The sequence below is a fragment of the Paenibacillus sp. MY03 genome (assembly GCF_002165585.1).
Taxonomy (GTDB): Bacteria; Bacillota; Bacilli; order Paenibacillales; family Paenibacillaceae; genus Pristimantibacillus; species Pristimantibacillus agaridevorans.
Genome location: NZ_MXQD01000004.1, coordinates 461,373 through 519,043, shown reverse-complemented (window position 1 = coordinate 519,043; position 57,671 = coordinate 461,373). Strand labels below are relative to the sequence as shown.

The 57,671-nt window shown below is 52.3% G+C and carries 48 protein-coding genes and 1 riboswitch (2 of these 49 cut by a window edge); of the genes, 36 read left to right on the top strand and 12 right to left on the bottom strand.

Going from position 1 to position 57,671, the window contains the following annotated elements:
* The 10 genes in view from B1748_RS04755 to B1748_RS04710 are tightly spaced (at most 59 nt apart) and all read left to right on the top strand, a layout consistent with a single transcriptional unit that may run on beyond the window.
* Positions 1–485 carry the 3' portion of a polysaccharide biosynthesis protein gene (locus tag B1748_RS04755; protein WP_087566700.1) on the top strand. The gene continues 1,348 nt to the left of window position 1, outside the view, so the window shows 485 of its 1,833 coding nt (coding positions 1,349–1,833); its start codon lies off the left edge, out of view; its stop codon occupies positions 483–485.
* Positions 486–507: 22 nt separating this feature from the next.
* Positions 508–1,389 (top strand): UTP--glucose-1-phosphate uridylyltransferase GalU, encoded by an 882-nt coding sequence (gene galU, locus B1748_RS04750; protein WP_087566699.1) that lies wholly within the window; start codon positions 508–510, stop codon positions 1,387–1,389.
* A gap of 24 nt (positions 1,390–1,413) precedes the next feature.
* Complete coding sequence (locus B1748_RS04745) at positions 1,414–2,583, top strand: glycosyltransferase family 4 protein (protein ID WP_087566924.1); 1,170 nt, start codon at positions 1,414–1,416, stop codon at positions 2,581–2,583.
* Entirely contained in the window at positions 2,543–3,736 is a 1,194-nt protein-coding gene (locus B1748_RS04740; protein WP_087566698.1) for a glycosyltransferase family 2 protein, read from the top strand. The genes B1748_RS04745 and B1748_RS04740 overlap by 41 nt, the downstream gene beginning before the upstream one ends.
* Positions 3,627–4,751 (top strand): glycosyltransferase family 1 protein, encoded by a 1,125-nt coding sequence (locus tag B1748_RS04735; protein ID WP_087566697.1) that lies wholly within the window; start codon positions 3,627–3,629, stop codon positions 4,749–4,751. The genes B1748_RS04740 and B1748_RS04735 overlap by 110 nt, the downstream gene beginning before the upstream one ends.
* Positions 4,748–5,653, top strand: a complete 906-nt coding sequence (locus tag B1748_RS04730; RefSeq protein ID WP_087566696.1) for a glycosyltransferase family 2 protein — start codon at positions 4,748–4,750, stop codon at positions 5,651–5,653. Before B1748_RS04735 ends, B1748_RS04730 begins: the two co-directional genes overlap by 4 nt.
* Before the next feature lie 46 nt (positions 5,654–5,699).
* The gene (locus tag B1748_RS04725) at positions 5,700–6,773 is read left to right on the top strand and encodes an EpsG family protein (RefSeq protein WP_087566695.1); all 1,074 of its coding nucleotides are present in this window, start codon (positions 5,700–5,702) and stop codon (positions 6,771–6,773) included.
* 49 nt (positions 6,774–6,822) lie between these two features.
* Positions 6,823–7,560: a glycosyltransferase family 32 protein gene (locus B1748_RS04720; RefSeq protein WP_087566694.1), complete on the top strand. Its 738-nt coding sequence runs from the start codon at positions 6,823–6,825 to the stop codon at positions 7,558–7,560.
* A 59-nt stretch (positions 7,561–7,619) separates the two neighbouring features.
* Positions 7,620–8,225, top strand: coding sequence for a sugar transferase (locus B1748_RS04715; RefSeq protein WP_087566923.1), 606 nt, complete (start codon positions 7,620–7,622; stop codon positions 8,223–8,225).
* A 6-nt stretch (positions 8,226–8,231) separates the two neighbouring features.
* A complete protein-coding gene (locus B1748_RS04710; RefSeq protein ID WP_143810237.1) occupies positions 8,232–9,428 on the top strand; it encodes a DegT/DnrJ/EryC1/StrS family aminotransferase in 1,197 nt (398 codons plus the stop codon).
* A gap of 24 nt (positions 9,429–9,452) precedes the next feature.
* On the opposite strand, the gene B1748_RS04705 is transcribed toward B1748_RS04710, so the two are convergent.
* Positions 9,453–10,112, bottom strand: coding sequence for a NeuD/PglB/VioB family sugar acetyltransferase (locus B1748_RS04705; RefSeq protein WP_087566693.1), 660 nt, complete (start codon positions 10,110–10,112; stop codon positions 9,453–9,455).
* Positions 10,113–10,312: 200 nt separating this feature from the next.
* Between B1748_RS04705 and B1748_RS04700 the strand changes: the two genes are divergently transcribed.
* Genes B1748_RS04700 through B1748_RS04660 form a run of 9 tightly spaced genes read left to right on the top strand, consistent with a single transcriptional unit; the run spans position 10,313 to position 20,788 of the window.
* Complete coding sequence (locus tag B1748_RS04700) at positions 10,313–11,506, top strand: nucleotidyltransferase domain-containing protein (RefSeq protein ID WP_087566692.1); 1,194 nt, start codon at positions 10,313–10,315, stop codon at positions 11,504–11,506.
* The gene (locus B1748_RS04695) at positions 11,503–12,759 is read left to right on the top strand and encodes a glycosyltransferase (RefSeq protein WP_373271249.1); all 1,257 of its coding nucleotides are present in this window, start codon (positions 11,503–11,505) and stop codon (positions 12,757–12,759) included. The genes B1748_RS04700 and B1748_RS04695 overlap by 4 nt, the downstream gene beginning before the upstream one ends.
* Positions 12,756–13,841, top strand: a complete 1,086-nt coding sequence (locus B1748_RS04690; RefSeq protein ID WP_179215386.1) for a glycosyltransferase family 2 protein — start codon at positions 12,756–12,758, stop codon at positions 13,839–13,841. Before B1748_RS04695 ends, B1748_RS04690 begins: the two co-directional genes overlap by 4 nt.
* 3 nt (positions 13,842–13,844) lie before the next feature.
* The gene (locus tag B1748_RS04685) at positions 13,845–15,002 is read left to right on the top strand and encodes a polysaccharide pyruvyl transferase family protein (RefSeq protein ID WP_087566690.1); all 1,158 of its coding nucleotides are present in this window, start codon (positions 13,845–13,847) and stop codon (positions 15,000–15,002) included.
* A 4-nt stretch (positions 15,003–15,006) separates the two neighbouring features.
* On the top strand, positions 15,007–16,200 hold the full coding sequence (locus B1748_RS04680; RefSeq protein ID WP_087566689.1) for a glycosyltransferase: 1,194 nt from the start codon (positions 15,007–15,009) through the stop codon (positions 16,198–16,200).
* Positions 16,201–16,215: 15 nt separating this feature from the next.
* Positions 16,216–17,403: a glycosyltransferase gene (locus tag B1748_RS04675; protein WP_087566688.1), complete on the top strand. Its 1,188-nt coding sequence runs from the start codon at positions 16,216–16,218 to the stop codon at positions 17,401–17,403.
* A 41-nt stretch (positions 17,404–17,444) separates the two neighbouring features.
* A complete protein-coding gene (locus B1748_RS04670; protein WP_087566687.1) occupies positions 17,445–18,011 on the top strand; it encodes an acyltransferase in 567 nt (188 codons plus the stop codon).
* Positions 18,012–18,038: 27 nt separating this feature from the next.
* Positions 18,039–19,214, top strand: a complete 1,176-nt coding sequence (locus tag B1748_RS04665; RefSeq protein WP_087566686.1) for a glycoside hydrolase family 88 protein — start codon at positions 18,039–18,041, stop codon at positions 19,212–19,214.
* On the top strand, positions 19,211–20,788 hold the full coding sequence (locus B1748_RS04660) for a lipopolysaccharide biosynthesis protein (RefSeq protein ID WP_087566685.1): 1,578 nt from the start codon (positions 19,211–19,213) through the stop codon (positions 20,786–20,788). The genes B1748_RS04665 and B1748_RS04660 overlap by 4 nt, the downstream gene beginning before the upstream one ends.
* Before the next feature lie 67 nt (positions 20,789–20,855).
* On the opposite strand, the gene B1748_RS04655 is transcribed toward B1748_RS04660, so the two are convergent.
* Positions 20,856–21,749, bottom strand: coding sequence for an SP_1767 family glycosyltransferase (locus B1748_RS04655; protein ID WP_087566684.1), 894 nt, complete (start codon positions 21,747–21,749; stop codon positions 20,856–20,858).
* Positions 21,750–21,919: 170 nt separating this feature from the next.
* On the opposite strand from B1748_RS04655, the gene B1748_RS04650 reads away from it, so the two are divergent.
* Together B1748_RS04650 and B1748_RS04645 are read left to right on the top strand one after the other, a co-directional pair.
* On the top strand, positions 21,920–23,032 hold the full coding sequence (locus tag B1748_RS04650) for a glycosyltransferase family 2 protein (RefSeq protein ID WP_179215384.1): 1,113 nt from the start codon (positions 21,920–21,922) through the stop codon (positions 23,030–23,032).
* Positions 23,033–23,191: 159 nt separating this feature from the next.
* Positions 23,192–25,516 carry a helix-turn-helix domain-containing protein gene (locus B1748_RS04645; RefSeq protein WP_256975541.1) on the top strand — a complete coding sequence of 775 codons (2,325 nt, stop codon included), beginning with the start codon at positions 23,192–23,194 and terminating at the stop codon, positions 25,514–25,516.
* Here B1748_RS04645 and B1748_RS04640 read toward each other — a convergent pair.
* From B1748_RS04640 to B1748_RS04630, 3 genes are read right to left on the bottom strand one after another with little or no spacing between them, the layout of a single operon-like run.
* Complete coding sequence (locus B1748_RS04640; protein ID WP_087566681.1) at positions 25,513–27,144, bottom strand: extracellular solute-binding protein; 1,632 nt, start codon at positions 27,142–27,144, stop codon at positions 25,513–25,515. The two genes, B1748_RS04645 and B1748_RS04640, sit on opposite strands and share 4 nt — an antisense overlap.
* Before the next feature lie 35 nt (positions 27,145–27,179).
* Positions 27,180–28,070, bottom strand: coding sequence for a carbohydrate ABC transporter permease (locus tag B1748_RS04635; protein WP_087566680.1), 891 nt, complete (start codon positions 28,068–28,070; stop codon positions 27,180–27,182).
* A 19-nt stretch (positions 28,071–28,089) separates the two neighbouring features.
* Positions 28,090–29,052 carry an ABC transporter permease gene (locus B1748_RS04630; protein ID WP_246608551.1) on the bottom strand — a complete coding sequence of 321 codons (963 nt, stop codon included), beginning with the start codon at positions 29,050–29,052 and terminating at the stop codon, positions 28,090–28,092.
* 431 nt (positions 29,053–29,483) lie between these two features.
* On the opposite strand from B1748_RS04630, the gene B1748_RS04625 reads away from it, so the two are divergent.
* The 4 genes from B1748_RS04625 to B1748_RS04610 all read left to right on the top strand — a co-directional run bounded on the left by B1748_RS04625 (position 29,484) and on the right by B1748_RS04610 (position 36,183).
* Complete coding sequence (locus B1748_RS04625; protein ID WP_087566679.1) at positions 29,484–33,086, top strand: fibronectin type III domain-containing protein; 3,603 nt, start codon at positions 29,484–29,486, stop codon at positions 33,084–33,086.
* A 57-nt stretch (positions 33,087–33,143) separates the two neighbouring features.
* Positions 33,144–33,914, top strand: a complete 771-nt coding sequence (locus B1748_RS04620; RefSeq protein WP_087566678.1) for a glucosamine-6-phosphate deaminase — start codon at positions 33,144–33,146, stop codon at positions 33,912–33,914.
* Between the two features lie 13 nt (positions 33,915–33,927).
* Positions 33,928–34,947 (top strand): Gfo/Idh/MocA family protein, encoded by a 1,020-nt coding sequence (locus tag B1748_RS04615; protein ID WP_087566677.1) that lies wholly within the window; start codon positions 33,928–33,930, stop codon positions 34,945–34,947.
* A gap of 213 nt (positions 34,948–35,160) precedes the next feature.
* On the top strand, positions 35,161–36,183 hold the full coding sequence (locus tag B1748_RS04610) for a Gfo/Idh/MocA family protein (RefSeq protein WP_256975524.1): 1,023 nt from the start codon (positions 35,161–35,163) through the stop codon (positions 36,181–36,183).
* A gap of 665 nt (positions 36,184–36,848) precedes the next feature.
* Here the strand turns inward: B1748_RS04610 and B1748_RS04600 are convergent.
* Complete coding sequence (locus tag B1748_RS04600; RefSeq protein ID WP_087566675.1) at positions 36,849–37,952, bottom strand: Gfo/Idh/MocA family protein; 1,104 nt, start codon at positions 37,950–37,952, stop codon at positions 36,849–36,851.
* A 106-nt stretch (positions 37,953–38,058) separates the two neighbouring features.
* On the opposite strand from B1748_RS04600, the gene B1748_RS04595 reads away from it, so the two are divergent.
* A complete protein-coding gene (locus B1748_RS04595) occupies positions 38,059–38,454 on the top strand; it encodes a winged helix-turn-helix transcriptional regulator (RefSeq protein WP_087566674.1) in 396 nt (131 codons plus the stop codon).
* Between the two features lie 408 nt (positions 38,455–38,862).
* Here B1748_RS04595 and B1748_RS04590 read toward each other — a convergent pair whose 3' ends face one another.
* Positions 38,863–42,129: a right-handed parallel beta-helix repeat-containing protein gene (locus tag B1748_RS04590; protein ID WP_087566673.1), complete on the bottom strand. Its 3,267-nt coding sequence runs from the start codon at positions 42,127–42,129 to the stop codon at positions 38,863–38,865.
* 215 nt (positions 42,130–42,344) lie between these two features.
* On the opposite strand from B1748_RS04590, the gene B1748_RS04585 reads away from it, so the two are divergent.
* The 10 genes from B1748_RS04585 to B1748_RS36720 all read left to right on the top strand — a co-directional run bounded on the left by B1748_RS04585 (position 42,345) and on the right by B1748_RS36720 (position 54,155).
* The gene (locus B1748_RS04585) at positions 42,345–43,043 is read left to right on the top strand and encodes a response regulator transcription factor (protein WP_087566672.1); all 699 of its coding nucleotides are present in this window, start codon (positions 42,345–42,347) and stop codon (positions 43,041–43,043) included.
* Positions 43,021–44,316, top strand: coding sequence for a sensor histidine kinase (locus tag B1748_RS04580; RefSeq protein ID WP_087566671.1), 1,296 nt, complete (start codon positions 43,021–43,023; stop codon positions 44,314–44,316). Before B1748_RS04585 ends, B1748_RS04580 begins: the two co-directional genes overlap by 23 nt.
* Before the next feature lie 692 nt (positions 44,317–45,008).
* On the top strand, positions 45,009–46,478 hold the full coding sequence (locus B1748_RS04575; protein WP_087566670.1) for an ABC transporter substrate-binding protein: 1,470 nt from the start codon (positions 45,009–45,011) through the stop codon (positions 46,476–46,478).
* Positions 46,479–46,481: 3 nt separating this feature from the next.
* Complete coding sequence (locus tag B1748_RS04570; RefSeq protein ID WP_087566669.1) at positions 46,482–47,174, top strand: ABC transporter ATP-binding protein; 693 nt, start codon at positions 46,482–46,484, stop codon at positions 47,172–47,174.
* On the top strand, positions 47,137–48,186 hold the full coding sequence (locus B1748_RS04565; protein ID WP_256975523.1) for an efflux RND transporter periplasmic adaptor subunit: 1,050 nt from the start codon (positions 47,137–47,139) through the stop codon (positions 48,184–48,186). Before B1748_RS04570 ends, B1748_RS04565 begins: the two co-directional genes overlap by 38 nt.
* Entirely contained in the window at positions 48,183–50,984 is a 2,802-nt protein-coding gene (locus B1748_RS04560; protein ID WP_087566668.1) for an ABC transporter permease, read from the top strand. The genes B1748_RS04565 and B1748_RS04560 overlap by 4 nt, the downstream gene beginning before the upstream one ends.
* Positions 50,985–50,986: 2 nt before the next feature.
* The gene (locus tag B1748_RS04555) at positions 50,987–51,913 is read left to right on the top strand and encodes an ATP-binding cassette domain-containing protein (RefSeq protein ID WP_087566667.1); all 927 of its coding nucleotides are present in this window, start codon (positions 50,987–50,989) and stop codon (positions 51,911–51,913) included.
* Complete coding sequence (locus tag B1748_RS04550) at positions 51,910–52,548, top strand: RNA polymerase sigma factor (RefSeq protein ID WP_087566666.1); 639 nt, start codon at positions 51,910–51,912, stop codon at positions 52,546–52,548. Before B1748_RS04555 ends, B1748_RS04550 begins: the two co-directional genes overlap by 4 nt.
* 193 nt (positions 52,549–52,741) lie before the next feature.
* Positions 52,742–53,779 carry a UDP-glucose 4-epimerase GalE gene (galE, locus tag B1748_RS04545; RefSeq protein ID WP_087566665.1) on the top strand — a complete coding sequence of 346 codons (1,038 nt, stop codon included), beginning with the start codon at positions 52,742–52,744 and terminating at the stop codon, positions 53,777–53,779.
* A gap of 116 nt (positions 53,780–53,895) precedes the next feature.
* A riboswitch (cyclic di-GMP riboswitch) is annotated at positions 53,896–53,980 on the top strand.
* Between the two features lie 13 nt (positions 53,981–53,993).
* Positions 53,994–54,155, top strand: a complete 162-nt coding sequence (locus tag B1748_RS36720) for a hypothetical protein (RefSeq protein WP_179215383.1) — start codon at positions 53,994–53,996, stop codon at positions 54,153–54,155.
* A gap of 10 nt (positions 54,156–54,165) precedes the next feature.
* On the opposite strand, the gene B1748_RS04540 is transcribed toward B1748_RS36720, so the two are convergent.
* From B1748_RS04540 to B1748_RS04520, 5 genes are all read right to left on the bottom strand, one after another.
* Entirely contained in the window at positions 54,166–54,495 is a 330-nt protein-coding gene (locus B1748_RS04540) for a helix-turn-helix domain-containing protein (protein ID WP_087566664.1), read from the bottom strand.
* A 139-nt stretch (positions 54,496–54,634) separates the two neighbouring features.
* On the bottom strand, positions 54,635–56,437 hold the full coding sequence (locus B1748_RS04535; protein WP_087566663.1) for an ABC transporter ATP-binding protein: 1,803 nt from the start codon (positions 56,435–56,437) through the stop codon (positions 54,635–54,637).
* A gap of 11 nt (positions 56,438–56,448) precedes the next feature.
* Positions 56,449–56,907 carry a lasso peptide biosynthesis B2 protein gene (locus B1748_RS04530; protein ID WP_087566662.1) on the bottom strand — a complete coding sequence of 153 codons (459 nt, stop codon included), beginning with the start codon at positions 56,905–56,907 and terminating at the stop codon, positions 56,449–56,451.
* A complete protein-coding gene (locus B1748_RS04525) occupies positions 56,870–57,187 on the bottom strand; it encodes a lasso peptide biosynthesis PqqD family chaperone (RefSeq protein WP_087566661.1) in 318 nt (105 codons plus the stop codon). The genes B1748_RS04530 and B1748_RS04525 overlap by 38 nt, the downstream gene beginning before the upstream one ends.
* On the bottom strand, positions 57,184–57,671 hold the 3' portion of the coding sequence (locus B1748_RS04520) for a phosphoenolpyruvate carboxykinase (ATP) (protein ID WP_179215382.1). The gene runs 457 nt beyond the window's last position; only the last 488 of its 945 coding nucleotides appear in the window; the start codon falls outside the window, past its right edge — the gene reads right to left on this strand; its stop codon occupies positions 57,184–57,186. Before B1748_RS04520 ends, B1748_RS04525 begins: the two co-directional genes overlap by 4 nt.

Below are 57,671 nucleotides of genomic sequence, written 5' to 3'. Positions count from 1 at the left end.
TCATCCCGCTCTTTCGGAAGCAGATCGAGAGGGGCGGTCCGGTCACCGTGACGCATCCGGATATGGTTCGTTATTTTATGACCATTCCGGAGGCATCAAGGCTTGTGATCCAGGCAGGCGCGCTGGCCAAGGGAGGAGAAATCTTCGTGCTCGACATGGGGGAGCCGGTACGGATTACGGAACTCGCTCAAAACGTCATCCGGATGTCGGGTTACGCCGTCGAAGAGATCGGAATCGTGTACACCGGCATCAGGCCAGGCGAGAAGCTGTTCGAAGAAATGCTGGGGGATAAGGAAGTTACGGAACAGCAGGTATATCCAAAGATCTACGTCGGCAAGGCGTCCGTCATTCTGTTCGAGGAGATCGAAGCGATCATTGCGGATTTCCCGGCCATGAACGGCGCGGAGCTGAAAGTCAGGCTGCTGGATCTGGCGAATCATGTCGTTCCGGATTCGCAGTCGAATCTGGCGACCATTACGGGATAGATGAGAAGGGAGCGGTATAAACATGAAGGTTAGAAAAGCGATCATCCCGGCAGCGGGTCTCGGGACCCGATTTTTGCCGGCGACGAAGGCGATGCCGAAGGAAATGCTGCCCATCGTCGACAAGCCGACGATTCAGTACATCGTCGAGGAGGCGATCCAGTCCGGCATCGAGGACATTATTATCGTGACGGGCAAAGGGAAACGCGCGATCGAGGATCACTTCGACAACTCCATGGAGCTGGAGCAAGTGCTGACGGCCAAAAGCAAGTTCGAGCTGCTGCAGGAGGTGCGGAAGTCGTCGGATATGGTCGACATCCATTATATCCGGCAGAAGGAGCCGCGCGGTCTCGGCCATGCCATCTGGTGCGCGCGCAAGTTCATTGGCGACGAACCGTTCGCGGTGCTGCTCGGCGACGACATTATCGACGCTCCCAAGCCGTGTTTGAGACAAATGATCGAGAAGTATGAACAATACGGCTCGTCCATCATCGGCGTGCAGCGCGTCGCGGAGCAAGCCGTCTCCCGTTACGGCATAGTAGACGGGATGGAGATGGAGCCTTCGTTCCATCGCATCAACCATCTGGTCGAGAAGCCCAGCCGCGAGAAGGCGCCCTCCAATATGGCCATTATGGGCCGCTACATCCTGACGCCGGAAATCTTTGATATTCTCGGCGAACAGGCGCCAGGCTCCGGAGGGGAGATCCAGTTGACGGACGCCATCGCCGCCCTTAATCGGACTCGGGCCGTATTCGCCTACGAGTTCGACGGAAAACGATACGATGTCGGCGAAAAGATGGGATTCATTCAGACGACAATCGAATTCGCGCTGAAGCGGGAGGAGCTCCGATTCGAGCTGCTGGAGTATATGACCCGTACGCTGGAGAAGGAGACCGCGCCTCAATAGGGCGCGGAAGAAACCGCGATGTCCATGCGACCGAAAATATTGTTCTGCGCGACGGTGGACTATCACTTCAGAGCCTTCCATCTGCCCGTCATGGAGTGGTTTCAGGAAATGGGCTGGGAAGTGCATGTGGCCGCCAGCGGCGCGCTCGACCTGCCGTATACGGATGCAAAGTTCGACTTGCCGATTCATCGGTCACCGCTTAAGAGGGAGAACGTGTCTGCCTACCGCATGCTGAAGGCCATTATCGACAAAGAAGGCTACGACATGATTCATTGTCATACGCCCATGGGAGGCGCCTTGGCCAGACTTGCCGCCAGGGAGGCTCGGACAAGGGGGACCAAAGTCATCTACACGGCTCATGGCTTTCATTTCTTTAAGGGAGCACCCTTGCTCAATTGGCTGCTCTATTATCCCGTCGAACGATGGTTGTCGGCCCATACGGATTGTCTCGTGACCATTAATGAAGAAGATTACGGAAGGGCCGGACGATCCGCGTTCAAAGCGGGCATGATTGCGCATGTGCACGGCGTCGGAGTCGATACCGGCTGGTACGCTCCCATCGGCGAAGAAGAGAAGACGGCGAGACGCGAGAGGTTCAATTACGGCCCCGACCATTTCCTGCTGATCTATGCCGCTGAATTTAATAGCAACAAAAACCATCGTCTGCTGATCTATTCGATTGCCAAGCTAAAGGTCAAGGTGCCTGGCGCAAGGCTGCTGCTTGCCGGCGAAGGTCCGCTGCTTAATGAGTGCAGAGCGCTGGCGATCCAGCTCGGCGTCGCGCATATGATCGAGTTCCTCGGCTATCGGGACGATCTTGATGAGCTGTATCCCATGTGCGACGCAGCCGTGGCATCCAGTATCAGGGAAGGGCTGCCCGTCAATGTCATGGAGGCGATGGCATGCGGTCTGCCTATCGTCGCGACCCGCAATCGCGGTCATAACGAGCTCATCGATGAAGGTCGAACGGGCTTTATCGTCGAGGCCGGAGACGTAGAGTCGTTCGCCAGCCGGCTGCAGCTGCTCTATTACTTCCGGGACTCCAGACGCCGCATGGGCGAGCGGGGAGCGGAGCGGGCGCGACGTTATTCGCTGGAGCAGGTGATGGGAGAGCTCGGAGAGATGTATTTGACCTTGATGTCGGAGGTGACGCGTGAGGAATCCGAAGATCAGTATCGTCGTGCCTATCTATAACATGGAGCGATACTTGCCTCGCTGCCTTGACAGTCTGCTGAGTCAGACGCATGGAGAACTGGAGGTCATCGCCGTCAACGACGGGTCTACAGACGGAAGCCTGACTCTATTAGCGGAATACGCCGGGCGTGATCCCAGGCTGACCATTATCGATGTCCCTAATGGAGGAGTGGCTTTTGCCCGTACAACCGGCCTGCGGCGCTGCACGGGGGATTACATCGGCTTCGTGGATCCGGACGACTGGATTCATCGCCGCATGTATGCCGAGCTGCTGGATGCGGCGCAGCGGGAGGATGCGGACATCGTCATGTGCGCCTATGTGAGCGAGTTCGGCGGCTTCGCCAGGCCGAAGCGGTTCGACATGCCCGATTATGTCGCGTATCGCGGCGACGAGGTGCGATTGCGCATAGCGGACAGACTGCTGGGGCCAATAGGCGACGAAGTGTCGAAGCCCGAACATCTGGACGCCTGGGGGACGGTTTGGAACAAGCTGTACCGGGCGGAACTGCTGGACGGTATTGCCTTCACCGATCTTGCCCTCATCGGCAGCAACGAAGATACCTTATTTAATCTGTCGGTCTGTACCCGAGCCCGTTCCTTCGTGTTTCTCAATCGGCCTTATTATCATTACTGGCGGGCGAACGAGCAGTCCATTACCACCCGCTATAAACCTGACTTGGCCGGGCGGTTCCTGAACCTGTATGGCTGTCTGGAGTCGGCTTACCTGGACAATGGCGGGAGCGAGGACGAGCAGAGCCGGCAGCGGCTCTCTAATCGGATTGCGATGAACGTGCTGGGACTGGGACTGAACATCGTCAGCGGCAGCAATCCCTCCTCCATGCGGGGCAAGCTGCGAGAGCTGAGACAGTTGCTGCGGCACGAGACCTACAGCAAGGCGCTGCTGCGCTTTCGCTCCGGGCCATGCCCGCCGCACTGGCGATTATTCTATCGCATGGCGGGCATGCGATTGACGCTGCCGGTATTCGTTATGCTGATTGCCATGGAAGCAGTGCGTACCAAGAAGCCGATTGGGAGGAATAACCGTGAAACCACTCCGAATTCTGCAGGTCGTTACGATCATGAATCGCGGCGGGCTGGAGACGATGCTCATGAACTATTACCGTCAAATGCGGGAGAAAGGCATTCAATTTGACTTCCTCGTCCATCGTATGGAGGAGGGCCATTATGATGCGGAGATTCGGGCGCTCGGCGGCCATATCTACCGCATGCCGCAGATCAAGCCGGGCAACTATCGGCGTTACTTCCGCGAGCTGGATGCCTTCTTTGCGGTCAACCGGCAATACAAGATCGTCCACTCCCATATGAACGAAAACAGCGGCTTCGTGCTTCGCGCGGCCCGCCAAGCCGGCGTGCCTTGCCGCATTATTCACAGTCACCTCAGCGATCTGGGGCTGGATTACAAATATCCCTTCCGGCTGTATGCCCGGATGGCTATCAAGGACCATCCCAGCGACTATTTTGCTTGTTCGGAGCGTGCCGGAGAGTGGCTGTTCGGCAAGCGGGGAGGTTCGTCTTCCAAGGTGACGGTTTTGCACAACGCGGTGAATGCGGCGGATTTCCGGTACAACGAAAACGTCAGGCAAGCGGTTCGCGAGGAGCTCGGAGCCGGCGACGCCATCGTGATCGGCCACATAGGCCGATTTAACGAGCAGAAAAATCATCGCTTCCTGCTCCAGGTATTCGAGGCCGTACATCGTCGCAACCCGAACACTTTGCTTGTGCTGGCGGGCGACGGTCATCTGCGGCAACTAATGGAGAAGGAGGCGGAGAAGCGGGGCATTGCGCATGCCGTGAGATTTCTGGGCGTGCGCGGGGATATTGCGGCCCTGCTGCAGGCTATGGATCTGTTCCTTTTCCCTTCGTTGTTCGAGGGCCTGCCCGTCGTTCTAGTCGAGGCGCAGGCCGCGGGACTTCGCTGCATCGTCTCCGACCGCATTACGAAGGAGTCGGACATTACGGGCCGGGTAAGCTTTCTCCCGCTCGAGCTGTCGCCGGAAGCATGGAGCGCCGCGGTGCTCGGCGCGAGCTACGAGCATGCCGACACTAGAAGCCAGCTTCGGGAAAGCGGCTATGACGCGGAATCCATGGCGGACTGGCTTGGCGATTTTTACAGAGCCCGCATTGGGGCGGGGGGGAAGGGTTCATGAACAAGGAGGATTTGCCGCCGCTGACCGTCTTTACGCCGACCTACAACCGAGCCTATACGCTTCACCTTTGTTACGAAAGCTTGCTGCGGCAGACGTGCAAGACGTTCATCTGGCTGATCGTGGACGACGGCTCTACCGACGATACGGCGGAGCTTGTCAAGAGGTGGACCCTGGAAGCCGATTTCGAGATCTGGTACGTATACCAGGAAAATCAGGGCATGCACGGCGCGCACAACACGGCATACGAAAACATCGGGACGGAGCTGAATGTCTGCATCGACTCCGACGATTATATGGCGGACAACGCGGTAGAGACGATATTAACCTGCTGGAGGGAGCAGGGAGGAGACGAATACGCGGGCATCGTGGCGCTTGATGCGGCGACCGACGGCGCCGTCATCGGATCGCGCATGCCGGAGCATTTGACCCGTACAACGTTATCCGACCTGTACGCGAAGCATGGGGTCAAGGGGGATAAAAAGCTGGTTTACCGTTCGGAGTTGACCCGGGATTGTCCGCCGTACCCGTTGTATGAGGGCGAGAAGTACTGCCCGCTGTCGTACAAGTACATCCTGATCGACCAGAGAGCTCCGCTGCTCGTTTTAAACGAAGTTGTCTGCATCGTCGAATACCGGGCCGACGGCTCCAGCATGAACATGGTCAAGCAGTATCTTCGCAATCCGCGAGGGTTCGCTTTTTTTCGCAAGACGGCCATGCGTCATGCCCCGACCTATAAGGACCGATTCCGCGAGGCGGTGCATTATGTGTCCAGCAGCCTCATGCTGCGCAACGCAGCATTCGTCGCGGAGTCGCCGCGCAAGCTGACGACACTATTGGCCTTGCCGCTGGGCATCGCCTTGTATATGTACATTCATCGAACGAAACGGCGCACGATCGTCTAGACGGGTTGACGGCCATTACACAGGGAAGGGAGGGTGCTGTAGAGGGATGGAGATGATATGGTTCGCGCTGCTCGCTGTATTTTTTAACGCCTTCATGGCGCGATACTTTGCCGCATCCACGGCGGACGGTCCGCTCGGCATTCGCCCTAATCGGTTTTATATGGCGCTTGGCGCGGCTTGCCTTATTCTGGTATCGGGTCTTCGGAATAATATCGGGGATACGTATCTGTACATGCATAGCTACAGGGTGGAGGATTTCTCCTGGAGCAGCGTCCTCCAGAAGGACGATATCGGCTTCAACTTGTTCCAGATGCTGCTGAAGCAATACACGGAGGATCCGCAGCTCATGATTATGCTGACGGCGCTCGTTACGAACGCGCTGATCATCATCGTGTTCTGCCAATATTCCCGGATGATCGAGCTCAGCTTGTACGCCTACATTACGACGGGATCGTTTATCGTATCCATGAACGGCATTCGCCAATTTTTGGCTGCCGCCATCGTATTCACCGCGACTAGGGCGCTGCTGGAGGGGAAATGGAAAATTTATTTTGCCATCGTCATTCTGGCTTCCTTTTTCCACCAGAGCGCGCTTATTATGCTGCCCATCTATTTCCTGGTCAGACGCCGGGCTTGGACGCTGACGACCATGCTGCTGCTTTCCTTGGGCATTCTGATCGTGGTCGGCTACAACTACTTCTCCAGCGCCTTGTTCTCTATCATCGAGAACACGCAATACTCGGGGTACCGGAGCTTCCAGGAGGGCGGCGCCAACGTGCTGCGAGTCATCGTCTTCGTCATTCCTCTGGCTATTGCGTTTCTGGGCAAGGATAAGCTGCGGCGTCTGTTCCCAGGAGGCGACGTGATCGTCAATTTATCGCTGGTAGGCGCGGTTATTATGATTATTTCGACGCAAAACTGGATTTTCGCCCGGCTTGGCATCTACTTTTCGCTTTACCAGCTCATCCTGCTCGGTTGGGTCATCAAGCTGTTCCGCGAGAAGGATCAGCGGCTCATGTACATCGCTTTTATCGGCTTCTACTTTCTATACTTCTTCTACGAGAACGTCATCGTACTGGATATTCGGTACGCCAGCGACTATATCCGGTGGCCATTCTGATAGAGGTTGTTGAACCCGTACTAAAATCCGAATTCGAAGGAGGGACATGATGGAGACACGGGAACAAATTCCCCGGATCATCCACTATTGCTGGTTCGGCCGCGGCGAAAAGCCGAGGAAGATTCGGACCTGCATGAACAGCTGGAAGAAACGGCTCGGGAGCGGCTACACGTTTATGGAGTGGAACGAAGACAACTTCGATCTGAATCGGTCCAAGTATGCAAAAGAAGCGTACGAAGCCCGCAAATATGCGTTCGTGAGCGATTACGTCCGGCTGCATGCGTTATATCATGTCGGCGGCATCTATCTGGATACCGATGTCGAAGTAGTGAAGCCGCTGGATCCGCTGCTGACGCATGAAGCGTTTTCCGGCTTCGAGGACGAAAGCTTCCTGCAATCCGGAACGATGGGAGCGAGACCGGGACATCCGTGGATCGGCAAGCTGCTGGCGGACTATGAGCGAAGGGTGTTCCTGCTGCCGGACGGCACGTACGACATGCTTACCAACACCGCCGTCATCTCGAGACTATGCACGGAGGAGGGCCTGGCGCTGAACGGCAAGTATCAGACGCTCCCCGGAGGCGTGGTTTTCTATCCGCGCCAATATTTCAGCCCTTACGACTATATTAACGGCGGCAGTTATCTGACGGAAGAGAGCTATACGATCCATCACTTCGCGCAATCCTGGCTGCCCGCCCATGTGCGGATAAAAAGCGGCGCCAAACGCATGATCAGCCGGATCGTTGGTCCTGAGGCTATTGCCAGGGTGCGCAAGCTTCTGACCTGAAGACGCGGCTGCCCGGCAACACAAAGAGATAAAGGATAGAGAAGAGGGGCTATACGATGATCAAAAGAATGTTCGACTTAATCGCCGGAAGTCTTCTGTTGGCAGCCGCGCTGCCGCCCATGGCAGTTATCGCCTTGCTTGTCCGTTTGAAGCTAGGTTCCCCGGTTTTGTTCAAGCAGGAGCGTCCGGGCCTCCATGGTCGCCCCTTCCTGCTGTATAAATTTCGTACGATGACGGACGAACGGGACGGGGAAGGACAGCTGCTTTCGGATCATCTCCGGCTAACGCCGTTCGGCCTGCTGCTCCGCAAGTTGAGTCTCGACGAGCTGCCACAGTTGCTTAACGTCGTGAGAGGCGAGCTGAGCCTTGTAGGGCCGAGACCTCTGCTTATGGATTACCTGCCGCTGTATACGGAGGAGCAGGCGAAGCGCCATCTGGTACGGCCGGGGATTACGGGGTGGGCGCAGGTAAACGGACGCAACGCCGTATCGTGGGAGGAGCGTTTCGACAAGGATGTATGGTACGTCGAGAATCGTAGCTTCTGGCTGGATATGCGGATTCTGTTGTTGACGGTGAAGCGGGTGCTCCGATCCGACGGAATCAGCAACGGCAGCCATGCGACGATGCCGGTATTCGAAGGACAAGGCCATAACCAGAAAGGATGATATCGGATGAGTCAGCAGCAACAAAGCGGAGGAAGCCGCATCTATCTGTCCTCTCCCCATATGAGCGGCAAGGAACAGGCTTATATCGACGAGGCGTTCCGGAGCAATTGGATCGCCCCGCTTGGTCCCCACATTAACGCATTCGAGCAGGAGCTTGCATCGTATGTAGGCTCCCGCGGCGCAACGGCGGTCAGCTCCGGCACGGCCGCCATCCATCTGGCCTTGCAATTGCTGGGCGTCGGCGAAGGCGATCAGGTCATATGTCCCAGCTTCACATTCATCGCGACGGCAAATCCTATTGTTTATCTTGGCGCGAAGCCGTTGTTCGTCGATTCGGAGCCCGACACCTGGAATATGTCGCCGGTCGCGCTGGAGCGCGCGCTTCGGCATGCATCCGCGGCAGGCCGGCTCCCCAAAGCGGTCATCGTCGTTCATCTCTACGGGGGAATGGCGAATATGGAGCGGATCATGGAGATTTGCGACAGGTACGGCGTCCCTGTCGTCGAGGATGCGGCGGAATCGCTTGGCTCTACCTACCGGGGACGCCAGAGCGGTACATTAGGCCATTTCGGCATCTATTCCTTCAACGGCAATAAAATTATTACCACTTCCGGCGGAGGGATGTTGGTATCCGATCATACGGACGCGCTGGAGCGAGCCAAATTTCTCGCGACGCAGGCCAGAGACGCGGCCGTGCATTACCAGCACAGCGTAATGGGCTATAACTATCGGATGAGCAACGTGTTGGCCGGGATCGGCAGGGCGCAGCTGGAAGTGCTGGATCAACGCGTTCAGGCGAGGAGAGAGGTATACCGCAGATACGAGGAAGCGCTGGGAAAATACGAGGCTATCGCGTTTATGCCGGAGCCGGAGGGCACTTGCGGCAATCGCTGGCTGACGGCGCTGACTATTAAGCATCCCGGCGCGGAGGCGATTATCGCGGGTTTGCTGGACGCTCTCGGGGAAGCCAATATCGAGGCCAGGCCATTGTGGAAGCCGCTGCACCTGCAGCCGCTCTTCCGGGGAACAACCTTTTATGGACATTACGAGCAGGGAAGCTCCGTATGCGAAGAGCTCTTTCGCACGGGGATCTGTCTCCCTTCGGGCTCCAATATGAGCCCGGAGGAACAGGACCGGGTCATTGCCGTTATCGAGGACGCGGCGAGAGGGCTGCGTTCCGCGTCGACCGAAGCGGCGAGCTAGCCGGTTAAGGCGCCTGCTATCCATTCACAAATATCGTTCGCCGCTCGTGCGGGAGCGAACGGCACGGGCGGGCGTGCCATAGGCGACGGTATGGGACGCGATATTGCGAACGACGGTTGAGCCTGCGCCGATCACGCAATGCTCGCCTATCGCGACGCTATGAATAATAGACGCGCCGATAGCGACTGCCGTATAGTCGCCGATGGCCGCATTCCCTCCAGTGGCGGCCTTCGGCGCGAGGCTGACGAATGAGCCGATGCGGGAATCGTGTTCGATGCAGCTGCCGGCATACAAGACGGCATGCTCCCCAATCTCGGCGTCGCTTCCGACGACGGAGCCTGCCATCACGACGGAGCCCGCCCCGATGCGGGCTCCTCTTGCGACGGAAGCCGCGGGATGAACGGCGGTCACGAAAGGCAGCTCCGGCCGAATGCGGGATATGCCTCGAACGACAAGGCCGCGAGTCCAGTTGTCGCCGATCGCCGCGATGGCTCCCCCAGCTTGGTTATTCCGGTCTGCAAGCCACGTCTCATCCCCTATTACGCTATATCCGTACACCTGCTCTCCGACTGGCTTGCCTCCGTCCAACAATCCGATGATTTCGTACGCGCCTTGCCGCTCTATCGTATCGATCACGGCTTTGGCATGTCCGCCTGCCCCGAACACAATGATTCCATTCGACATTCCGTCATCCCCTTCGCTTATACGTTTTCTATGATTATGCACTAATTCTAGCATACCCTTGCTCCGGATGATCCGGAATTTTGTAGAATTATGGGCGGCGCAATTGACAGAACAACGGTCGGGTGATAATCTGTAAATGTGTTCGTTTTATAGAACAAAAATTATTTTTTGTTCGTTATTTGCGAATGAAGGAGACCGTCATGAAAATGGAAGCCGCGCTCAATACCGAAGATTTGTCACAAGAACTACGACTGCTGCTTGCCTTCCTTGAGATGGAGGAAGGCACGGAGATGAGCTTCGAGCTCTGGGAATTAATGAAAGACGCGAATTGGCATACCTTCATCGAGCTGGCGCGGCATCACCGCGTGTTCCCGACGATGAACAGGAAGCTGCAGGAACATCGGCCGATCAACGTGCCCGCCTTCGTTATCAGCATGTTCCAGCGGGACTACTACCGGAATACGATTACGATGCTCGCGTTGAGCGGCGAGATGGAGCGGCTTTCCTCGTTGTTCGAGAATCGCGGCATTCGCGCTTTGTTTCTAAAGGGGCCTGTAATCGCGGCCGACTTGTATGGCGATGTATCGCTGCGAACGTCCTGTGATCTTGACGTGTTGGTGCCGCTGGAAAGCCTCCAGGCCGCAGAGGAGCTTCTCGTGTCGCTGGGCTACGAGAAGGATGACTACATTACAAGCGTGCTGAACGATTGGAAGTGGAGACATCACCATATCACCTTTCTGCATCCCGGAAAGGGGATCAAGGTAGAGGTGCACTGGCGGCTTAACCCATCTCCGTCCAAGGAGCCCGGCTTCGAAGAGCTGTGGAGCAGGAAACGTCAGAGCTCGCTTATAAGCAGACCGATCTACTATCTCGGCAGGGAGGATCTGTTCTTGTTTCTCGTCTCCCACGGAGCCCGTCATGGCTGGTCAAGGCTTCGCTGGCTGCTGGATATTAAGCAGCTGATGAATCAGCGGATCGACTGGCCCAGGCTGACATCCCATCTGCGCAAGCATCAGATGCTCCATATCGGAGGGCAGGCGCTGTTTCTTGCTGCGAAGCTGCTTGCTGCGCCGCTTCGCGAGGAGATGAAGCCGCTTCTGACGTCCCGCAAGGCGGGATGGTTAGCCGAGGACACGATGTTTTATATGCGTCGAACCGTTAATCTGCATACGCCGCCCGTACCCAAGGAGGTCGAGCGTTATCATAAACAATATTTGTTCGGACTGCTGACCATGCGTCAGAAATGCCTGTATGTGCTGAGCGTCATGCATCCCTTCTACGAGGACACGGAAACTTTGCCGTTGCCGCAGAAGCTTCACTTCCTATATTTCGGCCTGCGTCCGTTTTTGTGGTTGTGGAGGAAGGCGAAGGGCGCCAGGGAACATAAAACATGAAGACTGATTGGAGGAGAAGCGGCGTGGGCAAGGTGTTGATTGCTTCGTACGACATGGAGGTTGGAGGCGTAGAACGCAGTCTTGCGGGATTGCTTAATGAGTTCGATTACGATCGCTATCAGGTCGATGTGATGCTGTATCGTCATCGCGGCGATTTCATGGGTTTGCTTAATCGAAGGGCCAATCTATTGGCCGAGAGTCCGGCATACGCAACGTTCCGATCATCCATAATGGCGACGGTGAGGTCGGGGAAGCTGGGGCTGGGCATGGCCCGTGTGTTGGCCAAGGCGGTTGCGTCCGTTACGGGGTCGAGACAGGGGCTGACGGAGCCCGGGTACTTGCAAATGCAGCTGACTTGGAAGTATGCGTTGCCATTCCTGCCGAATCAGCTAGGCGAATACGATGCCGCGATCAGTTATCTGTGGCCTCATTATTACGTAGCGGATAAAGTATCGGCTAAGCGCAAGCTGGCTTGGATTCATACAGACTATTCGACTGTCGAGACCAATGTGGAGCAGGATCTGGTCATGTGGCGCAAGTTTGATGCTATCGTCGCAGTATCGGAGGCATGCAAGGAGTCGTTTCTAAGCAAGTACGGAGAGCTGAGGAGCCGGGTACGCGTCATCGAAAATATTGTATCGCTGGAATCAGTGCGTACGCTCGCCGGGGAGATCGAAGGGACGGATGCCGAAGCCATGCTCGCGGACTCCAGGTTCAAGCTGCTGACTGTAGCGCGATTATCCCATGCCAAAGGAATTGATCAGGCTGTGCAAGCACTGAAGCTGCTTGCGGATCGCGGCATGCGGGATATCGTCTGGTACGTCGTCGGTTATGGGGGCGACGAAGACTCTATTCGCGAGCTGATCCGGCAGAATGGACTGCAAAATTCATTCGTTCTTCTCGGTAAGCAGCTTAATCCTTATCCGTTCATGGCAGCTTGCGATCTATATGTGCAGCCTTCCCGCTACGAGGGCAAGGCCGTTACGGTTACGGAAGCCCAGATGCTCGGCAAACCCGTGATGATTACTCGTTATTCCACGGCGGCAAGCCAGGTGAATGACGGGTATGACGGATATATCGCGGAGCTGTCTGCGGAAGGGATCGCGGACGGCATCGAGCATCTGTATCGGAATGATGGGCTGCGCGCCGAACTGAGCGAGTATTGCCGTACACAAAATTACAGTTGCGGCGAGCAATTAGAGCAGCTCTACGAACTGATCGGCGACAGAACGGAGTGGAGGGGGTCGGCTTGACTTCGATTGCAAAAGTATCGTCTAACGAGGCAAGACCTTTTCCTTTTAAAATAACTGTCGTTATACCAGTTTATAATGCGGAACAATATTTGACGGAGTGCGTGCAGTCGCTTATCAAACAGACATTGCAGGAATGCGAGTTCATTTTCGTCGACGATGGGTCGCGTGATGGAAGCCGGACGATCCTGGAGCGTTACCGGAGGGAAGACGGACGCATTCGAGTCATTTATCAAGAGAACAGAGGCGTCAGTGCCGCAAGAAATGTCGGTATCTCCGTGGCAAAAGGCGAATATATCGGGTTTGTGGACGCAGACGATTGGGTGAAACCTGAGATGTTCGAGGTGATGTTTGAAGCCGCTGTTTCCTCGCGTAGCGACATCGTTGTTATCGATTATGAAAGCCAGATTGGAGAGCGCAAGGGATGTTCACGTCACGAATTCCCGGCAGATAGAAGGCTGGATCGGACATACATAAAGAAGGAAGTAATGCCGTTGTTTATGATGGGCTGGTCCATGAACACGGTATGGAACAAATTGTTCCGAAAGCAATTAATCTATCGGCACGACATCTCCTTTCGCAAGGGAATGACGCTTGGAGAAGATAAAGTGTTTGCGATGGAGTTGTTCGCGGTCGCCGACTCCATGATTTATTTAAATTATGTCGGCTATCACTATCGTGAAGTATACGGCAGCGCCACCAGAAATTTGGCAAAGATGGACTACTTTGCACATGCAATTGAGGTGTACGAGGAGAAGTATCCGCAAGCTTACGAGAAGCTTGTGGAGCCAGGCGAACTGACTCGATTGAAGTCAATCGAATTTATTAAGGCGATTATTTCCTATGTCCATCTCTATTATGAGCCGGCCAACGGGTTGAGCCTAAGGCAAAAGATAGGTTCGGTCAAAGAAATGCTCGCGCATCCTGCCGTCCGCGCCGCGCTCCCGGCATATGCCCATCATAGGCAAAATGCCGGCAGGTACGAGCAATGGATTTTACGAATGATGGGTATGCAATCGGCATTGGGATTATATGGTCTGACCGCGTACAGCAGATTTCGAAACGATACGAACACGGGAGGTTAAGAAATGAAAATTATGATGTTTGCGCATGGCGGGAGCCAGAATCGCGGCTGCGAGGCGATTGTGCGGTCAACCACAAATCTGATCAAAGACCAAATTGGAGGATCGAAGGTCTATCTGGCTTCCGGCAAGCCTGATACGGATGAAATCATTGGCCGATTGGATGGCATATTTGACGGTTCGGCTTCCACCATTGACAAGTATTCAATGGAATGGTTCTTATCTCTCCTTCAGAACAAATTATTCCAGAGGGAATCTTATGCACTTGGGAAAATTGAGGCTAAAACGATCAGCCGCATAGCGGAAATGGATGTTGTGATGTCCATAGGTGGCGATAATTATTGTTATGGTGAGCAGCCGGGCTGGTACGAAATCGACAGAAGGGTGAAGCTTAAGGGGAAAAAGTTAGTCCTGTGGGGTTGCTCGATCGGCGAGGAGGACATGTCTGCGGAGAAGCTGGAGGACTTGCAACGATTTGATTTAATCGTAGCCAGGGAATCGTTGACCTACCAGATGCTCAAAGAAAAGGGACTCACGCAAGTTAAGCTTGCGGCCGATCCGGCGTTTACTATGGAGCAGATACAATTGCCGCTTCCTCCAGGCTGGCAAGAGGGCAATACGATCGGCCTGAATTTCAGTCCCTTGGTCTGGAAGCTGAATGAACAGTCCAGGCTCTCTGTCATGCAGCTGATCGAGCATATTCTGGATACGACCGATATGACAATTGCTTTTACCCCCCATGTCATCTATGAGGGAAATAACGATTATGAGGTGCTTCATTCCTATTATGAACAATTCCGTTCTAGTGGAAGAGTGCTGTTGTTGCCCGATAATCTGACCGCCATACAGTACAAAGGCTATATTGCACGCATGCGATTTTTTATCGGAGCAAGGACTCATGCGACGATTGCGGCTTATTCCAATCATGTGCCGACCATGGTGCTAGGTTACAGTGTGAAGTCAAAGGGGATCGCCAAAGATATATTCGGCGAAGAGAAGCTAGTGCTCCACCTCAAGGAACTGTCCGATTTCAACAAGCTGAAGGCGGGATTTGCGGAGTTGCTAAGAGATGAACATGTGATCAGGCAACAACTGGTCAACGCGATGCCGGGCGTTAGGCAGCGCTCTTTGCAGGCCGTCGATTATTTACGAGAGTTAGGATAAGGCGATGAAGAAGAAACTATTGTTTGTTATACCCAGTCTGGCTGCAGGCGGTGGAGAACGCAGTCTCGTGAATCTGTTGTCACAGATCGATTATTCGAAGTTCGATGTTGACGTGTTTTTGTTCCATCAGGTAGGAATGTTTCTCGAACATCTTCCTGAGCAAGTGAGTCTATTGCCGCATCCGATCAATTACCGAAGGTTTATCCTTCCTCTCTCTCAATCGCTTGCGGCTTTTTTGAGCAGGGGCCAGTTTCGACTCGCTTATCGGCGGTTAAGGTATGCCATGGTACATCGTACTCCCTTAAGCGTTGGGGAAAGAGAGCAGAAAGCATGGAAACACATGGCGGAAACGTTGCAAGGCTTCACCGGCGTTTATGATACGGCGATCGGATTCCTGGAGAAAACATCCATCTATATGTGCGTGGATCATATTCGAGCCAACTCGAAAATCGGCTGGATTCACAATGATTATTTAAAATTGGAGACGAACGCCGCATTCGACCAACGATACTTCAGGCGATTAAATCATATCGTAACGGTGTCAGACGAATGTGCGGCAACCTTAAAAAGCGTCTTTTCCGAACAAAGCAACAAAGTTAGTATTATTCATAACATCGTGTCGCCAAACATAATATGCCGACTGGCGCAACATGTGCAGCAGGATTTGTTCGAGCGACGGGATCAGGAGACGGTCATCTTAACGATTGGAAGACTCCATTCCCAAAAGGGACTGGAGCTTGCCGTAGAAGCCTGCCGGATCTTGCTGGACAGGGGACTATCCATTCAATGGAACGTGATTGGGGAGGGAGAGGAGAGAGAGAGCCTGGACCGACTAATAGATCGTTACCGATTAGGTCAATCGTTCCGTCTGCTCGGTTTACGCTCTAATCCGTACCCCTATCTTCATCAAGCTGATATTTACGTGCAGACTTCCAGATTCGAGGGTAAATCGATTGCGATCGACGAAGCGAAAATATTAAATAAGCCGATTGTGGTCACGAATTTCAGCACGGCCAAGGATCAGATCCGGCATGATGTCGACGGCTTGATCGTTGGGATGAATGCGGAAAGTATAGCTGACGGAATTATGCGATTGATCGAGAACAAGGAGCTGCGAAATCGCTTGTCTCAAGCGTTGTCCGGCATGGATCTGGGAACGGAGGACGAGATTAAAAAGCTTTATCAGCTTCTTGCTTGATTGAGGAGGATAGGCGTGAGAACAAAAGTATTATTTGTCATGAATAATTTGCAATGCGGAGGAGCAGAAAAGTCGCTTGTATCGTTGCTTAACACCATCGATCACTCCAGATTTCAAGTGGATTTGCTGCTGTTTAAGCGGGAAGGCATGTTTATGAAGCAACTACCTCCCGAAGTCAAGCTAATTGATGTTATGCCGGGCTATCAGTTATTTGATATGCCGATCAGCCAGGCACTCCGGGCATGTCTGCGGGATCGGCAGTACCGGATAGCTTTGGCGCGCATTCGGGCGGGATTTTTATTCCGTGGAAATGATAATGCGGCAAGGAAAGAGCAACGCTTGTGGAAACATCTTTCCCTGGCTCTTCCCAATGTCAGGGAGCCGTATGATGCGGCGATCGGTTTTTTGGAAAAAACGCCCGTATACTTTTGCCTGGACAAGGTGGAAGCAAAGGTGAAACTTGGATTCATACATAACGATTACGAAAAGCTAGGTATGGATCCCACCCTAGACGTTCGCTATTTCCACAAGCTCGACTATCTAGTAACAGTCTCAGACACATGTTCTGAAGTTCTTATGCGTTTATTTCCCGAGCAGACTGGAAAGGTAAAGGTCATTCAGAACGTCGTATCCCCAGCGCTGATCCGCGCGTTAGCAGGACAGAACGATTCGATAGGGGCGCTAGATGAAAGCATTACGATCGTGTCAGTTGGTAGATTGACAGCACAAAAAGGATTTGATTTGGCTGTGCATGCATGTCGCTTGCTCCGGGATCGCGGTTATCGTGTTCAGTGGAATGTTATAGGGGAGGGAGAAGAACGTCAGGAGCTGGAAAGAATGATCGAGAGGATGTCACTACAAGATCACTTTCACTTGCTGGGTCCCAAGGAAAATCCGTATACGTTCATCAGCCAGGCGGATCTCTACGTGCAGCCCTCTCGTTTCGAAGGGAAAGCGATAGCGATTGATGAAGCGAAGATTCTAGGCAAGCCGATTGTCGTGACGAACTTCTCCACTGCTTCTGATCAAATCCGGCATGGACACAACGGTTGGATCACAGGCATGAGCGCAATTGAGCTTGCAGAAGGCATCGCGGAAGTGCTGGGCAATGAGGACTTAAAGCAATCATTTTCACAAAGACTTTCAGAAGAAAACTTGGGCACGGAGGCGGAAATAGAGAAGTTGTACGAACTGCTGACCTAATCGTTAGCATATGTACGTTCTTCAATTAAGGCGGTGTGCAGATGAGCAAGAAGCTATTGCATTTTGTTCGTGCGAGATGGCGGAAATGGCTGCTTGAGGAACTGTGGATGGAGGATTACATCCGGGCTGGGATGAAGGTGGGCGAAGGTTGCTCGATACAGCCGGGCGTCGTTTTCGATTATTCGCATTGCTGGCTCATACGGATCGGCAATCATGTGACAATCGCTCCCGAAGCTTACTTGCTGGCGCATGATGCAAGCAGCAAACCGGCGGTCGGTTCTACACGGATCGGTACGGTCATAATTGAGGACTACGCTTTCATCGGCGCACGCGCAATCATTATGCCCGGCGTATCCGTCGGAAGAGAAGCGATCGTGGCGGCGGGAAGCGTGGTGACGAAGTCCGTACAGGCGCGAACCATCGTGGCGGGCAATCCGGCAAAGCCGATCGGCAGCGTCGAGGAATACGCAGGGAAGCTCGGCCTGTTGACGGAGACGGCCATCTACTACGACGTCTCATATACCTTGGGAGGACGGATTACCGCCGGAAAAAAAGAAGAGATGTTCCGCGTTTTGGCTGAGGGCACGAACGCCGGATTTGTCAAATGAAGCAAGCGGAAGGAAGGAGATCCCACTTTGATTCAGTTTTTAGCTCTCGCCGTTGTGGCGCTCTGTTTGGCCGTTGCGCTGATCGACGGCATACCCATTGCACGAGATTGGCTGGGCCGCATTCATATCGGCCGTTACGGCAGCCGCCGGGACTGGAAAGGCGCGATCACGTCAACGGGCATGCGATGGCTGGGGCGGACGCCGACGATTAAGGTGACGGACAATACGCGGCTGATCGTCATCGACATGCTCAAGGGAAACTATAGCCGCAGCGCGATCCAGCATTGGCAAGAAGCCGCTTTATTGTTGGGACTAGCGGAATATAGAAGCTGCGGCGGAGGAGACGAAACCCTCGATCGGAGGGCGAAGCGCTTTTACAAGGAGAAGTTTCGTTCAGATGGTCATTGGCGGGAAACTCCCCAACATGTGGATGCCGGTATTTTGGCTTACGGGGTCATGAAGCTGGCAGGAAACGAGGTCGATCGCTTCAAGCCCGCCCTGGATGAGGTATGGCAGTTGATTCGCACCCATGTCGGGAGCGACGGTACCGTGAAGTACAGGTTGTCGATGCCGCATTATCGTTATGTGGATACGATCGGCTTTATCTGTCCGTTTTTGATCGCCTATGGCACGCGGTATGGGATTCAGGAGTGCGTGGAGCTGGCGGTTCGCCAATTGCGGCAATACGAAAACAACGGCATGCTGGAAGGACATTATATTCCAAGCCATGCCTATCATGTGGAGCAGAGTATGCCTGCAGGTCTGTACGGCTGGGGCAGAGGGCTCGGCTGGTTTGCGATCGGCCTCATTGATGCGTGGTCGGAGCTGCCCGACAACTCGCGCTATAGAGATGAGCTGACTGGCATGGTGAACCGTTACGCGGCTGCCGTGCTTGCCTTCCAGCGCAAGAACGGCAGCTGGAGCTGGTCGGTCAATCGAGAAGAAGCGAGAGCGGACTCCTCCGCAACTGCAACGCTCGGCTGGTTTCTGCATCAAGCGGCTTCTATACCGGAATTGCAGGATCGCTGCAGTAAAGGGGCGGAGCGTGCAGCCGGTTATTTGATGGGGGTGACGCGGCGTGGAGGCGAGGTTGATTTCTCCCAGGGAGATACGAAGGACATCGGCGTATATTCTTCTCTGTTCGGCATACTGCCCTTCACGCAGGGGTTCGCTATCAGGCTTGCTTGCGCGATGAAGTTATGAGAACAAAGCATACGCTGCTTAATATCTCCGCGGGACTTGCCAATCAACTCATCATTACGCTGCTTGGCTTCGTGTCCAGAACGGTGTTCATCCATAGTCTGGGCATCGACTACCTGGGCGTTAATGCCTTGTTTACGAGCGTATTGGCGATGTTGTCGCTTGCAGAGGCGGGAATCGGCTCCAGCATCGTATTCAACTTGTATAAGCCTGTCGCGGAGAAGAATCGCCTGCAGATATTGGCCTTGATGAAGCTATACCGCAATACGTACCGTATCATCGCACTCGTTGTGACGGCGCTGGGACTTGCGGTGCTGCCGTTCCTCGACCTGATCGTCAAGGGAGCCGACGTGCCGCATATCGAGCTTGTTTATCTCATTTTCCTGGTCAATACGGCGGTTCCGTATTTGTTCGTCTATAAGCATTCCTATCTGAACGTCAATCAGAAGAACTATATCGTTACGGCCGTCTTCTCGATTTCGTCCATTATTTCGACGGTTATCCGCATCGCCATTTTGTATTATACAGAAAATTATTTATTGTATCTGGCGGTCGACACGGTCATTACGATCGCGACTTCCATCATTTTGACGGTTATCGTGAACCGAAAGTATCCTTATCTGAAGTTCGGCAAGGCCGATACGCTGGATCCTGAGACCAAACGGAATTTCCTTCGCAATATGAAGGCGATCTTTATCCAAAATGTCGGGTCTTATTTCATATTCGGGGTCGAGAGTATTCTCATCTCAACCTTCATTAGCATTGCCGCGGTGGGGCTGTATGCCAACTATAAGATGCTTATCGATATAAGCCGGACATTCGTCAATCAAATATTCAGCAATATGTATCATAGTGTCGGCAATTTGGTAGCGAAGGAGAGCGCCGACAAAATCTACGAGGTATACAAAGCGACCATGCTGTTGAACTTTTGGTTATATTCGATGCTCGGCATCGGTATGTTTTTGTTGCTGGGGCCTTTCATTCGACTATGGCTGGGAGACTCCTTCTTGTTGTCGGGAGCAGTCGTGCCCGTGCTTGTCGCCGCATTTTATGAACGGGGCATGCGCAATTCCATTACGACGGTAAAGACGACGGCTGGCATCTTTCACGAGGATCGTTACGCGCCTTTGCTGCAGGCAGCCATTAATCTTGGCGCTTGTCTACTGCTGGTGCGCGAGTTGGGACTTGGGGGCATATTTTTAGGAGGGTTGCTTAGCGCCATCGCGGTGCCGTTCTGGACAACGCCCTATCTGGTATACAAAAAGGTGTTTGGGAAACCTCTGCTTCATTATTTCTTAACGTATTTTGCCTATACGGGAGCGGGGTTGTTGGCATTGATCGTCGCTTATACCGTCTGCCAATTATGGGCGGCAGACACGATAGCTGCTTTACTGTTGCAGATAGCGGCTTGTTTGATCATTGTAAACTCGTTGTATGTCGCTTTGTTTCATCGGACAGAGCCGTTCCGGTACTTGCGCGGGGTTGCAGTCATGCTGCTAATTAAGCTGCATCGATCTGGAAGAGGTTTAATCGGAAGGAAACGTGAACTGCAGACAAATGCAGATCATCGCAATTAGCGCTTTGTGCCAGATATCGGAATAAAGGCCCTTGATCGTTCCATCGGGACGATCAAGGGCTGTACTATTAAATAATAGTGGCGCAGATTTGGTTCCAGTATAAGTTGTCTTTGTCCAGGTTTTCAACGACGACACTACCGTTGGATACTTCATTTACATATTTTCCTTCTATTTTAATTTGGCTTGGTGCTCCGCGCTTCATCCATTCATACTCCAAATCAACGTGTCCGATATCGATTGCCGAATATCCTGCAAGTCCCAGATCATAGGCGAGAACAGTAGCCGTTGGACCTAAAGCGATTAATACAAGGACATTTCTATCGAATTTTTTTATAGTATCAAGAATCTGTTCGTATTTCGAAAAAGCATTTTCAGATGGGCATAATATTCTGGTTATTTTTTCTGTATTGTCAAATAAATCATTCCCGACCCCCAGCCGGCTTTTTTCTCCTTCTACAATTAAGATGGATTTGTCCTGCCAAATGCGTTTCAATAACAAACTATTTTGTTTACTCTTGTCTTTGTCGCGATAAGGTATATAGAACCGACTTATTGCTGTATTCAAGTAGGTACGATTTCGCCTAATAGATCGATACCATTGGAATCTGTAATTGGATAAGTGATCTTGCCAAAATGATTGATTTTCTGCAGTCCGCAAGCTCAACCGTTTCGTTGAAAATACATCAGGTAAACCAATTTCAATTCCCCTCTCGTCGGAGGACAGTATTTGTTTGAGTCTGCTTGCCAGAAGCGGATTAGCTTCCTGGTACCTGATCCCTCCCCCCAATAAACACATTAGCTCGCCATCGCCAAATCGACATACGGCTTTTTTGTCGCGGATGATGGCCAACAGCGATTTTTCTACGGATAATATTTTTGGAGCGGGCCAAATAAACTTCAAAATGAATTGGTTAAATAACTTAAATGAGAAATCAATGATGGCTATAACGGCTTTCTTCATTTTCTTTTCTCCCTTATGTTTTAGATGGTGATTTTTATGTTGCAAATATAGTGTAGTTCATTATAAAGAACAGATCAATGCTTTATAAGATACAAAATCGCAAGTCTATGTTATGATGTTTTTGAGCGAGGACTGTAATCATAGGTGATGTCTGGAGAGGTGACAGCCCATTGAGTCTGATTAGCGTCATTATTCCGATTTATAACGCCGAAAGTCAGTTGAGCCAATGTTTGGAATCCGTACTTGGGCAATCGGAGACATCCTTAGAGGTCATTTTGGTCAATGACGGATCGACGGACGGCAGTCTTGCAATATGCCGGCGTTATGCGTCAAAGGATGAGCGCATCCGCCTTATCGACCAGACGAGGGGGGGCAGCATAGCTGCCAGGCGGAGGGGATTGGAGAGCGCGTCCGCTCCATACATAACGTTTGTTGACGCTGACGATTGGCTGGCGCCTATGATGCTGGAGAAACTGATGAGGACTGCCCGCAGACACGACGCGGACATCACCGTTTGCAATACGTATAAGGTGCTCGGGAGTTCTGCTCTCTTTAAGCGAATGAATAAGAGTTCTTATTTCCGGCAGGCTGAGACCCTATATCGGGGGGAGACGATTCGTTCAGAACTCGTCATTTCGTTTCTGCATGGACATTCTTTCCCGGCCTTTCTGCATGGGAAGTTATACAGGAGGCAACTTGCCGCAAGCGGAGGGATACATTTAGACAAACTTCGATTTTTCGGGGACGATCTATACTATAACCTGGAAATGTTTTTGCGCGCGCGTTCAGTAGCTGTAATATCCCAACCCTTGTATTATTACAGAGCAGGCGGATTAACGAGCCGGTACATGCCGGAGCTGCTGCAAGATGCGGTTGCCGGCTATCAGATTCAACAGTCGATCATCGAACAATATTTTTCCATTAATGAGAGAGACCAACATTGTGTCGGTAGTAATCTGATGTTATTGAACACTCTTAGAACCTACTTGCGAAAGATGTTCGAGGGCGGATTGAGCCGTGAAGAACGTTTGGCTTCGATCAAGGAGATGTGTCGGCATCCCGAAGTGATCGATTGTGCCAATCATGAGCCGACCGCCAGATTATGCAGCATTGATTTTGTTGAGGCAGTACGAAGGCTCGATTATGATTTTTTAGAGAAGGAAGGACGCAGGCAATACATCAGAAGCTGGTTGCGAAGCCGAACGATTTTTGTTGCTTCTGTGGTTGGTTCCATCAAGCCATTTTCTAACTTTAGCAAGAAAAAAGAAAAGGTGACTTCGTAATAGCCGGTTTCACCTCATCAATCGATTAAGGCAGGCGTGCATAGGGAGCACGCCTTTTCTATTTAGGTTTGGCGGTTTTTAGTCATCATATACGCCTCCGTGTATGTTAATATAACGTTAATACTGTAAAACGATAAGGTGGTTCGGATTCCCTTGAATGTGAAATCCCGAAAAAACAACGTGTTCAAACGCTTCATGGTTTCTTTTCTATTCATGTTAATCATCCCGATCGTGCTGTCCAGCTTTACCTACTACGAAGCGGTTCAAATCGTAGAGACTCAGTCCCGAGAAGCTAAGCTAAGCATATTGGAACAAGTCCGGGATGTGCTCGATAATCAATGGGCTGATATGGACGAAGCAGCTATTAAACTATCCTTCGATTCACGTCTGATGGGGCTATATCATCTACGAGCGCCGCTTGGCAATTCTCCGGAGCTCTTCGATATTTGGAATTATTATAAAGACTTTCATTCTTCAGCGCTTACAGGCAGCGCATACTCCAATACTTTTTTCGTTGTACTAAAAAATAGCGATCTCGTGTTCTCCAAAGCTCAAATGAGCGACTCATCAAAGGCATTCTATCAAGACGAGTTTCAATACGAAGGCATGTCGTACGAGGAGTGGCGCGAGCTCCTGTACGGTAAGCAGCACTTTCGAGAGATACTTCCTTCAAGGATGATACGGACGAACGGCGAAGAGAAATCCGGCATCACTTACATGACGTCTCTTCCAATCGGCAAAAACCAAGAGGTGCAAGCCGTGGTTGTATTCGCTGTTGAGGACAAAGATATTTTGAAACTAGTCGGAATCGACGATGCTGATCATACGAACGGCCAGACTTTCGCGATCCTGGATGACAATGGAGAGGTTGTCACGACAAGCGCGGACGCGCCTATTCCAGCAGAAATTCGTAATGCGCCTGATCAGAACGGATTTTTGCATGCAAAAATAGGCGGAGAAGATCATCTCTTTATCTATACGCGTTCGGCTTACAACAACTGGATGTACGTTGTGTCTTTGCCGATCGAGCAAGTGATGGGCAATGTCAAATACATCCGCACCATCGCACTGTCCGTCGCAGCAGGGACGCTCATCGTCGGGACGATCATTTCCATGTGGATGGCTTATCGGCACTCTAAACCATGGAAAGAAATTGTCGCAGTCCTCAGAGCGTTCTGGGCTAACGACCAGCCGGGCGGCAAGCCCGAGCAGTCTGAGAAGCCTGATGAGGTCGATTATTTGCAGACAAGCATTACCCGGTTAATCGATAATAATCAATCGCTGCAACAAATGCTGCAGCGACAAGCGGATACGCTTAAGAACGTTTTCATCGAGCGCCTGTTCAAGGGCGAATTTGAGGACCGCGTACAGATGCATGCTATGCTGGTTCATGCTGGTCTGAAAACGCAAGGGAACGGTTTTGTCATCGTTGTACTCCATATTTATAAAAATAACGAAATGCTCAATGCAGAGAGTCTGGAAGAGCTAAGCATCCTCCGAGCGTTGATTGAGGGGATCATTGATGATCATCTTCAAGACAGAGGCTACATTCACACCATGCATGAGAATGAGCTCGCCATCTTGGTTCGATCTGACGCTGCGGAAAAAGAAGCCTTTAGAAGCGATCTGCAAGACTTATTCCGTCAAATTAACCGGAATATCAAAGAGCAGTATTTGATCGTACCGATGATTGGCATTGGCAGCATCTACGAAGATCTGCTGGATGTACACTATTCTTACCAAGAAGCGAAGTTGGCTGTCACTAACAGCCATGCAACGGACAGTGATGAGACTGCCATCGCTTGGTATGCCCAAATGGCCAAAGAGCAGACCGGATATTATTATCCGACGGAAATGGAGATTCGTCTAATGAATGTCATTAAGGCGGGAAACTCCACAGAGCTCGGTCACATTTTGCAGCATCTGTACAATGAGAACTTTTTGAACCGAACGTTGTCCATAAGCATGAAGCAGCATCTATACAGCGAGTTGCGGGCTACGGAGCTTAAGCTGGAGGAAGAGCTCGGACAGCATGTTCTCGCCGAGGAGAATGATCCTGGTTTCGGACAATACATCACAGGCAACGAGCAAGTGTTGCGAGATATTTTTCTGCAATTCCATTACCTTTGCCGCACGAACGAGCGGAACAAGAAAAGCAGAAATACGCATCTTCTGGATCAAATCATGGCTTATATAAACGATCACTTTCAGAATCCAAACATTAACTTATACGCGATTGCTTCTCATTTTAATTTATCGGAGTCCTACTTGTCTCAGTTTTTCAAAGAGCAATCCGGGGAAACATTCAGTTCATATCTGGAAAATCTCCGCATTTCACTTGCGTGCCGATTAATAGAACAGGGTTCATTATCCATTGACAATATTGCGGTGCAAGCAGGTTATAATAGCACGCATTCGTTCCGAAGGGCGTTCAAAAGGACGATGGGAGTATCTCCATCGTCCTTTAAGGAAATGAAAGGTTAGCTGTTATTCGCCTTGTTGTAGGCATCCGTACGCAGCTTCACGACTTCCGCCAGTCCGGCTTTGTTCGCAGCGTCCATGAATTTCTTCCAGTCCGCGTCATTGGACGGGTCGAGCGCATCCGTAATGAATTTCAGCCAGTATTCGTCCCGCACACCGTTCAGTGTCGTTTCAAGCCCAAGCAGTTTCTTGCGATCGGCGTCGCTTAATTGGAGGATTGGTTCGATTGGTCCGTAATAGTTAGGCTTGGTTGGGATGACCTCGCTCATCTCCAACTTCGTTTTGTTGAAGGTTTGGTCAAAGTCTTTATAAGGTCTAATAAACCCGCCTAATCCGATTCCCCCGATATTGATGCCGTAGTTCGCCAGTTTGTTGCCCTCCGCCTGAGTAGGCGTGCTCATCGTTGGTAAGAAAGTGGGGGTACCTTCCTTCATTTCGTACGTAACCCCTTCCTTGCCGTACGTATACCAGAGCTGCCCTTCATCCGAAATGGCCCAGTTCAAGTAATCAAGCAGACGGTCAACTTTCTCCTGGCTTATACCTTGCTTAATAGCCGGTCCCCAGAAGGAATAATACGATTCTTTTTTGTAGATTGTCTTGTTCGGGTCATTGGTCGGATGGTCGAAATTTTCGACCCACGCCCATTTGACGTCGGGAGCGGCAGTCTTTTGCTGTCCTTCCATAAAGGATGGGTCGTTGATCGTTTGTGCAATGACGTGATTGCCTTGCGCAATCAGTTTGTTCGTCTGGTCGGATGTAGCTGTCGCGAAATCCTTCATTAGTAAGCCATTCGTATACATTTTGTTTAAAAATATAAGAAGGTCGCGACTTTGATCGCTAGCAAGCGGATAGGCATAGAATTGTTTGGTCATAGGGTCCACGTAGGAGTTCCAGGTTAGCAGAAGGTCAGGGAATCCGAACATTTGGAAGAACGTGCTGACAGCCCACAGCGGTGACGAAGAATTTCCTGGCGATACGAATGGAATTAGACCCGTTTTGTCTTTAATCGTTGTGAGGGTTTCGATCATTTCATCCGGCGTTTTCGGAAACTCCAATTCATATTTGTCAAATAGATCCTTGCGATATTGCCATGCGTTCTGTACTGGAATCGTCCGCTTGTTAGGTAAGAAATACAGCTTGCCATCGGAGAAGCGCGTCGACTTGAATACAGTATCCCATTCCTCGTCGCTCCAAATTTTCAGGTAGTTAGGCAGTTTTTCCTTGATTTCGTCCATTTCGAACGGGCGTAGATACCCCGCTGACATCCATTCGATCGATTTCCATTGATCTCGGGAGTAGGGGATGAACTCAGGACCGTCTCCAGTGGAGAACAGAAGTGTCGTCTTAGTCGGCCAGTCGTTGCGGCTATAGTCCTCTGCCTTGAAAACAAGGTTGAATTTCTCTTTCAGCATCTTCGCTTCCAAATCATCGATGACATTCGAGGTATCCAATATCGCTCTGGACACGGTAATCGTCAGTTCCTTGTCGTATTTGCCATTGGATGCGGTAGCTTCAGCAGTCGATGATGTTGACGGCGATGTTGACGGTGCGTCGTTGTTCTTGGCACAGCCGACGACAAGTGAAAGAGACAGGATCAAGGTTAGCGCGAACGTAAATGACTTTCTTTTCATGTTTACTCCCCCTAGGCTTCGTGAGTTATGAATGTTCAACCTTTTAACGAACCAATCATGACGCCTTTGACAAAATATTTCTGAATGAATGGATAAAGGATCATCATCGGCCCGATGGACACGAACAGCGTGGCGTATTTTATCGACGTTATATCGGTAGAAGCCATCTCGTTGGCCGATACCTCGCCCGCCTTAATCGATTGCATGAGCAGCTCGGAGCGGATGATGATCGATCTCAAAACCATTTGCAACGGATACTTATCCGTATCTTTCAAGTAAAGCAACGAGGAGAACCAAGCATTCCAATAGTTTACCGCATAGAAGAGGCCGATCGTAACCAACGCCGCCATCGATAAAGGCAGTGTGATGCGGAAGAAAATAACCAAATCGTTGGCTCCGTCCAAGTAAGCGGATTCATTTAATTCTTCAGGAACCGCTTGGAAGTATGACCTCATAATAATAAGATAATACGTCGATACTGCCGTTGGCAAAACAATTGCCCAGATTGTGTCGTACATTCCCAAGTTTTTCACCAGTAAGAAGTTGCTAATCATTCCGCCGTTGAAAAACATCGTGATTAGAATGAACACCATGTAGAATCGTCGCAGCGTCAGCTTTTTTCGCGAAAGGGCGTAAGCGAGCGAAGTCGTTAGCAGCATACTGATGGCGGTCCCCAGCGTCGTATAGATGACGGAATTTAGAAAAGAGTGAGGAACGGTTTGGGCTTCCCAGATGAGAAGGTATGCTTTTAATGTAAAATCAACCGGGAACAACGATACTTTGCCCATGTTGAAAGCCGTCGGGCTGCTCAGAGACGCGGACAGCACATAAAGAACGGGGTATATCGTTGCGATTAGAACCACAATCATGACAGCATGAACGACGATGTCCAACAATTTAGACGATAGCGATTGATCTCGGATCATTGAATCACCCCCTTTACGTTTAGAATAAGCTGTTGTCTGTCGTTTTCTTAACGAACCAGTTGGCGGTCAGCAGCAGCGCGATATTAATAAGCGAGTTAAAAAATCCAACCGCCGTAGCGAAGCTGTATTCGCCGAACTCAAGGCCGCGCCGGTACACGAATGTGCTGATCACATCCGATACTTCGTATGTGACGGGAGACTGCATGAGCAACACCTTGTCGGCCCCTAGCGACATCATTTTACCAATCTGGAGCAGCAGCATGATCATGACAGTAGGCTGGATAGCAGGCAAAGTAATGTGCCAGATCATCTTTACTCGGCTTGCCCCGTCAAGCGAGGCGGACTCATACATATCCGGATTCACGTTCGTCAAGGCGGCCAGGTAGATGATTGCGCCCCATCCGAGCGTCGTCCAGATCTCGGAAAGGATGTATAACGGCCTGAACCATTCCGATATCCCCATGAAGTTGATCGGTTCTATATGGAACACTTTTGTGAGCAGCATATTAAACGGGCCGTCCTGAGGGGAAAGGAACATGAACAGCATCCCGATAATCGCTGGCAATGAGATAAAATGCGGTAAGTAGCTCACCGTCTGTACGAATCGCTTATAGAAGTTTTTTCGTATCTCGTTAAGCAGGATTGCAAACAAGATTTGCAGAGGAAAAACGATCAATAATTCGAGAAGACTGAGTAGCAAGGTATTGCGGATGACCCTCCAAAAATAGATATGCTGAAAAAATGTCTTGAATTGATCGAAACCAACCCAAGTGCTGCCCCACACCCCTTTCATAGGCTGAAAATCTTGAAACGCGATTAGAATGGCATACATCGGCGCATAATTGAAAATCAAATAAAACAGAACCCCGGGCAGTGCTAATAAATGAAGATACTTTGAACGCTCCCACCCTTTTTTGAATGACGATGCCCAGCGGCTCCGCCTCTTGATAGGAGAATTGGTAAGAGGCGCTACTTGATTCAATGCATTCAACTCCTTCTGTTTTATTTTTTGCCTTTGCACTAGATGCACTAGAGGCCGCAAGTCCTTTATGGCGCTTTATAGCGGTTTCGGGATTCGCGTTGATATCTCAATTTTTACATGGCATCAGAAGGACGAACAAGGTACATCTCATAAACGGAGTACTTTTCATTAGATTTAGTGGAATGAAAGCGCTTTTCTAAGATATTGTACGGTATCCGATGCAAATGGAACTTGTGAACACGCGGATGCCGAAGTAAGATCGGATGCAATGGAGTGGACTGTAATCGTTCATCGTTTATATGCGATGCATTTGCACTCTATGTATACTCCTTTAGTTGAAAGGGGGGCGGTAAGATGGAATGAAACGGGGTTTCTCCAGTAATGAAAGGGGTTTCTTCAGTAAGGTATAAACCGTTTGGAGGAGGATCTTAATGAGGAAAAAATCAATAGCTTTGCTAACCGCACTATTGCTTGCTTTGCAGCTCCTTCCATCTTTTCCGGCAATGGCTTCGTCGATCGGCATCAGCAATCTTACCCAGAACAACCTGTGGTACGATCCTATTACCTACGTCGTAGACGACGATCTGCAGACCGGAAAGGAAATGTACGTCAACGATCCTTCCACGACATTTTCCGACATAGGTTCTTATGCCAGTTTATCATTTATTCAAACGAGCGGAGGAACAAATCATAAGAACGAACCGACCAATCCATTCCTCACGTTCGAGATTGACCAGGATGCCACGATTTATGTGGCCATGCATGCTGATAACGCTTATACGGATCCGTTCAACTCCGATTACTGGCTGACCCCGCAATATGGTTGGACGTTTACTGGAGATACGATCGAAACCGAAGTCAGAGACGCAGACGGCATCGTCACGACGACAGACATCTACCGCGTCTATTCACGTACCTACAAGGCGGGAACTGTCGCTTTGGGCGGGAACCAGGCTACGGGGCACATTGGTTTTGGTCGGATGTATTCTGTACTCGTCGGACCTGCAGTAGGCACGCCGCTGGATCCGCCTTCGCTGCCGCCAAGCGTAATTCCAGGAACGATTCCCGCTTTCCCCGGGGCAGAAGGCGGCGGCAAATTCGCAACGGGCGGACGCGGCCAGGACGTGTACTATGTCACGAATCTGAACGATTCCGGCCCGGGCTCGTTCCGCGACGCGGTCAGCCAGAGCAACAGAACGATCTTGTTCAAGGTATCCGGGACGATCGCTCTGGAATCGATGCTCTACGTAACGTCCTCCAATCTGACAATTGCTGGACAAAGCGCGCCAGGGGACGGCATTACTTTCAAGAAGCATTCGGTTGTGTTCCAAGGCGATAACCTGATTGTTCGATATTTGCGCTTCCGAACGGGCGACGAAGCAGGCGTCGACATGGATGGCGTTACAGGTCGGCATCGCAAGCAGATCATTTTCGACCATATTTCGGCGAGCTGGGGAACGGATGAATCATTTTCCTTCTATCAGAACGTCGACTTCACGCTGCAGTATAGTACAATTGGCCCGACAATCGTGAAATCCAACGTGGAGGGCAAAGGATTCCACGGTTATGGCGGAATATGGGGCGGCGATAACGCCACCTTCTACTACAACCTGCTCGCCCATAACGACAGCCGCAATCCACGTTTTTCCGGTAAATCGCAGGACGTGCGCAACAATGTGATTTACGACTGGGGCTATAAGAGTATGTACGGCCAGAGCGGGCAAGGCAACATGGTCAACAATTACTACAAGGCCGGGATCAGTACTCAAAACGAAGATCGAATGGCAGAAACGGATGTGGTTGATCTTAATCCGCCGTATAGTTCAAGCATCGCGCTCACCGGCAACAAGATGGTTCATCGGGACGGCAGCTTGTCCCCCAACAGCGATCCGAACAACTTCGGCGGTATCTATAAGAACCCGCAGATGTTCGTCAGCACCCCGTTCGAAATGCCGAATCCTTCACCGCAAGATAGTGCGGACGTGGCTTACGAGAAGGTGCTGAATTACGCCGGCGCAAGCCTCAAGCGCGATGAAGTCGACCTCGAACTCGTAAACGACGTTATTAACGGAACGGGAAGCGTTATCTATACGGCGAACAATTTATCGGCAGAAGATCAGGCAACCCTTGACGCTAAACATGCGAAGAAAGTAACGCTGCAATGGCCGGTGTTGCAAACGACTGAAGTGCCGGCGGATACGGATGGCGACGGGATGCCGGATGTATGGGAGCTGGAGCATGGATTGGATCCGAACAGTGCGATGGACGGGAATGGCGATTTCACCGGCGACGGATATACGAATTTGGAAAAATATCTGAACGAATTAACGATTGGGACATTTCCGGAAGGTGTCGTTCCCACGGTACCGAAGACTATCGTGAACGGGGCGCCTAGCGATGTGCAAGCACAAACGTTGGACAGAGATTCGATCCGACTCAAGTGGACGCCTCTGGCAGGAGCAAGCGGGTATCATGTCTATCGGGCAGCCAGCCCCTACGGCTCGTACACAAAGCTGACGACCACGGCGCTAACTGCTTCTACATTCATCAATAACGGATTAACCTCCGGGACCCATTATGCTTATAAAGTGACAGCCGTTACGTCTGGCGGAGAATCCGCCTTGTCGCTGCATGCTGCGGCCACGACGAAAGAATCGTTACAACCGCTTAGCTTTGATTTCAACGATGGAACGAATGGCGATTCTTATTTTGCGCCAGCTGAATGGCCGACGGCCTGGACGATATCGCCTACGCCGAGCAACGCTGACAAAAGCTTAAGTGTCGAGCCTAATGCGATAGGGACGTTCACGTACGACTTCACATCGACAGGAACGACTTCGCATCTCCAGTTCGATTACATGCGCGAGGCGAACTTCGATCTGGATAAACTTCTGATCTATACGGGGACGAACTTCCTTGAGACGGTGTCGGATTCGGTCTACGGATTGCGTTACCGTTTAGGGACGACGTCCGAATACCGCAATCTGATCCCAGGCTTTCAATTGAATCAATGGTATACGATAGCGATCGATCTTGATTTTGCCGCGAATACGGTGACGTTCCGCACCGGGCCAAAAGGTGGGCCGCTGACTATACAGGCGCAGGAATCGTATGCGGGAGCAAGCTCCAACATCAGTGCTATCCGCATCTACAATCAGCGCTCGAGCGGTAACGTATACTTCGATAATGTGATGTCCTGGAATGGGCCGGCCGAACCATCCGGTGTCGCGGTCCAAGCTAGAAGGAATGAAGCCGCACTCAGCTGGAATGCAATAAGCGATGCCGAGGCTTACGCGATCTACCGGTCGGAGAACCCGGAAGGACCGTACCGTAAGCTGGAAGTCGGAGCGATCACGGATCCCTATTACCGGAATAAAGGGCTGTTATCGGATACGACTTATTACTACAAGATCAGCGCAATTAACGCAGAGGGCGAATCGCCGTTGTCGGCTCCCGTGCAAGTGACCGTTGGCGGCCAATCCTCGGATTTGGTTGTCGATTTCAATGACGGTACAGTAGGTCAGCCGTATTCCGCCTATCCTACCGCCTGGCCGGCGCCTTGGCTGGTTGCCGCAGTGCCAAGCAGCGAGAATCGCAGTTTGAGCGTTGCGAACGGAGCGACGGGCAACTTCGTCTATAACTTCATGGCCGAGGGGCCGACTGCGCGCTTCAGCTTCGACTACATGCGAGAAGCGAATTTTAATGGCGACAAGATTTTATTGTATACCGGGTCGGGCTTCGTGGAGCTGCAGACGGATACGGCAAACGGCCTGAAATATCGAGTAGGCACAAGCAGTACTTATCGTAATCTTCTGCCCGGTTATAGCTTGAACACCTGGTATACGGTAACCATCGAATTCGATTTTACGACGAATACCGTAACGTTCCTAACGGGACCGCAGGGCGGCACGCTGACACAGATGGCTCAGGAATCTTATACGGCAGCCAGTCCCCGAATCAGTGCCTTCCGCGTCTACAGCCAGCGATCGGCAGGCAATGTGTACTTTGATAATTTCGTAGTGAATCGAATTTAATCCAATGGCTGCTACACCATTCCATAATCTTTAGGATAATAAGGGAGGCTTCTTGAAATGGAAGTGAAAGTACTTAACAATGCGGATGAGCTTGGAAAAGCTGCGGCTGCTCATGCAACTGAAATACTGCGAGCTGCGATTAAGGCGCGCGGCAGGGCACGGCTTACGCTTTCCACAGGGGCGTCGCAGTTCGAATTTTTGAAGCATTTCGTCCAAGCGGACTTGGATTGGAGCAAGGTCGAGATGTTTCATTTGGATGAGTACGTAGATTTGCCGGAGACTCATCCGGCCAGCTTCCGAAAGTATTTGAAGGAACGGTTTTTAGCTCATGTCGGTGTCGAGCGTTATGAATTGGTGAACGGCGAAGGAGACGTTCGCCGCAATATCGAGGAGTTAAACGCAAGATTAAACGAAGCGCCGATCGATCTCGCTTTGATCGGCATTGGAGAAAACGCGCATGTCGCATTTAATGATCCGCCGGCTGATTTTAATACAGAGGAGCCGTATTTTGTTGTTGATCTTGCCGAGTCCTGCAAACAGCAGCAAGTTGGCGAAGGCTGGTTCGCTTCGAACGACGATGTGCCGAAGCAAGCCATTACAATGAGTATCCGGCAAATTATGAAAAGTTCCGTCATCATATCGTGCGTGCCGCATCTGGTGAAAGCGAATGCGATCAAGCTTACGCTAGAGAACGAGCTGATGAATGAAATTCCTTCCACGATTTTGAAAGACCATCCGCAGTGGACTCTTTATCTGGATCAGGAATCGGCATCGGCGTCGCTGGATGCTGGACTCTTATACAAGCCGCTTCAAACAAGTGAACGATAAGAAAGGTGGACCTATGGGATATAGAATAGCGGTTATTGGCGCCGGACAGATAACCGAAGGTCATTTGATGGCAATGAATGAGCTGCAAGATCGATTGAAGCCTGTTGCCATTGCGGATATCAGGATTGATCGGGCTGAACAGCTATCCGAGACGTACGGTATGATTGCGTATGAGGATTATCGTGAAATGGTGCTGAGGGAGAAGCCGGATATCGTCGTCATTACGCTGCCGCATCATTTGCACATGGAAGCAGCTATCTTTTGCGCCGAGGCAGGCTGTCATATACTGCTCGAGAAACCAATGGCATTAAATGCGAAGCAATGCGATGACATCATGGATGCTGTACGGCATAACAACGTCCGACTGATGGTCGGCCATACGCAGCATTTTCTTGCGGAAAACATGGCGGCAAAGAAGTTCATTAAAAATGAAGCAAAGCGATTAGGACAGCTTGTCATGATGAATGATACGCGCCACAAAGCATACTACAACACGGATCGCCCGGCCTGGTTTCTCGACAAGCAGCGTGCGGGCGGCGGTATCTTGTTTAATTTGGGATCGCACTCTATTGATCGATTGATGTGGTTCGGAAATGCGAGAATCGTGAAGGTTCGAGCATCAATCAGCCATTACGGACCGGCGGGCGATGTAGAAGGCAGCGGGGTTGTTTTCCTTGAGAATGAGTCGGGAGTGCCATCCACTATTGTACAATCGGGTTACGAAGGCGTGCCGGGGAACGAGCTTGAGCTTATTTTTACGGAGGCTATGATGAAAGTCATTCCGGGCAAAGGCGTGTGGCTCAGCCGTAACGGTGTTTACGAACAAATCCCAGTGCCTCGAGAGGATTCCCCTTTTGTCTTGCAATTCCGCGAGTTGCTTGCAAGCATCGAAGGGGAACGCGAACCGGAATGTTCAATGGATTATTCCAGAGATGTCATTGCAGTTCTGGATGGCATCTATCGATCACATGAGTTGAAAGCTGAAGTGAAAATTTCTACGCCAATGCTTTCCGAAGAGCTTGGGCACATTTAGATACTGTTTAATGCAGAATAGGCGCTAGCATTGTTTCGATGGTTCATGAGACCGTCTCACCTTCCGTAGAGTTTGTAGGGGTACAAACTCTACACCGAAATGAGCGGTCTTTTTTCTGCCATTTTGTAGATAATCAACAGCTTTGATCTTAATCGTACGCCCCTCGGGGCAGGATGATATAAACCATATTGAGTTGAAAGAGAGGATCTTACTGTGAAAAAACATGTATTCTCTATCATTGGATGCCAGCATGCCCATATTGATAGATTCATTCAGGAAATGCTGGAGCTTGGCCATGAATGCGCCGGTATTTATGATCCGAATCCTGCTGGAATCGCAGAAACGGTTGCCGATAAAGATGGTGTTTCACTTGTTAGCAGCATGGAAGACATGCTCGCTCCTGAAATCGATATTGTAGGGTGTGCTGCGATCAACAATCAAAAGATAGACATCGTGGAGATCTGTGAACGTAAAGGCAAGCACATTATGGTTGACAAACCTATTGTCACATGTCGAAGCGATTATCATCGTCTGGAAATGTTGAGTAGAAGGAGAATTATCCAAATTGGCATGCTGTTGACGGAACGCTTCAGCCCGCCGGTCTATACGTTGAAAAAACAAATCGAACGCGGTACGTTCGGAAGGATCGTTAGCATTGGGATGCGCAAGCCGCATCTCCTTTCTTCAAATGAAAGGCCGCATTGGTTTTTTTCGAAAGAACAGTCGGGAGGTATCCTGATAGATCTTCTCATTCATGACTTTGATCTCTTGCGTTGGCTTACAGGAAGTGAGGTTGTAGGCTCTGAAGGCTATCTAGCCAAAAACATTTTGCCAGAACACACCACTTTCTATGATATGGTTGGTTTGCAGGTGCTATTAGAAAATGGGATAACGGCGCAGCTTTATGCAGATTGGCATACTCCTCTTTCAAGCTGGACATGGGGCGATTGCAGGATTTTCGTTTCAGGTACTGAGGGCAGCGCCGAGCTTCGTTTGACGGGAGATCCTTTTGTTTCCAGGAAGCCTCTTTATATGCACGTCACCAATCAGGAGGCGCCTTCCATTATGGAGGTGGCGGCACCGCCCTGCACGATTACCGAGGATTTTTTGAATCGCATCCATGGTAAAAAATCTATTCTAGATGCAGAAGATATTCTTGCTGCCACACTGGCAACAATTGAAGCGGACGAACGGGTTAATGTTATCAATCTTTCTGAACGAGGGCAAGTGCGTTGAAATTGCAGTAGAAGATGGCGTTATTCGGTCTGTAACCGAAGGTGTCATGCTGGAGGATGCTCTATGGATATCGCCTGGCTGGACCGCGTTTTAGCACGCTCAGCTGATAGGCATGCGAAGCAGGCATCTCGACAAAGCTCGGTGGTTCTGGATCGCTTGCTAATGCTAGAATCAAAGAGTACTGGTTTAGCTCTAAATAAGCAGGTTCTAGGGATTAAAATAAAGAACTATACAAGAGAGCCTTGGTTCAGGAGAGGGGAGTAGCCACAGGGAGAACAATTCTGGGGAGTCTCATTTCTAATTAATAAAAAATGAAGCTAAATTAGTGTCTTCCGAATTAAAAACTAACTTAGCTTCAAGTACAAAACGGGGGTTACATGAAACGACTGAGTAGCAAGGCATGGATACGACTATTAGTTTTATGCACTGTTCTGATAATGATTGGTATAATTTTTTTGATATATAATAAATATGAGCGAAATATAATGAGCTTTAATATTGCAACTCATTGGAAGTAAAATCAAACTTAAAATACCTCGTCCATGTATTTGAAAAAAGTAAAATAGTTATACCTATAGAAGGACCATTGAAATAGTTCGAGAAACAGGATTTTGAACAAAAAACTACGACTGACCAAATAAGATACAATAATGGCCTACAACGCCTCACTCCACCGCCTGGCGAATGCCGGTTGCTGATGACGCGCGGATGGCGTCCATCAGCCGATGCAACCGCACAGCTTGGGCAAAGTCAGGGAGTCCCACCTCGCCTCCGGCGAGCCGCTCAGCAAATAAGGCATAGAGATGGGCGACATTGTAGCCCGGTCCTGGCGGCGTATTCTGCGCAATCGAGGCGTAGCCATCCGGCGTTTCGAGCGTCTCTGTATCCCCGGACGGTCGGACAATTTTAAGATTCAGTCGGTCCATTTGGAACATCAGCCCGTCCCGCGGCGTCACGACCAGTTCACCCTCGGTTCCGATAATCCGCAGCGTAAAGCCGGGCTCTCCGGCATTGATGAACTGCATCGAAACTAGCGTGCCTTGGGCGAGCTTGCCGGAGATAAGGACATGATCCGGTGCATTAGCCCGTACGGTCTTGCCAGTCTCATCTACATACACCTCCGGATATTGCGTGGCCAGAGTCGCCGATACTTCGGCAAACGGGGCTACGATATATTCTATTGGATCAAGTAAGTGCGCCGCTCCGATGGTCAATTGATTGGCCCCGTTGGATTCATCCAGCAAATAGACGTGAGCCATGTCCACTGTCCCGTTCCTCGTCGGGAATACGGGCAGCGTCGCGATGCAGTTCACCGCCAGGACGCGGCCAACGGCGCCCGTTACGACCAGATCCCGGATGTAGCGGACGGTTGGATTGCCTCTTGCCTGAAGGCCGACGATATGATTTACTCTCCGTTCCTCCGCTAGCGTAAGAAGTGCCTCCGCCTCCGCTGTATTCCGGGCTAGCGGCCATTCGCTGTATACGTGTTTGCCAGCCTCAATCGCCGCTCGGATTAACCTATCATGCTCCGGGACCTTTACTGTAACCGCCACGACGTCAATGTCGCGCTGCTTCGCCATCTCCAAAGCGTCCGTATAAAACCGCTCAATGCCATGGCTCTCCGCCGCTGCCCGTGCGCTCTCCGACCGAGTCCCGGTCACCGCCTTCGTTTCGTAAGTATCCAGCGCAGCGAGTGCCGGGACGTGAGCAAGACCGCCCCATCCTCCCGCTCCGACGATGCCGACGCCCCATTTCGATTTCTTTTCCATGTTGTATTCCTCCTCTAATCTGATCTCCCGCAATACTGACAAGACTGAGCATACAGGATATAATCAGATCAGAAAAGTACGCACTTTTCGGTAATATAGTTACCGAATGGGTACGTTGAAGGAGGTGCTGAGCATAACAAACGAAGCTGATAAGGCGAATTACAGCGTTAATAACCCGAAAAAAACCTATCACGATCCAACAGAAGAGACTTTGTCCCGGATCGGAGGCAAGTGGAAAACGGCGATCCTATGCCTTCTTGCGGAACAGGGCGCGCTGCGAAACGGTGAGATGATGCGAGTGCTCTCGCCAATCACACAAAAAATGCTCACCCAGCAGTTGAAGGAGCTTGAAGCGGATGGGCTCATTCTTCGCACAGTTTTCCCGGAGGTACCAGCCAAAGTCGTCTACAAGTTGACCGAGAGCGGATGGTCGCTAAAGATGGTGCTGGACCCGCTCTGCGAATGGGGGAAGAGGTTCGTTAAAGCCTCCAAGCCGGAGTGACCATTTCACCCCAACACGCAGGACGACGGATGCAGGTAGACATGCTTTGCAATACGCTGCAGCGATACGTCGGCCGCCTTTTTTTGGATAAAAGCTCGCACCTTGCGGATGATTGATAAATAGCGTGATAGGCTTCCAAAAGCTGCTCTTGAGAACCTCCCCATTTGATCTCCAGTTCCCGAAACACTTCTTACCAGCTCCAACTCGTCCCACTTGAGCCTCCATCAATTCACTAATAATATTGCAGAGCGCGTATTCCATCAGGATGAGATCATGCGATTCATAGCTCGAAAATTGCTCCCTTAAGCGGACCATCAGTTATTCTTTTATCCAATAGTCATAACCACCGACTTAGCCGGTGGTTATGACATATTTGCTTCTGCCTGCAAGCGCGTCATTAGGCAATCTCTAGAAAATCGTACCGTAAGCCCGGAAGTAGGCAAGCGGGCCGACTTCTTGCCAGGTCACCGTCCCGTCGGAGACCGTCGAGCCGGAGCCGATCGGCCATGCCGGCGAAGTTGTCCCCGACGTGCCGGAGTTCATGGCCTCGTAGACGCGCCCGGAAGCGAAGACGCGATCTCCCCGAATCCGAGCAGCCGAAGCTCTCCATGGGATGTCGCTTGCCGGACCCGGAGATACGCATACCCATCCCACGTTGCCCCCTGCCGATGGAGCGGCGTTGCCGTAAATGTCGCCCTTGAACCAGACGCCGTCAGTCGGCGGAGCGAGACCTTCGATATCGGGATCATATTCGATGACAATCCCTGCTTCGGGAGCCGGAGGGTTAATATTCCGCAAAATATTCCGGCTGGTCGCGAACAACCGCACGGCTCGTTTGTTGGTTGGATTGTAATATTGCAGGTTTAATCGTCCCGTTCCCGTATAAGTCAAAGTGGAGCGTTTGATGGAAAAAATGATCGTGCTGGCGACGTTAAATACATTCGTCAACAGATAAGCGAAAGTCGAGTTCGCAATGATGATTCGACAACGGTTGACCTCGATTCTACCTACCCCTGTGTTAAACTCTCCTTGGAACATATAGGTGATCGTATTGGCGTACAAGTCGCATTCATTCAACGTGGTGAGAGGCGACTCCTCGGGCGTATTGATGTTGCCGAGCTTTACCACGGTATCCGTCAGCTTGCTGCCGTTAATCTGCACTTGCCGCTGTCTCGTGGATAACTGATGGTTGTTAAGAATGCAACGCGTAAACGAGGATGAACGGAAAAGCACATTCTCCGCCGTTTTAGCTCCGTTTCTCGTCTCGATGCGTACATTGAGATTGGTGAAAACGGAATCCGACGCCTCGTATGCCTTTAAGGTGAACTCCCTCTGAGCATTCCAGCCCTCGAACGAACATTGCTCCACGCGGTTCGCCGTAACCATAGGGATGCCGCTGAATTGATCGGTCCAGACAAAATGGTTGCCTCTGCAAATAATCGTATCGTCATCCGCCATGGCGAAGGAATTCGTGTCGATCAACGTGTTTCCGTAGAAGTACACATCGTAACCCGTGCCCCCGAGTCCGGCATTACTTGCGTACGCGATCGTATTGTCTTCGATGTTGACATGCGCGTGAGGCAGATGGGCGTCCATTAAGCCGATGCCGGTCTGACAACGGTACAGGTAGTTCTCCCGCACGTTGGCCATATGAAGCGAATACAAGTTGATGCCGATGCTGCTTAAGTTATAGAAATGATTATTATGAATTTCGATCGTCCAGCAGCCGATCAGAGCGCCATGGAACAGATTGTAGAACAGGTTATTCCGAACAACGCAGTTATCGCCATAGGAATCCTCTTGATTAATGCCGTAGCGGGTCGGATCGGGGAAAATCGGCTTGCGGTCCAGCACGCCGGTCCCGTCATGGATACTGTTGTGCTGTACAATATTGTAATTGCCTCCGAGCGTAATGCCGCCGCGATGCAAATTGTATACTTCGTTGTATTCAATTGTATTGTGATGCGGCGTCAAGCCGAATTTCAAAGTCATTTGCATGTTTTTGGCCGTGTTGGTTTCGTTGTTGAAGAGGAAACGGAATTTACGCGCTTCCGGCGGAATAGAGATCGGCGTATATATTTTTTTGTTGCTATAGTAGCCAAGATAGGTGTTGTCCGCAGCGTAATAGGCAACGTCGACCTCCTTGTTGGTTATGGCCGTCTGGCGCGAATAGCCCGCTCCGGCAACCAAAAAGCTGCTGTAACCAGTCGTTGGGATGGTCAGCAGCTGAGACACAAGCGTCTTGCCCGTAGCTGGGATGACGGCTCCCGTAGCGCGATTGATATCGTTTACCGTCAGACCGAGAGCGAATTCCGCATAATCGAAAAATCCTGTACTGTCAAGCGATATGCCGTCGCCCATGTAGCTGCTTATGGTGCAATTACGGACGGAGCAATAGGAAGAACCGCGAACGATTTGAATCCCGTAAGTCCATTCAATGGCGGCTTCGGCCGAGTTCGTGAAGCTCCGATCCGCCTTGTCTCCGATCAGGATCAGATTGCGGATATGGGAGTCGGTAACGCTTTGAAGCTTGATGCTGACTCCGTCGTTGCCACTGGAATCGCGTCCAGGAAAGTTGTAGAAGTCGGTTACGCCGGTTCTCGTATCGAAGGGAGACTTGCGCGTCGAATCGTAGATGACTTTTAGCGTGGAGCCTCCGAAGTCGAACGTCATATTGCTCTGCGTGACCATTATGGTGCGCGGGTAACAGATCGCATAGCTGCCCGTCGGTACGATTACCATTCTGTAACCGTTCTCGTAAGCCCATTGCAGGGCATTGTTGAAGCCTTGAACGTTTTTGTCGGCTTGAAGGTAGTTGGCATCTGTATAAGGTTTGGCAGGAAGGCCTGCCATGATGCCCCAGCGGGCCAACTCCAATGTGTAGCTTATTGGGCTTCCCGATCCGGAGCTTGTTCCCGGCGGTCCTTGCGGGCCGACGGGTCCTTGCGGACCGACATCACCCTTCGGTCCTTGCAGACCTTGCGGCCCGGTAGCGCCAGTGGCGCCAACAAGACCCTGAGGGCCTGTGGCCCCGGTAGCGCCAACAAGACCTTGAGGGCCTGTGGCCCCAGTAGCGCCAACAAGGCCTTGAGGGCCTGTGGCCCCGGTAACGCCAGTGTTGCCTGTAGCCCCTGTCGCCCCGGTAGCTCCTTTAGCGCCAGCAGCACCAACAGGACCTTGAGGTCCGGTAGCCCCGGTAACGCCAGTGTTGCCGGTCGCCCCCGTCGCCCCGGTGGCTCCTTTGGGGCCAGCAGCACCAACAGGACCCTGAGGGCCTGCGGCCCCGGTAACGCCAGTGTTGCCTGTGGCCCCCGTCGCCCCGGTGGCGCCTTTAGCACCTGCAGGACCAACAGGACCCTGAGGGCCAGCGGCACCAACAGCCCCGGCAACGCCGGTCGGCCCAGTGGCTCCCGTAGCCCCTGTCGCCCCGGTAGCGCCTGTGACGCCGGCAGTGCCTGCGGGCCCGACCGCACCTGTCGGGCCTACCGGGCCCGTTGCGCCCGTCGCCCCGGTAGGACCCGTAGCTCCAGTGGCTCCGTAGCCGCTCGGCAACGCCGATGTTCTGATTTTTCCCGTATCGGAATCGTAGATCGTGTTCATTTTCTCTTGCAGCTCTCTATCATCATATACGAGGAAATTTTGACCGTTCACGTTCAGATATCCGTTATCTGGCATACGCTCACCTCTCGTCTCTATGAATTAGGGGATATGGTTACTATATGAAAGGACGGCGATCGTCGGAAGTGTAAACGTCTAGTGTCGGACAGAGATAGGGACTCGTCTAACGTTGCCAGGGTGGCAGAGATGCCGGAACGACGGTCTAATCTTCTTTTAAGCTTTATCCTTTATACTAGGACCACCAGTTGATAGACGGGAAGGTTGGGGCGAATGTGCAAGTGTTGGTCATAGAGGACGACGAATCTCTTAATCACGCAGTATCAAGCGTTCTGCGCGAGGAAGGTTTCCAGGTGCATGTTTCGCTGCGCGGGGATGACGGGGCTTTCATGGCGGAGCAAAATATTTACGATCTCATCATTTTGGATTTAATGCTGCCCGGCATGACGGGCATCGCGATCATCCATTATTTGCGCGCAAGGGGGATCGATACCCCGATCCTGTTGCTTACGGCGCTCGATGCGGTGGAACGTAGGGTCGAGGGGCTCGACGCCGGAGCAGACGACTACGTTGTGAAGCCGGTCGCCTTTCAGGAGCTGCTGGCGCGGGCGAGAGCGATATTGCGCAGGCACGGCACGTTGTCCGAGAACGGCGATATCGGCATAGGTCCATTAACGGTACGGCCGCGACTTCAGGAAGGTTACTATAACCAGGTACCGCTTAAGCTTTCGGCGAAGGAATTCGAGCTGCTCGAATTTTTAGTCATTAACCGTAATCAAATTCTGACCCGCGAACAAATTCTCGATCGCGTATGGGGGTTCGAATCAGACACGGGCATAGGCATCGTCGAGCTGTATGTCCATTATTTGCGCAAGAAGCTGACTGCAGCAGGTTGTCCGGAGCTGATTCATACCGTGCGGGGCATTGGCTATATGATGAAGGAGAAAGCGCATGTTCCAAAAGACGAAAATTAGGCTGACGCTGCTCAATGCCACCGTTTTGTTCCTCATATTGACCGTACTGGGGACGAGCTTGTATTTGTATATGAGGACGACGATTATCGGCGGCATCGACAAGGCGCTGGAGGAACGTTCTGTCATGTGGAGACCCGTGACGACGATTTCGACTATGCCGACGCAGGGCTTGTCGTTCGTCATGGGGCAGGAAACGAAGCTTTCCCTCGCTACTATCAGCTCGGCCAGCAGCGTTTTCGCGCGCAATGTTGACATTTTATTATGGAACGATGAGGGACGACTGCTCAATATGAATATTGCCTATTCTTATCCGCCCAATCTGATGGACGTGCTGCAGCGCTCGCTGCAAAAGGAAGGTCTCTATTCCATTAGTCATAAGGGAGCCGAATATAGACTGCTTAATATACGGGCTGACGACGGCGATCCCGAAGTGGATTATTTTCAATACGTGAGCGACATCAGCTCGGAGATCAGCATGCTTAACACGATTATGACCCTTATCATCGTAGGCATCATATTCGGAGGAGGCATATCGATATTCGCCGGCTTGTATTTGGCCAAGCGAGCGCTAGTGCCTATCCGTTCCTCCTGGGAGAAGCAGCAGCAGTTCATGGCGGACGCTTCGCATGAGCTTCGGACTCCGCTTGCGGTTCTTCAGACGCATACGGAGCTGTTGCTTCGCCATCCGGGTCACACGATTGAAGAGGAGAGCATGGAGATATCGACGATGCTGAAGGAGATCAAACGGATGAACAAACTTGTAAATGGGCTCCTGACGTTGGCGCAAAGCGATTCCGAAGGACTTGAGCTTCAGATGCGGCCGGTCAGGCTCGACGATTTGACAAGGGGAGCCGCCAAGCAATTTCTGCCGCTGGCCGCCATGAAGAACATCCTGTTATCGGTGTATCTTCCCGAAGAATTGACGATATCCGGCGATGAAGAGCGGCTGCAGCAACTGCTCATGATCCTGCTCGATAACGCGATCAAATATACGCTTCACGGAGGCAAGGTTCGGGCGTCTTGCAAAAAGACGGCGTCAGGCGTCGTGCTTAAGATCCAGGATACAGGGCCGGGCATTCCGAGAGAAGAGCTACCGTTTATATTCGAGCGCTTTTACCGTGGAGACAAGACGAGAAACCGGACGGAAGGCGGCACGGGGCTCGGACTTTCGATCGCGCAATGGATCGTAACCCGTCATGGCGGCAAGATCGAAGCGGACAGCGTGCTTCATAAGGGTACGACGATCGTGATGACGTTTCCGGACGCCGGCTGATGCATCCATGCGACTTCTCATTACTTGCAGGGCGGTGTTGTTCTTTCGGAGAACAACATCGCCCTTTCTGCATTTTGATCAGTTACTACGAGCAGCTGTAGTCGTTAAAATCGCCGATGGACCGAAAAGCAACTCAGATTAGCGTCCATAGGCGTTAATAACGCTTATGGCTCCAAAAAGCAGGCGAACGAGCAGCTGTAGGCGTTAAAAACGCCGATGGGCCGTAAAGTAACTCAGATTTAGCGTCCATAGGCGTTAGTAACGCTTATGGTTCCAAAAAGTAGGCGAACGAGCATCTGTAGTCGTTAAAAACGCCGATGGATCGTAAAGTAACTCAGATTAGCGTCCATAGGCGTTAATAACGCTTATGGCTCCAAAAAGTAGGCGAACGAGCAACTGTAGGCGTTAAAAACGCCGATGGGCCGTAAAGTAACTCAGATTAGCGTCCATAGGCGTTAGTAACGCTTATGGTTCCAAAAAGCAGGCGAACGAGCAGCTGTAGTCGTTAAAAACGCAAATGTAGCACAATACACCGCTAAAGGCCTCCGTCAGGCGTTACTTCGTCGTTTCGCGCTCCAGCCGTCCCTCCTTAAGCTTCCTTTAAGCAACTCTAAGCCATTTCTAAGAGACGAACCCCATAATCGTCATGAATGAACAACTATAATAGGATGCGTTGAAAGGGGAAGTAAGGTATGAGGACGGTATGGAATAGGGAACGGAAGCACGGACGGTTAATCGCGATTCCCGTTATTGCTGCGATGCTGGCTGGCTGCTCATCGGGAGGGGAAGGCAAGGACAAGGTGCCGGATCCGGGAGAACCCGTTACGCTCAAAGTCGCTTATTTCAACGAGCAATCTTTTTATCAAAGTTACGGCAACGTGTTTAACGCCAAATATCCGAACGTAGAGTTCGAGATCATACCGACGATGGACGTCTCCATGCAAAAGGATCCCGTACAGGCCATGTCCGATCTCATAGACGCCGAGCAGCCGGATGTGGTGCTGCTGACGATGGAGCAATACGAGACGCTGGCGGCGGACGGGAAGCTGTACGATCTCGACGCGATGGTTCAGCAATCCGGCTTCGATATCGAGAATATCGTGGAAGGTGTCGTTCAATTGCTGCGGGATTCCGGAGGAGGCAAGCTGTACGGTCTGTCTCCATCCTTTAATACGAAGGCGCTCTACTACAACAAGGACCTGTTCGCGAAATACGGGGTGCCGGAACCAAACGACGGCATGACGTGGGAAGAGGTGCTTCAGCTCGCGGCCCGTTTCCCTGCGGACGGAGACGACGAGAGCCGCATCTACGGATTAGCGCCCTCCATGTTCGATCAGAATGCCTTTAAGCTTATTCAGGATATGGCCGCTGCCAAGGGGTTGAATTACTTGAACGCGGACGCGACGGAGCTGACGTTGTCGGATCCGGAATGGAAAGAAATCTTCGAAGCGGTAGTAGGCGGTTATGCGGGGAAAACGGTGTTCATGCCGCAAAACTCCGAGCAGGGTTTCTCGCTGGACGGCATGTTGTTCCAGCAAGGCCGGGCGGCCATGACAGTCGACAATCCCATGCTGATGAATATGAGCAACGGTGGCATGGCGGGCGGTGCCGTTTCGTTCCGAGCTGCGTCGGGGTCGGACGAAGCCGTACAAGAAGTCAAGTCTCCCGAGCCGATCAACATGGGCGTCGTGACGGCGCCGGTGGACGCCAGCGCGCCGGATCAGACCAGCGAATACGAAATCTCCCAAATTTTCGCGATTAACTCGGCTTCCGCGCAAAGCGACCAAGCATGGACGTTTGTCCAATACGTGCACAGCGAAGAAGCGGCAAAGATTCGGGCAAAGACGTCGATGGGACTGGAGTCGAGAAAGGGATACGAGACCAGCGCGAGCGGAGCCGATTTGTCGCCTTTCTATCAACTGAAGCCGTTGCCCAAGGAGTCGACGAATTGGTACCCCAAAGGGTTCCGCAACAGCTTTGCGAAGATAGCGGGAGAGGAGATCGGAGCGGCGGCGAGCGGCAGCAAAAGCCCGGACGAGGCGTTTAAAGATTTGATGGACAAAGCCGTGGACGCGCTGGCAGAAGCGAATTTGAGCGGCGAGAAGGAACGCGGCGACGGCGGATTCGGAGGTATGGCCACTTCCATCTTCATTGGCGGGTAAGTCATGGAGACGGGGAGCATAGTGGAATCGCCGATCGTTCAGCTTAGCGGAGTAGAAAAGTCATTCGGAGCAGGAGCCGCGCGCGTTGAAGTGCTGAAGGGAATCGACTTGACCCTGACGGCCGGCAGCCTGGTTATGCTTAGAGGACGGTCGGGCTCGGGGAAGACGACATTGCTGAACATTATGGGGGGACTGGATCTGCCCTCGGAGGGATCGACAGTCGTGGATGGACAACCGCTTCAGGCTCTTGGCGATAAAGGCCGGACGAAGCTGCGGCAAAGACAGATTGGATTCGTGTTCCAATCCTACGCGTTGCATCCGCTGCTGTCCGTAAAGGAGAACGTGGAGCTGGGCCTGCGCATGGCAGGCACGCCGTCCGGCTTATGGGAGGAGAGAATTAATCTTTGCCTGGAGCTTGTCGGCATGGCCAAGCGGCCGCTGCACCGCCCATACGAGTTGTCCGGCGGAGAGCAACAGAGGGTGGCGATCGCGAAAGCGGTCGCTCCTTCTCCGAAGCTCCTGCTGGCGGACGAACCTACTGCCGAGCTGGATACGGCAATGTCGAAGCGGATATTGGCTCTTTTCCGGCAGCTGCAGGGCGATGGCATGACGATCTGCATGACGACACATGATCAAACGATGCTGGAGGTAGCGGATAATGTTTATGAAATGGCCGATGGCAGGCTGGGGAAGTAAGAAATGGAGGTTCATGCTGGCGTTAGCGCTCACGTCGGTATGGATGACAGCATCGGGCTGCAGTCTGTCCCCCGAAGCGTCGGATGCGGAGCTGATCCAATTGATCGAGCCTCCCAAGCTTTCGAAAAAACCGGAATTTACCGTGGCCAGGGCGGACATAGAGACGAAGGTAAGCGCTACGGGCAAGCTGATGTCCGCCCGGCAAGAAGAACTGAAATTCGGGGGCGAAAGCGGACAGATTTCGGAGCTCATGGTCAAAGCGGGCGACACGGTGAAAAAGGGTCAGACCATCGCGAAGCTTGCGACCGGTACGCTGGAGACGCAGTTAAAGCGCAAAAATATCGAGGTTCGGCAAGCGGAGCTTGCCATGATCGAGAAGCTCAGGGACGACAGCCGCACGCCCATGCAGAAAGAACTTGACGAGCTGAATTTCGAGCTGCTAGTAAGCGAGAGAGATGAGCTGCAGGCAAAGCTGGACGCGTCGGAGCTAACGGCCCCTTTCGACGGAACGATCGTATCCTTCGCGAAGGAAGTCGGCGATATGGCAAACGCGTACGAGACAATCGGCGAAATTGCGGATTGGACGAAGCTTGTCGTGGCGGCGGGGTTCTCCGCTTCCGACCAAGAGAAGATAGCGATCGGCATGGAGGCGCAGGTGCAGATCAATACGCTGGGCAGCTTCAAGGGGAAGGTGTCGCGGATGCCCATTGCTTCCGCTTCGGGCGGGAAGGGAGGAGCGCTCGATGCGTTCGTGCTTATCGAACTCGATAATTTCCCCAAGGACGCGAAGTCCGGCACCCCGCTAAGCGCAGCCGTCGTTACGGAGAGGAAGAAGGATGCCGTGCTCATTCCTCCCGCCGCGCTGCGCACGGGCTCGGGCAGAAATTACGTGCAGGTGGTCGATGCGGAGGGCAACAAACGCGAGGTGGATGTGGAGGTAGGCCTGTCGACCTCGACCGAGGTGGAGATCTTGAAAGGGCTTGAGCCCGGACAGAAGGTGGTTGGGCGATGAAGGGGATGCTCCGGTTCGTCCGGCGAAAAATGTGGAATAACCGGATATTGACGGCCAGCACGATGCTGGGGTTGTTGATTGCCGTAGCGTTTACCGCCTGCATACCGGTCTATACGGAGCATGCGCTAAAGAAATTGATGGTTTCGTCGCTGACGGAGGACGCAGGCTCGGCGCCGCCGGGGTCGCTGCTGCTTCGTTATCAGGCCGCGCGGGGTACGCATACGAAGGTAGAGGAGCTGCAGACGGTTAACGATTATGTCGCGAACCGGCTGCCATCGCAAATCGGATATCCCAGAAAACAATCCGTCGAGGCGTATTCTCTGGCGCAATCGCAGCTTCGACCCGGCGGCGAGGGGAAGGCCGACAACCGCAGACGGCAGATGACGTTAATGTCGCAGACCGGCTTGAAGGAGCAGGTGGAGCTGACGGACGGCCGGATGTACGGGGACGCCTCCAAGGAAGGCCCGATCGAAGCCATCGTATCGGAAGAGGCGCTTGCTCGCCAATTCCTGAAGGTCGGGGATATCTATTCCTACACGGTACAGACGCGTACCGGCAACCAGAAGGCGGAATTCGTCATTGTCGGGGTGTTTCGTCCGAAGGATGAAGCTTCGCCGTACTGGTACCAGGGATTAGCCTCGCTCTCCGGCATGCTGATGATATCTCCGCAAGCCATGGAGGAGAGAGTGCTGGGGGAGCTGGGAGGCAATGTAGCCTCAGCCAATTGGTACGGCTTATACGAACTGGCGAATTTGGATCGCAGCGACTTGGCGCGTCTCGAGAACAGCATGAAGCGGCTGGAGAGCGATCTGTTCCGAATGCTGCGCGAGCTGCGCGTCGATATAAGCTTCCTTGGACTTATCGAGAAGTTTCGGAGCGAAGACGTCAAGCTGCAGGCGCAGCTTGTTGCGTTGGCCGTGCCGATGCTCGCCATGTGTTTCTATTTCATCTATATGAACGCCGGTCAGGCGCTGGAGCGGCAGCGCAACGACATTGCCGTTCTCCGGAGCCGGGGCGCCCGGATGCGACTGATCTATGGAATCTTCCTCCTGGAGAGTGCCATGCTGGGAGCGATCGCCTGGCTGGTCGGCATGCTGCTGGCGATCGGGATGGCGCGCGTCATGGTGTGGACGGACGGCTTTATGCAATTCCAGCCGGGCAAGGAAGCGGCGGTCGACTGGAGCGTCTTGTCCGGCTGGTATGGCTTGGCGGCCGTCGTCGTTGCCATAGTCGCGGGCACGCTTCCGTTAGGCTCGTTCGGGAAGCAGTCGATCGTGGCCTACAAGAAGCGGCAGGCGAGGAGCGACCGGCCGCCGCTGTGGCAGCGATGGTATCTCGATGCGGCTCTGCTGGCGCTGGCTGGGTTAGGTTGGTACGGCTTCGAAAGCGGACGAGTATTGACCGGGGGCGCAGGAGAAGGAGGCGCAATGCAGGTGCAGCCGCTATTTTTTCTCATTCCCGCGGCAGCCATGTTCGCAGCAGGACTTGTCGCCTTAAGGTTGTTCCCGCTAGCGCTGCAACTGTTGCATTCGTTGTTCCGACGCATGCTGCCGGTTTCGCTCCATCTGGTATTCGTTCAGCTGTCGCGCTCGCACCGCTCGTATTATCCGCTGATGCTTCTCCTGATCATGACGCTGGGTCTCGGCATCTTCCACGCTTCCGCCGCTAGAACGATGGATCGCAATGAAAGCGAAAGGCTCCTGTACGGCAACGGCGCCGATGTCGTGCTGCAGCCCGTATGGGAAGGGGAGGTCCAACTGTTTGACGAGGAGGGCAACTATATTCCGGAGGATCAGCCTCGGGATACCGTCTACACGGAGCCTCCCCAGACACCGTTCGAGAATATGCCGGGGGTGAGATCGTCGGCTCGCGTCCTGCAATTGGAAGGCGAACTGTCGATCGCGGGCAAGGGACTCGGCAAGGGCAAGCTGATGGGCATCGATAATGCCGATTTTGCCCGGAGCTCTTGGTGGCGTATCGACCTCTACGAGAGCGCCCATCCTTTCACCTTGCTTCGCTGGATGGGCGAATACGAGCAAGGCGCGATTATTTCCGGCATGTTTGCGGAGAAACACGGCTTAAAGCAAGGCGACCTTCTCCAAATGACGGTGCAAGGCACCCCTATCGAATTAGTGATCGCGGGCATTTCCGATTATTGGCCGTCTCTGGATCCCGACACGCCTTTCGTCGTTGCGCATTTGGATTACTTGTACGAGCATATCCAGCTGACCCCTTACGCGTTGTGGCTTGACATGGAGGATGACGCCAAGGCAATGCCGATCGTCGAACATTTGCGGGCCCAAGGCATAGAGACGTCCACGCTTAGCGACGCGCGCAACGAATGGAAGCTGAGAAAGCTCCTGCCCGAGCGGGAAGGTACCTATGGCATCCTGTCGCTGGGATTTATCGTCTCGGTGGCGATTTCCTTTATCGGTTATTTGCTTTTCTGGGTATTCAGCCTGGCAAGGCGTACGGTGCAGCTCGGCATCCTGCGGGCGACGGGGTTGATGCGCGGCCAGTTGACGCTCATGCTGTTGCTGGAGCAGCTGCTCACGACAGGTCTCGCGATCGTTCTGGGACTTGGCATCGGCCGAGCGGCGAGCCGGCTCTTTATCCCGTTCCTTCAATCGGGAGCGAGCGGTCAAGTACCGCCGTTCGTTATCGTTTTCGATTTAAAGGATACCATGCAGCTTCTTATCATCGTAGTAGCCATGATTACGGTTGGGGGGAGTCTGCTGATCGCGCAAATCTTGAAGCTTCGTGTTCATCAAGCGGTTAAGCTGGGAGAGGAGAGATAAGGATGATCCAGTGCGAAGGATTAGTGAAAATATTCAAGTCGGACGATGTGGAGGTCGTTGCTCTGCAGGGGCTTAATCTTCAAGTGAATGCGGGCGAAATGATTGCGATCATCGGCAATAGCGGAAGCGGCAAGTCGACGCTCCTTAACGTGCTTGGCGGCCTTGACGTCCCTACTGCCGGCAAGGCCTTGATCGGCGATTGGGATCTTCTGCAGATGACCGAGAAGGAGCGAGTATTCTATAAGCAGCGTACGGTCGGCTTCATCTGGCAAAATAATTCGCGCAACCTGCTTCCCTATCTGACCGTGCTGGAGAATGTGGAGACGGCGATGATGGTTGCGGGGCGCATTGACGAGACGTATGCCAAACAGCTTATCGAATGGGTAGGGCTGACGCATCGCAGCGGCAATAAGCTGGTTCAGCTGTCGGGAGGCGAGCAGCAGCGCACGGCCATTGCCATCTCCCTCGCGAACCGCCCGTCGCTGTTGCTGGCGGACGAACCTACCGGATCTGTCGACGCGGGGACCGCGGATACCATTATGGGCATCTTCCGCAAGCTTAACGAAGAGACCGGCGTCACGATCGTCATCGTCACGCACGACATGGGTCTTGCGGGCAAGGTAGATCGCGTCGTAGCGATTCGCGACGGGATGACCAGCTCCGAGCTGATTAAGCGGGAAGCCGAAAGAGGGCAAGAAGGGAAAGCTGCGGAAGACTCAGCCAACGAAGCAGCTGAAGTATCCGCCGGAGCGTTCCGCGATTACGAGGAATACGCTGTCGTGGACAGGTTCGGGAGGCTGCAAATCCCGGCTGAGTATAGGGAGCGGCTTGCCATCAGAGATAAAGTCAAGTTGATCGTAGACGATACCGGAATTCGGCTGGAGCCTCAAGCGGCGGGGGACGCAACGGAAAGGAGAGACTCGTCATGACGAGCGGAAACGCATTCGAAGAAGCCGTTAAGCCCTTGCTGCGGGAGCTTCGGCAATATTGCGTCTATTTGACGGGCTCGACCTGGGACGGAGAGGATCTGTTGCAGGAGACGGTGGCGCTGGCATTCCGTTATTATAAGCGGCGGGGAGAGATCAAGGAGATACGGCCTTTCCTGATGAAGGTCGCAAGGAACAAGCGGATCGACGGGTACAGGAAACGAAGGATACGCGAGACGTCTGACGATTTGGCACTGGAAGAGGGGCGCCGGGACAGCTGCTATTTTGAGATCAATGGTTGGATAGAATGGCTGGCCGCCAAGCTGCCCGCCAATCAATTGAAAGTCTGGCTGCTCGCCGATTATTTCGGCTATACGATGAACGAGATTGCCCAAGGTCTGGGGTACACGATGTCCGCCGTCCGATCCCTGTTATTCCGCGCGCGGGAGAAATTGCGGTCATGTCGGTCCGGGAGCGAAATCGAGCCAGGCGAGATCAACGCGGACACTCAACGGGGGACTTCTGCTAAGCATGTCTCTTTAAATGGAATGAAGATATTGATCGAACGTTGGGCAAACGGGATTATGAAGGACGATCCGCAAGACTTGTTATTAAAGGCAGCCCGAACAGGATCTTAAGGATTGCGAGCCGTATGCCTATTGCCCTCTTGCCGCTTCTAAAGGCGGCGGGAGGGCTTTTGTTTATTATACAAACTGTATCATGTTATAGCAGACAAAAGAACAAACGTATGTTACAATGTTCTTAATTAAGAACAACATAACTATAAAATGTTCTTTGTAAGGAATTCAAGCTGATCGGAGGAGTTCTGCAATGGCCATATTAGTAACAGGCGGAGCGGGATATATCGGAAGCCACACCTGCGTCGAGTTATTGAGTCAAGGGAAGGACATCGTCGTCATTGATAATCTGTCCAATAGCCACGGAGAAGCACTTCGTCGGGTAGCCGAAATCGCAAACAGGTCTTTCCCGGTCTATATCCAGGACTTGGTGGACAGGGAGGCGCTGCGGACGGTATTCCGCAATCACGACATCGAGGCGGTCATCCACTTTGCCGGACTAAAGGCCGTTGGAGAATCGGTGCAGCTGCCGCTTAAGTATTACCATCAAAATCTGATGAGTACGATGACGTTATGCAGTGTGATGGAGGAGTTCGGCGTCCGCCGGCTGCTCTTTAGCTCGTCTGCTACCGTATACGGCATGCCCAAGCAGGTGCCGATTTCCGAGGAAGCCCCCGTGGGGGCCATTAATCCATATGGCCGAACGAAACAAATGATCGAGCAAATGCTGGATGATCTCGTATGCTCCGATCCGCGTTGGAGCATTGGCATTCTTCGTTACTTTAATCCCGTCGGCGCACATGAGAGCGGCCGGATCGGCGAGGACCCGAGCGGAGTGCCGGGCAATCTGATGCCTTATATCGCGCAGGTCGCGGTGGGCAAGCTCAAGGAAGTTGCCGTATTCGGCGACGATTACGATACGCCCGACGGTACGGGCGTCAGGGATTATATCCACGTCGTCGATCTGGCGCAGGGGCATCTTAGGGCCATCGATAAGCTGGCTTCCGCCGCAGGCATCCATGTTTATAATCTAGGCACGGGATGCGGCTATAGCGTATTGGAGATGATTCGGGCTTTCGAACGGGCGTCGGGTAAAACGATTCCATACCGAGTAGCGGCAAGACGGCCAGGCGATATTGGTGCCTGCTACGCCAATCCGAACAAAGCGAATGCGGAGCTGGGTTGGCAGGCGACGCGAGGCATCGCGGAGATGTGTGCGGACGCCTGGAGGTGGCAGCTAGCTAATCCGAGAGGTTACGCGGGCAGCGTCGTATACGCAGAGCCCATCTGACGATTATAAAAAAATTCGACAAATTGAGAAGCAATCTCTCAAAATCCGGAGACAGAAAGCGACAGCATCTTCGTTCCAGATAAGCTATTATTTGGTTTGTGGACAATTTGGATACATATTATATGGGAGACGAAGAAGTGCGTTTAGTATCTGGGCACCTTACAACGCATGGAGTCAGTGGTGCAACCGCCCCAACGAAGTGGGGGATTTTAGGATGACACGATTTATATCGGACAACCAGCAGGATTTGGATGCGGAGTGGGTAGAGCTTATGTTAAGCGCGCGTTCGAAGGGACTCACGACGGAAGAAGTGAGCAAGGTACTGCGTATCCTTCAGGAGCAGGGGCAATCCATTATTAAAGAAAACGCTGTATAAAAATACAGCGTTATTCGCGGTTAAATTTCCACTTATTAAATTCCAGAAATTCCTTGAATTGTTCCTTGCTTACGCCGGAAGCCATCGCTTCCCGAACTAAATTCTCCCAATCCCGGTCTAAGTGGACGGCGCTGCCTTCCGCTTGTTCCTGTCCTACAAACTCCTCGACAGGCACGCCAAGCACTTCCCCGATCTTCTCAAGAAACTGAATGGAAGGGTTCTGCTGAAGCCCTCTTTCGATGGAGCTCAAATACGATTTCGCAACCCCTGCTCTTTGGGAGAGCTCAGTTAACGAAAAACCTTTCCGTTTGCGAAACATTTGAATTCTTTCTCCAATCATAGCAGATGCCTCCTTGGCCAGCGCAATAGCAACAATATGAATTCTATTATAACGAATATGTTGCAATTACGAAAGCAAATGAATGGAGTTTGGTTCATTTGATGCAAAGGAACAGGACTAATTGGAATTATAAGTAAATTTAAAACGATGAAACATGGGCGGAAGACATCTTGTCAAACGATTTGCCTAAGTAACTGTCACGATCGGCGGCCAGATTCGCAAAATCTCCTTCCTCTACGATCCGGCCTCCCTGGAGCACATAGACCCGGTCGGCGCCTCTCAGCGTGGTCAAGCGATGCGCGATAACGATAATCGTCATGGACCCTTTAAGACGGTCGATGGCTTCTTGAATATTGCTCTCATTTTCCGTATCGAGGGCGCTGGTCGCCTCGTCCAGCACTAGCACGGAGGGCTTGCGGATAATGGCTCTCGCCAGGACAAGCCGCTGCCGTTCGCCGCCGGATAAGCGGACGCCCCGATCGCCGATGACGGTATTTAGTCCTTCCGGCAGCCTGGCTACGAAGTCCGCGCAGGATGCGAATCGAAGCGCTTCCCAAATCTGTTCATCACTTGCGTCCGGCAGGACCAGCGTCATGTTTTCCCTGATCGTTGCGTTGAACAGGAACGGGTCCTGGGGGACATAACCGATCGACCTGCGATAAGCGGCCAGCGTGTCGCCGACTAGCGGCGTGCCGTCTACGACGATTTCGCCCGCGCTCGGGTCCATTAGTCCCATAATGACGTCGATCAGCGTGCTTTTGCCTGCTCCGGACGGTCCGGCGATTGCGGTCATGGAGCCGGCAGGTAAGGTTATATCGACGCCTTGGAGCGAATAAGGGGAATCGGGACTGTATTGAAAATGGATATTGCGGCACTGGATGCCGAGTTTGACCGTCAGGGGGGGATGTTCCCCGGCAGCCGGAGCAATCCGTTCCGTGGCTTCTTCGCATTCCTTGCGCAGCGATGTGACGGCCCTGCAAGCCGGAGCCATGGACGCAATCGATTCCAGATTGGCTTGGATGGCCGTGAATCTCGGCCAAAGCCGGGCGAAGATAACGGTAATCGTAAGCAGTTGAATGCCTTGCGTCTTGAAGAGAAGGAACGCAGCTAAAATGAAGCCTGCAACCAGGAGCGTGGAAGCCAGCTTATAGACCAGTTGGGAGTTCATTCGCAATGTAATATAGGACACTTGCTCGCGCAGCATGGCGCCTGTAAGCTCATGCATCCACGCCAGCCGGGACCGTTCCAAAGAATTGCTCTTAATATCTTTGATGCCAGTAATTCCGTCGGTAATGCCAGACATATATCGCTGAGCCAGTTGGGAGGTCTGGCTGCCAAGCTGCTTTGCTCTGCGGATGAAGCTGCGGGAAAGCAGGCCCAGCAGCGCGCCGCAGATCAGGACGAACGCCGTCAGCATGGGAGAGATCCAAAATGCTACGCCGATCTGGATCCCCGTAAAGATCACGGAAGCGGCCAGTTGAAAAGACGTATTAAGCGCGCCAAGAACACGAGCTAATTCGATTGTAAGGACGTTGATGAGATCCGAACCGCGCTTGCGCAAGAAGTAAGGCCATCCCGCTCCGAGCAGATCGCGGTAGGTGTCTTGGCGAAGCTCGCGGACATAACGATGCTGCAGCTCGACATTCTGAATCATGACGCTGCGGTAAATAAAGCTTTGGGCTATGGTCGTCGCGGCATAAATAAAGAGGACGATACATAAGGCTGTAACCGTGGAGAAGCCGCTTAATAGCTGGCCTATCCATGCAAAATATCCTCCGCCGACGTCCAGGCTGACCAGGCCGATGAGACCTAATAGAGGGACGAGGAGAAGGATGCCGACACTCTCCAGCATGCTGGATGCGACCATGCCGAACAGATTCACATATATCGCGGCTCCAGAATAAGACAACATTTGTTTCATATATTTCCATACCTCGTGCATGGGGCACCTCTCTAACCGGCCCTGCGGGCGTGTTTGGCGAATTTCTCGACGACGACGAACTGATTCATAACCTCGTGCCCGCTTACATACATAGATCCGCTGCGCAGCCAAGCGTGCGCGATCAGCTTGCCGTGCTCATCACGTGCGGTTCCGAGATACAAGGTGCTTGAGATGCCGCGGCGCTCAAGCATTTGCATGCCGGCCATCGCTTGCACCATACATTTGCTCTCCCATGGCGTATTTCGGCTAATGACGGCAATGGCGGATCGGATATGTTTAAGCGTCTTGACATGTCGCTCATCGGAGTCGAGAGAGGTTTCTTCGCTTTTAGCCCCAAGTCCCGGCGCAATCTTGGCGAATTTGCGGCGAAACTTCAGCTTGGCCCATCCCAAAAAAAGAAAAGCCTCTATTAATAAGAGGACGGTAAGCCGATCAAACGTTAGCAGCGTTCTTATTCTCTTCGTTAACAAGGAGCAATCCTTCCCCTCGAAGCTGCTCCAGGAACGAGAAAACTTGCTCCGCGCATGCCGAGTCGTCCACGTCGAATTCTTCTGTCAATCTGTCTACCAACGCTCCTACAGACACGGGGTCATGGATGCAGTCCCATATTCGGCCGCCGATTTGGCCCAGATTATAATAATTGCCGTTCTTTACGTTGAGCATAACTTTTTCTCCGCCCATATCGCTCACTATATTTTGTTTGCAGGAGGATACAACATCGGTTAAAGTCAGAGGCATGATTGACATCATAACAACATCTCCTTTTTTGTCGATTGAATCATGAGTCGGTACAGGAAGGCGAGACTGTCGCCGTCAAACGGACGGGATAGCCGGAACATGTCGATTCGCCCTGCGAATCTGGACAATGTCCGGAAGTGCCACTCCATAAGTCCGAGCGGTTCCAAAAGAAAACCTCGAAAGGTATGCCGGAGCAGCGCGTGAAAACGTTCCAGCCCTGCGATAGGAACGATCTCAGCATTTTTATCGTGTTTGGTGAGTTCGAATACGCCCGCTAACGGCAGCGGCGTATCCAGAAATGCGCCTTCGACCGGGACGGCGAACTTCGTTTCCCGCTTGTAGATGGGTTTTAAGCCTGCGGTGGATTTGCCTAGCAATTGCATGGACTCCTGCCATATTTTTTGCTGCGGATAGGCAGGCATGACGATGGGGTTGCCTCCTTCGCCAATATGAACGGCGATAAGATCGTCGCTAAGCAGCTCGTGGCCTCGCTCCA

Bases quoted from the DNA above. Each gene is read 5' to 3' on its own strand.
- galU (WP_087566699.1), top strand. From the start codon at position 508: ATGAAGGTTAGAAAAGCGATCATCCCGGCAGCGGGTCTCGGGACCCGA.
- B1748_RS04745 (WP_087566924.1), top strand. From the start codon at position 1,414: ATGCGACCGAAAATATTGTTCTGCGCGACGGTGGACTATCACTTCAGA.
- B1748_RS04730 (WP_087566696.1), top strand. From the start codon at position 4,748: ATGAACAAGGAGGATTTGCCGCCGCTGACCGTCTTTACGCCGACCTAC.
- B1748_RS04725 (WP_087566695.1), top strand. From the start codon at position 5,700: ATGGAGATGATATGGTTCGCGCTGCTCGCTGTATTTTTTAACGCCTTC.
- B1748_RS04720 (WP_087566694.1), top strand. From the start codon at position 6,823: ATGGAGACACGGGAACAAATTCCCCGGATCATCCACTATTGCTGGTTC.
- B1748_RS04710 (WP_143810237.1), top strand. From the start codon at position 8,232: ATGAGTCAGCAGCAACAAAGCGGAGGAAGCCGCATCTATCTGTCCTCT.
- B1748_RS04705 (WP_087566693.1), bottom strand. From the start codon at position 10,112: ATGTCGAATGGAATCATTGTGTTCGGGGCAGGCGGACATGCCAAAGCC.
- B1748_RS04700 (WP_087566692.1), top strand. From the start codon at position 10,313: ATGAAAATGGAAGCCGCGCTCAATACCGAAGATTTGTCACAAGAACTA.
- B1748_RS04695 (WP_373271249.1), top strand. From the start codon at position 11,503: ATGAAGACTGATTGGAGGAGAAGCGGCGTGGGCAAGGTGTTGATTGCT.
- B1748_RS04685 (WP_087566690.1), top strand. From the start codon at position 13,845: ATGAAAATTATGATGTTTGCGCATGGCGGGAGCCAGAATCGCGGCTGC.
- B1748_RS04680 (WP_087566689.1), top strand. From the start codon at position 15,007: ATGAAGAAGAAACTATTGTTTGTTATACCCAGTCTGGCTGCAGGCGGT.
- B1748_RS04670 (WP_087566687.1), top strand. From the start codon at position 17,445: ATGAGCAAGAAGCTATTGCATTTTGTTCGTGCGAGATGGCGGAAATGG.
- B1748_RS04660 (WP_087566685.1), top strand. From the start codon at position 19,211: ATGAGAACAAAGCATACGCTGCTTAATATCTCCGCGGGACTTGCCAAT.
- B1748_RS04655 (WP_087566684.1), bottom strand. From the start codon at position 21,749: ATGAAGAAAGCCGTTATAGCCATCATTGATTTCTCATTTAAGTTATTT.
- B1748_RS04640 (WP_087566681.1), bottom strand. From the start codon at position 27,144: ATGAAAAGAAAGTCATTTACGTTCGCGCTAACCTTGATCCTGTCTCTT.
- B1748_RS04635 (WP_087566680.1), bottom strand. From the start codon at position 28,070: ATGATCCGAGATCAATCGCTATCGTCTAAATTGTTGGACATCGTCGTT.
- B1748_RS04625 (WP_087566679.1), top strand. From the start codon at position 29,484: ATGAGGAAAAAATCAATAGCTTTGCTAACCGCACTATTGCTTGCTTTG.
- B1748_RS04620 (WP_087566678.1), top strand. From the start codon at position 33,144: ATGGAAGTGAAAGTACTTAACAATGCGGATGAGCTTGGAAAAGCTGCG.
- B1748_RS04615 (WP_087566677.1), top strand. From the start codon at position 33,928: ATGGGATATAGAATAGCGGTTATTGGCGCCGGACAGATAACCGAAGGT.
- B1748_RS04600 (WP_087566675.1), bottom strand. From the start codon at position 37,952: ATGGAAAAGAAATCGAAATGGGGCGTCGGCATCGTCGGAGCGGGAGGA.
- B1748_RS04595 (WP_087566674.1), top strand. From the start codon at position 38,059: ATGGGTACGTTGAAGGAGGTGCTGAGCATAACAAACGAAGCTGATAAG.
- B1748_RS04590 (WP_087566673.1), bottom strand. From the start codon at position 42,129: ATGCCAGATAACGGATATCTGAACGTGAACGGTCAAAATTTCCTCGTA.
- B1748_RS04580 (WP_087566671.1), top strand. From the start codon at position 43,021: ATGTTCCAAAAGACGAAAATTAGGCTGACGCTGCTCAATGCCACCGTT.
- B1748_RS04575 (WP_087566670.1), top strand. From the start codon at position 45,009: ATGAGGACGGTATGGAATAGGGAACGGAAGCACGGACGGTTAATCGCG.
- B1748_RS04570 (WP_087566669.1), top strand. From the start codon at position 46,482: ATGGAGACGGGGAGCATAGTGGAATCGCCGATCGTTCAGCTTAGCGGA.
- B1748_RS04565 (WP_256975523.1), top strand. From the start codon at position 47,137: ATGTTTATGAAATGGCCGATGGCAGGCTGGGGAAGTAAGAAATGGAGG.
- B1748_RS04560 (WP_087566668.1), top strand. From the start codon at position 48,183: ATGAAGGGGATGCTCCGGTTCGTCCGGCGAAAAATGTGGAATAACCGG.
- B1748_RS04555 (WP_087566667.1), top strand. From the start codon at position 50,987: ATGATCCAGTGCGAAGGATTAGTGAAAATATTCAAGTCGGACGATGTG.
- B1748_RS04550 (WP_087566666.1), top strand. From the start codon at position 51,910: ATGACGAGCGGAAACGCATTCGAAGAAGCCGTTAAGCCCTTGCTGCGG.
- galE (WP_087566665.1), top strand. From the start codon at position 52,742: ATGGCCATATTAGTAACAGGCGGAGCGGGATATATCGGAAGCCACACC.
- B1748_RS36720 (WP_179215383.1), top strand. From the start codon at position 53,994: ATGACACGATTTATATCGGACAACCAGCAGGATTTGGATGCGGAGTGG.
- B1748_RS04540 (WP_087566664.1), bottom strand. From the start codon at position 54,495: ATGATTGGAGAAAGAATTCAAATGTTTCGCAAACGGAAAGGTTTTTCG.
- B1748_RS04535 (WP_087566663.1), bottom strand. From the start codon at position 56,437: ATGCACGAGGTATGGAAATATATGAAACAAATGTTGTCTTATTCTGGA.
- B1748_RS04525 (WP_087566661.1), bottom strand. From the start codon at position 57,187: ATGATGTCAATCATGCCTCTGACTTTAACCGATGTTGTATCCTCCTGC.